Below are 53,629 nucleotides of genomic sequence, written 5' to 3'. Positions count from 1 at the left end.
AGTTTGTCAATCTGCTCCACCAGTCCGCAGGTGGACAGTGAGATGTGCCGCATTCCAATATTCAGCCCATCGGGGCTGTTTACCAGGGTCAAAAATCGCAAAACCGTGTCAAAATTGTCCAGCGGCTCTCCAATTCCCATTAAAACAATGTTGGAAACGGGCGCTCCGCTGTCCATTTGGGTGAAAAGCACCTGGTCGATCATTTCCGCCGCCGTCAGGTCCCGCACCTTGCCGGCGATGGTGGAGGCGCAGAAGGCACAGCCCATGCGGCAGCCCACCTGGCTGGAGATACACACCGTATTGCCGTGCTGGTAGCGCATGAGCACCGACTCCACACAGTTGCCGTCGGCCAGCTCCCACAGATATTTGATGGTGCCGTCCTGGGCTGACACCTGCTTTCGGGCAACCCGGGGCGGGACCAGAACACAGGTCTCCTCCAGCTTCTGCCGCAGCTGTTTGGACAGGTCGGTCATCTCCTCGAAGGAGGTCACCCCCCGGTACAGCCACTTGAAGATCTGTTTGCCCCGGAAGGCGGACTCCCCCTGGTCCTTCATCCAGGCGGTGAGCTCCTCCAGCGTCATAGATTTTATGTCAACCAAAGAGTTTCACTCCTCTTTGCGCAGTTTACTGATGAAAAATCCGTCCGTCCCCTGCCGGTGGGGCCAGAGAGTTGCCATCCCCCGGTGGACCGCACCAACGGGCCCAGGGAGTGTAAAGGCTTCTGCCTTGTAAGCCGGATGGTCCTTTAAAAACGCCTGGACCACCTCCTCATTTTCTCGCCGCAGCAGGGTACAGGTGGAGTAGACCAGCAAGCCTTTTGGCTTTACATACCTTGCAGCCACGTCTAAAATGGCCTGCTGGACCTGGGGCAGGCCGGCCAGGGGGGCGGGGTCCTTGTAGCGGATGTCCGGCTTCTTCCGGATGACCCCCAGACCGGAACAGGGGGCGTCCACCAGGACCCGGTCAAAGGCGTTTTCCCACTGGGGCCGGAAAACCTTGCCGTCGGCGGTCATAGGAAAAATATTGGTCAGACCCAGCCGGCCGGCTCCAGCCTGGATCAGCTTTTTCTTGTGGGGGTGGAGGTCGCAGGAGGTCACCTCTCCCCTGCCCTCCATCTGTATGGCACAGGAGAAGCTCTTGCCTCCAGGGGCGGCGCAGCAGTCCAGCACCTTCATGCCGGGCTGTGGCTCCAGCGCCAGCGCGGCCAACTTGCTGGCGGGGTCCTGGATGTAGAACTCCCCTTGTTGAAAGGCCTCCAGCCGCTCCAGATTGCCCGTCTTGGAGAGGGTCAGACAATCGTCCAGCCAAGGGTGGGGCTCCACTTGAACCCCCTCCCCCTCCAGGGCGGCGGTCAGAGCCCTGGCGGTGGTCCTGGTGGTGTTCACCATGGCGGTGATGGGGGCACGGCTATTGTTGGCGGCGAGCAGCTTAGCTGCCTCCTCGCTGCCCAGCACCGTAAGGAACTCCCCCACCAGCCACTCCGGGTGGGAGTAGAGGGTCGACAGGTATCGAACCGGGTCGCCTCGGGGAATGGAAGGCAGATTGTCAGCGCTGCGCTCCAGATTGCGCAGAATGCCGTTGACCATCCCAGGGGCCCGGGAGTTTTTGCAGTGCTTTCGGGTCAGCTCCACAGAGGCGTTCACCGCCGCGCTGTGGGGGATCTTGTCCAGGAACAGCATCTGGTAGGCCCCCAGCCGCAGAGCCTGGACCACCCGGCCCTCCATCCGCTTCAGAGGCAGATTGGAGAAGTGGGACAGGTAGAAGTCCAGCAGCAGCTGGTTTTGCAGCACGCCGAAGCACAGCTGAGTGGCCAGCGCCCCATCCCGGCTGTCCAGCTTGGCGGCGGCCAGCTGCTTCTTCAGAATGGCGTCCGACCATCCCCCCTGCCGCTGGCAGTCGTTCAGCGCCAGCAGCGCCGCTTCCCGTGCGTCCATGCTGCTCACCTACCTTTCTTCTTCTTTTTCTTGAAAGAAAAAGAAGCAAAAAGAACTTTTAGAAAAAACTTCGTTTTTTCTCCTAACATCCTAAAGAGAGCACTAAACTATCTTCATGGGTGATGACCACCACCCAGTCCATAGTTCCATCGAACACGTAAGCGTCTACGCTTTCCCAGGGCTCCAACTGCTGTACATAGTCCACAACCGCGGAAAATGTAGTTCTATACAGCAGATTTTCTGGCTCCTGATAAAAATACACCTGCTTATCATCTGGAATACCCAGCTCAGTAATTTTTTCAACAGGCAGGCAGCGCGGTTTATATTGGGCTAAAAAGGAGTTCCACATCAGAACAACCCGGGCCAGCCGCTCCCGGTCTACATAGCGGTCACGAAAGCGCTCCATAATCCATTGCGGCTCAAGCATCCGGCCATAACTGGAAAAATCCCACATACTACTTCACCCGAAGCGTCGCATCCCTTACTCCCATGTTTATCCAGCCTTTCCTCTGTGCCCTCGCGGGCGGGCCTTCTTTTTCTTGTAAGAAAAAGGACTTTTGGAAAAAACTCCGCCTGCGGCTGCGTTTTTTCTCCAAATACTGAGAGATTGCTCGTTATGAGAGAAACCGCCACTTCAAATGTCTGGCGGTAATCCAAGTCCCCTGGTGGGTTCGATCTGCCGTTCCCAACTCGCAGTCAGCAAAGAAAATCTCTTCATTCCCTGCCAAAAGGGTACAGTCGAAGATGTCTCCCAGATAATTTTCTCCCGGGGGACGAAGGTTCAGGGCGGTCACCCCCTCGAAAACCAGTTCCATCGCAGGACACCACTGACTGTGGAGCGTCACCGTAACCCGGCGCAGCTCCGGGAAGTGCATTGCCCCCTCTTCATCCACATAGTTTCCGCTCTCGTACAGAATGGAGTGGATGGTGGAGTCGTGGAGGCCGCAGGTCTTCTTCAGAAACCGGTCTGCATCCTCTTGTGTCTGAACCGTATTCCACATGGTTCTCTCCTTATCGCCGGTCAATTGGGTTCCCCGCCAGATAGGCGGCGGCGGTCATCTGCTTTTTGCCGGGGGGCTGGAGCTCCAGGATGCGCAGGACGTGAAAATCGCCGCAGGCCACGTCGATTCCCCGCTTACTGGCGGCAATAATGGTGCCGGGGAGGGCGTCGGTATGCTTCTCCACCACCTGGGCTCCCCACAGCTTCATCGGCACACCGTTGATGATATCGGTGGTTGCTGCCGGCCAGGGGATCAGGCCTCGGATATGGTCATAGATCATCTGAGCGCTCATGGTCCAGTCCACCGGGGACATGGACTTGGACAGCATGGGGGCCAGGGTTGCCTGTTCGGGGTCCTGAGGGGTCCGGGCGGCGGTCCCCTCCGCAATTTGGGCCACCGCCTCCACCAGCAGCTCCCCGCCCAGCACGGCCAGACGGTCATAGAGGGCGGCGGCGTCCTCCGTCTCTCCGATGGGGGTTGCACGCTGGAGGATAATATCCCCGGCGTCCAGCTCGTGGACCACATCCATAATGGTGACGCCGGTCTCGCCGTCTCCGTTGAGGATGGCCCAGTTGATGGGAGCGGCCCCCCGGTATTTGGGCAGCAGCGAGGAGTGGACGTTGATACAGCCCTTGGGGGGCAGAGCTAAAATATCGTCGGGGAGGATACGTCCGTAGGCCGCCACCACGATCAGCTCCGGGGCCAGCTCCTGGAGAAGGGCCAGGGCGGTTCCGTCCCGCAGCTTCTCCGGCTGTAACACCGGGATATCATAGTTCTGCGCACACACCTTGACCGGTGTGGGCTGGAGCTTATTCTGGTGCCGGCCCACGGGCTTGTCCGGCTGGCTGAAGACCCCCGCCACCTGATGGCCGGCCCTCACCAGCGCCTCCAGAGAGGGGACCGCAAAGTCCGGGGTTCCCATAAAGACGATTCTCATCTTCTCCTCCTGGCGCCTCTTCTTCCGGCGCGCCGCTTTTTGCTCTCTCCGGCCCCCTGCTCCTCCTCCGCCATCATGGCGTCCACTTCCTCGGCGGTATAGAGCCGGTCCACGTGCTCATCGTACATATGGCCCTCCAAATGCTCCAGCTCATGGCAGAAGCAGCGGGCGGCCAGCTCGGCCCCCTCTGTCTCAAACCAATTTCCATACCGGTCCTGGGCTCGGATCTTGACCCAGTTGGGCCGCTTCACATAGCCCCACATCCCGGGGATGGACAGGCAGCCCTCCAGACCGTCCTGCTCTCCCTGCTGAGCCACGATCTCCGGATTGACCAGCTCAATCATCTCGTCCTTCTCCGGGTCGGGCACCACAATGACTGCCCGGCGCAAAATCCCCACCTGAGGGGCTGCCAGGCCCACGCCGCCGGCGTCTTCCAGCGTCTCCTTCAAATCATCCAGCAGGTCGGCCAGCTTGCTGTCAAATCTGGTCACCGCGTGGCACACCTTGTGCAGTGTGGGGTCTCCTTGGGTCAAAATCGTCCTGATTGCCATACATCCTTCTCCTTTGGACTTTTTATCTCTCCTTTTCTGGCAGAAAAGAAGCAAAAGAATATTGTTCTTGGGACGAAGTCAGCTGCTGTAGGGGTCCGTGTCGGCATAGACCGAGACACCCTTGTTGTCCTTGTCCTTATGAGCAGCCCTCAGTAAATAAGCCAGCAAAGTTCGGAACTCTCTTCCAGGCTGGCCGGTAAGCGTCAGCCGGTAGCGGTAGCGGTTATTTACCTTGGCCACCGACGCCGGCGCGGGCCCCAGCAGCTGCCACTGGCCGGGCAGCTTGGGCAGTTCCTCCTCCAGCGCCCGGCGCAGGCGGGTACAGCACCGCAGAACGGCCCCCTCCTCCAGCCCGGAGGCGGTCACCACTATATGCTGGGCAAAGGGCGGGTCCCGGCGCGTTCGGCGCAGCTCGATTTCCTGGGCGTAGAAGCTATCATAGTCCTGGGCGGCGGCACAGCGGATCACGTCGTTGTTAGGGGTGAAGGTCTGGATCACCGCCCTCCCCTGCTTCTCTCCCCGGCCCGCCCGGCCCGCCACCTGGGTCAGGAGGGAAAAGGTCCGCTCCCCCGCCCGGAAGTCGTCCACATAGAGGGACAGGTCGGGGGCCACAACCCCCACCAGGGTTACATTCTCAAAATCCAGCCCTTTGGCCACCATCTGGGTCCCAATCAAAACGGGGATACGCTGCTTTTGAAACCGCTCCAGCAGCTTCTCGTGGGGGTTGGCGGCGGAGATAGTATCCGCATCCATCCGCAGCACTTCCTCCCGGGGGAACAGCTCCCGCAGCTCTGACTCCACCTGCTGGGTCCCGGTGCCCACAAAGTTCAGCAGTCCCCCGCAGACGGGGCAGGCCGGAGGCAATGGCCGGGAAAAGCCGCAGTGGTGGCACATCAGCCGGTGGTTGGCCGAGTGGTAGGTCAGCTTGACGGAGCACCGGGGGCACTCGGGCACCTCGCCGCACTCCCCGCAGGACACCATACGGTTTGCCCCCCGGCGGTTAAGAAACAAAATGGCCTGCTCCTGCCGCCGGAAATTTTCCTCCAGCTCCCGCCGCAGCACGGAGCTGATGGACCCGGCATTGCCCTGGCGCAGCTCCTCCTTCAGGTCCACAATCAGCACCTGGGGCAGAGACTTCTGGTTGTAGCGGTGTTTCAGCTGAAACAGACCGATCTGCCCCGTCTGGGCCTGGTACATGGTCTCCACCGACGGGGTTGCCGATCCCAATACCAGCAGGGCGTTGTGCTGGACACAGCGGTATTTCGCCACATCCCGGGCGTGGTAGCGGGGGACATTCTCTGATTTATAGCTGCTCTCCTGCTCCTCGTCCAAAATGATAAGGCCCGGGTCGGACAGAGGGGCAAAGACGGCGGACCGGGTCCCGATGACCACCCGAGCCTCCCCCCGGCGGACCCGCTTCCACTCGTCGTACCGCTCTCCCACCCGGAGGGAGCTGTGGAGCACCGCCACCTGCTGCCCGAAATGGGCGGCAAAAATCCTCAGCAGCTGGGGGGTCAGCACGATTTCAGGCACCAGCACCAGGGCGGATTTCCCCCGGCTCAGTGTCTGCTGAATGAGGCGGATGTAGACCTGGGTCTTGCCGCTACCCGTAACCCCGTAGAGCAGGGCGGCGGCGGGGCCCTCCTGCCGGGCCAGCGCGTCCAGCCCCTCAAAGGCCGCCTGCTGTTCCTCATTGAGCACCGGCGGCGGAGCCGGCGCCACCTCCGTCAGCGGGACAGAGCGCAGCACCTCCTGTTTCTCCAGGGTCAGGACCCCGTGCCGCTCCAGCGCCCGCACGGTGGCCATGGAGGCGCCGGTGTAGTAGCACAGCTCCTTGGCCGAGGCGGCCCCCAGGGTACACAGCAGCTCGGTCACTGCGTACTGGAGGGGGGCGGATCGCCGCTTGGCACTTACCATCGCCATCGCGTCCTCCGCAGAGACAGCCAGCACCGCCAGTTTCTGGGTCTTGTCTCCCACTGCCCGCTGGGCGGCGGTCTCCACTGAAACTGCCCCCGCCTCCTTTAGTCTCCTTAGGGCAGGGCCGGGGTCTCGGGTCCCGAAAGCCAGCCTGATCTGCTCCATGGTCCCCTCCCCGCCCCAGCTCCATAGCAGCTCCAGCAGGCGAAGGGCGGCGGGAGAGTCCCCGGCCAGGGCATGGGACTGTTCCCGGTCAATCCCTGGCTGGATTTTCACGCAGTCCCGCAGAGAGAAGTACAGCCCCGCCGGCAGCATGGCCTTGACACAGTCGTAGACGGTGCAGAAGCAGCGCTCCCGCATCCACAGGGCCAGCTGGATATGGTGTTCGTCCAGTACCGGCTCCTCATCCAGCACAGCGGTGACGGATTTCAGCGGCGGCCCGGCGGAGGGAGCCTCCTGCACCGACAGAACAATGCCGTCTGACCCCCGATTGCCGGCAGCGAAGGGGACCAGGACCCGCATTCCGGTCCGCAGGCGTGGAACCAGCTCCTCCGGTACCCGATAGTCGTAGGGCTTGTCTATGGCGTAGATCGCCTTGGCCACAGCCACCTTTGCGATTGTCCTGCCCAATGGCCGCTCCCCCCTGTCCCAAATCTGGACTCCTTTAAAAACAGGGGGCAGCGCCCCCTGTTACTCCTCAGGCTGCTCCATTTCCTCCGGCTTAACGTCCAACTCACCGTTGGCCACCGCCTGAATGGCAATGCTCACAGGTTTCTCTGCCAGCGGCTCACCGGCCATCTCGGCGTCCCGGGCAATGCGGCGGGCCTTGCAGGCCACCACATTCACCAGCTCGTAACGGCTGGGCACCTTTTCCAACAAGTCCTTCATCGCGGGATACAGCATCATAATTAAGACTCCTTACCATTCCAAGATTGGATTTCTTTCCAGCGGGCGGCACACCGCTCCGCGTTTCCTTCTATTGTTACGCAAATTGAGTGAGAATAGACTTGCGGTTCTCCACCCGGCACTCCGCCGCGGTGAGGATGGCCTCGATCTCCGCCACCGCCCCGGACACCTTGTCGTTGATGACCAGATAGTCGTAATGGGGGATCTCCTTAAATTCCACCTTCGCCTTCTCCAGGCGACCGGCAATCACGTCCTCGCTGTCGGTATTCCTGCGGTGGAGACGGCGGGACAGCTCCTCAAAGGAGGGAGGAATGATGAAAATGAACAGGGCGCCGGGACACCGTGCCCGCACCTTGGCCGCACCCTGGACCTCAATGTCCAGCAGCACATCAACCCCCGCGTCCAGCCGCTCCTGGATGGCTTTCAGGGAGGTGCCATAGTAGTTGTTCACATACTCGGCGTACTCCAGCAGCTCGTTGGCGGCAATCATCCGCTCGAACTCCGCCCGGTCCACAAAGTTGTAGTTCACTCCGTCCTGCTCCCCGGTCCGGGGCTGACGGGTCGTGTAGGACACGGAAAAATAGATGTTGTCCCGCTGGCTGAACAGCTCGGCAATGACCGTGCTCTTGCCGACCCCCGACGGCCCGGACAGCACAATCAGCTGTCCCTTTTCCTTTTTCATAGCTCCTCCTCCCCGCTGCTCCGCTCCTTCCCCTCCAGGCGGTCTGCAATGGCCTCGGTGGTCAGGGCGGACAGCACCAGATGGTCGTTGTCCAAAATCAGGACGGACCTGGTCCGTCTGCCATAGGTGGCGTCGATGAGGATACCCCGCTCCCGGGCCTCCTGGGTCAGGCGCTTAATGGGGGCTGACTCAGGGCTGACCACCGCAATCAGGCGCTGGGCAGACACCAGACTGCCAAATCCAACATTGATAAGCTTCAACGCACCGCCCCCTCTCTGCCTCACTCGATATTCTGGACCTGCTCCCGGATCTTCTCAATCTCCGCCTTGATATCCACCACATGGCCGGAGATCTCCAGATCGCTGCACTTGGAGCCGATGGTGTTGGCCTCCCGGTTGAACTCCTGAATCAGGAAGTCCAGCTTCCGGCCGGTGGCGCCCCCTTTGTCCAGCATTCCCCGGAGCTGGTCGATGTGGCTGTGCAGGCGGACGGTCTCTTCGTCCACCGCCACCTTGTCGGCGAAGATGGCCGCCTCGGTGAGGATCCGGGCGGGGTCCAGCTGAGTATTGGACAGCACCTCGTTCATCCTGGCCTCCAGCTTGGCCCGATACTCCGCCACCGTCTGGGGGGAGCGCTGTTCCACCAGGGCCACCTTGTCCTCAATGATGGCGGCCCGGGCCAGCACATCAGCCTTGAGCCGCTCCCCCTCTCGGGTACGCATCTGGTCGAAGTCGGCCAGGGCCCGGTCCAGCACAGAACAGATATCCTTGGCCATTTGCTCCACATCCTCCTCCGCCTTCTCGGCCAGCAGAACCTCGGGGAAGCGGGACAGCAGGGAGACGGAGATGTCATCCGTCAGACTGTAGTCCTCCGCCAGCTTCTTCAGCGCAGTGTAGTAGCCGTCGGCCATTGGCTTGTTGACAGACACCTGCATCTTTTCAGCACCGGTGCTGTCCAGGGTCACAAATACGTCCACCTTTCCCCGGGAAATGGTATCCTGAACCCGGGTCTTGATGGCGTCCTCGGCGAAGAGATACAGCCGTGGAATACGGACGTTGCAGTCAAGATAGCGGTTGTTCACAGAGCGCAGCTCCACTGTGATGGTACAACCGTTGAATGTCTCCTCAGCCCGGCCGTAGCCGGTCATACTCTTTACCATGTTGGTCACTTCCTTACCTGTAATAACTGGGCAATCCTACCTCAGCAGCACGGCCCGCCCCAGGGCGTCAGACAGCTGAAACACAGATAGGCCGTACAGGGATCGCACTGGGCCGCACTGCCGTAGCCCGCAGGCCGGTACCCCCCCATGGGCCCCCGCTGCATCATCGCCAGGGCCTGACGGTACTCTACGTTGCTGGGCTCCATCTGAACGGCCCGGGAGTAGTTCTGCATGGCCTCGTCCAGCCAGCCCCGGCGGTAGGCGATGCTTCCGGACAGGAAATACCACTCCCCGTCCTTCTGCCCAACCCCGTAGAGCAGCTGTTCCGCCCCCTCCAGGTCGCCGGCGTTGATTAGATTCCGGATTCGGCCATAGACAGGATTGCCCCCGGAGGCGTAGCCCTGCTGGTAGCCGCCGTAACTCCCCGAAGCACTCTGGGAGTAGGTCCCGGAGCGCTGCTTGGTGATGGTGTCGTAGGCCTCGTTGATCTCCTTCATCTTCTCCTCGGCCAAATCGGCCAGGGGATTGTTCTGATAGTTATCCGGGTGGTACTTTCGAGCCAGTTCCCGGTAGGCCTTCTTTACCTCTTCGTCGCTGGCATTCTGGCTCACCCCAAGGACAGTGTATGGGTCTCTCATCAGTCGTTTCTCCAAATCTTATGTTTTTTGATCTCTTTCCAGCTTCCATCAAACACGGCCCTCTGCACCAGGGGCAGGCCGAGATACACAATGTTTTCCAGCAGGGGCCGGCGGCAGCCAAATTCCCCCAGCTGGAGAGCGGCTCCCACCAACTCCAGGGAGTGGTCCATGGTCAGCCCCAGGGCTCCATCGTCTCCCCCGGGGCCATAGCGGGCGGCCACCGGATTGTACCGGCGGGCCAGCTTGTCCTCCTCCAGGTCGTCCCGGGCATCGGCCAGATAGATCCACCGGCCCAGGTGGTAGAGCAATTGAGACAGGACCCGCCCCTGTTCCCCTTCCTGCTCCGCGGCGCTCTGGAGAATCCGGGCAAAGGCGTCCGCCGTCCGGTCCAGGGAGGGACAGTTGTCCCGCTCCAGCGCCGACAGCTCCGCCAGACAGCGCCGGGCGGTACCGTCGAAGTCGGGACAGCGGCGGGCCGCCTTTTTGTAGGCGGGTCTCAGCAGCCAGGACAGACTCCGGGCAGGCAGACCGCCCCAAAAGCCGTCGTCCTGGGCGGAATCCCGCAGCTGCCACCAGGCCAGCACTACGCTCTCGTCCGCCGCCCGCTCCAGGGCGGGGCTGTCGGGGCACATGGGCCGTTTCAGCAGGGGGTTGGCGTGGCACCGCCCCTGGCAGGGGCTGAATTTCTCCTCCGGCTCCCACAGCAGCAGGGCCAGAAAGGTAAAGTCGAAGTTGAGCAGCATGGGGGCAATCAGCCCGTACCGCCGCCGCAGGCACCGGCAAAGCCCGCAGTAGGTAGCCCTGTAAAGGTCATAGTCCTTACACTTTAATTCCGGACGGAAGGGCCGCACATAGCCGAACATCCGCCTCTCCTCAGCGCAGCTGCTTCAGAATGGCGAACTCCGGGGCCTGACTTCTGGTGATGGCTCGGTCCATCAGGAACGCCGGGAGAAAACCCGCCGCCAGACCAACCGCCGCCGTCAGCAGTGAGGTCAGCTCGCCCAGCCGCAGCACGCTCAGTCCCAGGGAGTAGCCCAGGCCCAGCCCCACGCAGGGCAGGAGAAAGACCACCACCGAGGTGCTGATATTCCTCTTCCCCGAGGGCTCCACCTCTACAAAGTCCCCGGGCCGGGCCCCGATGGCGTTGGAGGCCAGCGCCAATATCTCCTGGGGAGGCTTGGCGGTACAGCCGGCGCAGGCGCCGTCGCAGTGCAGCCCGCACTCCATCTGCCGCAGCAGAGATACCTCCGCCACCCCGTCCCGGACAATCTTCTTCACAATCGCATTTTGAACCATAGTGCGCCTCTCTTATCTGCTGATGTTCACCGAAATGGTGTAGTTCCCCATGACGCCCACTGTACTCGCGCCGTCCAGATAGACCTGAACCGGAACCTTTCGGGTCCCCTCGCCGGTCACGCCGGCAAGGTTGGCCACCACGCGGATCTGGCTGGCGTCGATGTTGTCCAGATCCTCCTTCTTGCCCCGGACCATCACCAGCACGCTCTGGGTGACCGCCTCGGCATTATAGCCCTCCGGAGCATTGACAATCCTGATGTTGTTTGCCGCAAAGACCTCGGTGTCCAGTCCCTCCACCGTCACGGTGACCGTGGCCGTGGTCAGACCGCTCTCATTGGTCAGGCTGGGGTCCAGCGTGATGGGGAAGGTGAACACGTTGCTGCTGACCACATCGGCCAGACGGACAGAGCCCAGGGAGATCTCCTCCAGCCCCTCCAAATCGGCCTCGGCCCCCGAGACCACAATGGTCTCTGGCTCGATCCCACTCACTGCGTCGTCCTCGGTGGCGCCGCCGCCGGGCAGAAGGTTGACGGTCAGGCGGACCTCCTTGGTCTTCACCACCGGCACCACTACATAGGCCGTTGCGGAGCTGAGGGTCACCTCCAAATCGGTGAGCGGGTTCCCCTGCTGGTCCAGCAGCACCAGAGGCAGGTCGCCGGCAAAGCGCTCGTCCAACTCACTGTCCTTGAGAATGGCCACCACCTTGTCCACCTGATTCACCTGCTCCACCGGACCGCTGACCAGCACCTGTTCCGGCTCAATGGCCGTGGTCCCCATCTGGTAACCCCTAGCTACTCGCCCGTCCAGCTGGAACTCCACGTTATAGCTTTGGGCAAACAGCTTCTCCACCGTCACTGTGATAGTTGACGGCTCCTGGCTCTGGATGTGTACCTCCTCCTCGTTGAAATTCTCCGGCCAGGAGGGGCGGTAGCGCAGGACATTTTCCCCCTCTACACAGCGGGAGACGTCCACCACCACCGACAAATTGTTCCGCTGGCGGATCAGGTCGGTGCGGACACTGGTGGAACCCTCTACTCCCAGCTCCACCACCTGGGGGGAGATGTCGGCGATAGTCAGCCCCTGGCTGGTGAGAACATTGGTCCCTGTGGTCTCCACCCGCACGTTGTGGATGGTGGCGGTGCCGTTGGGGTCTACTGCGGCCCTGATATAGGCCCAGAAGACAATGGCCAGCAGGACCGAAAGCAGCACGCAGACCCACCGCTTTTCTAACAGCCGTCCCATCATAGCCCGTCATCCTCCTCTTTCCTGCCCGCCCCCAGCAGCAGACCCAGCAGGGGCAGAGAGTTCCCCCTCTTCTCCTCCTGCTTGTCGTTGAGCAGCTCGTTGCGCAGCAGCCGTTCCAGAGTCTCCGGGGCCAGGTGCCGCTTGAGCATCCCGCCCACGGCGGCGGAAATGGAGCCGGTCTCCTCCGAGACGATGACCACCACGGCGTCGGAGTGTTCGCTCATGCCGATGCCCGCCCGGTGGCGCATCCCCAGGTCCCGGCTCAGGTTTACATTGCCCGACAGGGGGAGCATACAGCCCGCTCCCACAATCCGGCCGTCCCGGACAATGACCGCCCCGTCGTGCAGGGGGGCCTTGTTCCAGAATATGTTCTTCAGCAGCTCGCTGGACACGCTGCAATCCAGCTCTGTGCCCGTTTTGATCACGTCGTCCAGCAGATTTTGACGCTCAAAGACCATCAGCGCCCCCACCTTGTCCCGGGACAGGTCGGTGTAGGCCTCGGTGGTCTGGATGATGGCGGTCTCCATGTCCTGGCCCGGCTCCTTATTGGCGGCAAAGACCATGCCCAGCCGTCCGCTCCCCATCCGCTCCAAAAAGCGGCGGATTTCCGGCTGAAAGAGGATCACCAGCACCACAATGCCCCACTGTACCAGCTTATCCAGCACAAAGCTGGTGGCGGTCAGGGAGAGGACGTTGTCAGAGGAGAGAAACATCACCGTCATTAAAATCAGTACGCCCCACATCAGCCGCCCGGAGCTGGTTTTGCGCAGCATCCACATGAGCTTGTAGATGACAAAGGACAAAATTGCGATATCCAGAATGTCTGTCAGCTGAATTTGAAGCAGGGGGAAGTTGGACTGCAAAAAAAGCTGAAGGCCGTGAATCAGCTCCGCCACTGCTCTCACCTCATCTCTGCGCATGGAGCGCAAAATAATTCATTATGGTATTATACGATATTTCCACCCGCTTGGCAACCAAAAAGGCGCATTCAACCATGAAATTTTTTTGCTGGCAAAAGAAGCTCAAAAGGGCGGGACACCAAAACAGCCCTGAACCCTGCATGGCTCAAGACTGTTTTCTGTTTGATATCATCACACGCTTACCCAAAAGGAAGCGACTCAGCGTCAACGGGAAGCGGGCCACATTCAGCGGAAGACGGCTCTTCCCCGGAGGGGAGCGTTCCGGCCTCCTTCTGCTGGGCAGCTTTCTGCTTCAAATAGTCCTCCAACTCTGGAAACAGCGCGGAAAACTCGTCGAAAAACTGGTCCCAGCAGACCTCAATCCGGCTCTGGATATCATACATTTCATCTTCTATCCCCTCTTCATCGCAGTACTGCCGGACCCCTTCAATCTCCCCCCGGAGCACACCAGTCTCAGGAAGAATTTGGCCCGTCAGCTGCAGCACCTTCTGGAGCCGGTCAGAAAAATCATTCAGGTACGCTTCCACCGCCCCGATCTCCTCGCCGCCGTCATAGCTGTCATCGCCGTCATCCACATCAACGCTGGGCTCCGAGCTGTCCATTGCCTCCATCGCGTCCCACACCAGGCTGTCATAAGCATCCTGCATATCCGCGCCTTCCGCGCCGAGAATGTCCTCCCAGTCGATCCCGCTCATTGAAATTCCTCCCTGTCCTTTTGTTATTATGATATCATAACTGCGCCCTTCTGGCAAGGGCTCCAGCTGTTTTTTCCGGCGGTTTACAGCCCCGCATTCCGTCAAAATAAAAGTCCCGGGGAGGAGGCACAGACCGCCTCCCGCCCGGAACATTTTGGGGTTCCTGGTCAGTGTTTCGCTGGAATGGAACGGAGGATCTGAAGAAATTGGTCCACCTCCCGCCCGGTATTAAAGGCGGAGACACTGGCCCGCAGGGTCCCTGTCTCCAGGGTCCCTGCGGTCTCGTGGGCCAGTGGTGCGCAGTGGAGCCCCGCCCGCAGTGCGACGCCCCGCCTGCCCAGGGCCTCGCCCAGATCCTCGCAGTCCCAGCCCCTCAGCCGGAAGGACAGCACCCCGGCCTGGGCGGCAGGGTCGGAGGACTGGAATATCTCCGCGCCAGAGATTCTCTTCATCCCCATCCCCAGGCGGCGGATGAGGGCCGACTCCTGGGCGGCAATCCGCTCCACGCGCCGCCGCTCTACAAAGCGCAGACCTGCCAGCAGGCCGGCGATCCCGGCAATGTTGTGGGTTCCGGCCTCCAGGCGGTCGGGGAGGAAATCGGGCATGGACTGCCGGACGGACTCGCTGCCCGTGCCCCCCTCCAACAGGGGGTCGGGGTCGGCGCCGCACAGCAGCAGGCCGGTCCCCTGGGGACCATACAGACCCTTGTGTCCCGGCATAGCCGCAAAGGCCGCCCCCAGCCGCTGAAAGTCCAGGGGCAGCGCGCCGGCGGACTGGGAGGCGTCCACGATCAGGGGAACTCCCCGCTCCCGGCACAGCTGGGCAATCTCTTCAATGGGCAGGATGAAGCCGAAGACGTTGGACACATGGTTACATACCACCAGGTCCGCCCCCTGATTCAGCTCCTGGCGGAAGGCCTCCACCGCCGCCGTTTGGTCAAAAAGCGGGCTGCGTGCAACCCGGACATCCGCCCGCATCCCGTGGAGAGGGCGGGTGACGGCGTTGTGCTCATAGCCGGAGATGACCACCCGGCTCCCCGGTCTGGCCAGAGTCTTGATGGCAATGTTCAGGCCGTGGGTCGCGTTAAAGGTAAAGACGACTCGCTCCGGGTCCTCCATATGAAACAGCCGGGCCGCCGCCTCTCGGCAGGCAAAGGCCGTATCTGCCGCCGCCATTGCAGGACGGTGACCGCCCCGGCCAGGGCTGGCCAGATGGTTGATGGCCCAGGCCGAAGAGGAGGCCACCGCTTGGGGCTTTTGCAGTGTTGTGGCGGCACTGTCCAGGTAAATCACAGCGCCACCTCCTGATAGCTGCCGTCCCCGGCGGTAATATAGACCCGCTTGGGCGTCAGCCCGACCCGCTGTAAAATCCGCAGGGCGTCAGTGAGGTTCCGCTGGGAAATTTTTACCGAATGGCTGCACCCCTCCCCCGCAATGCTCTTGGGGGAGCGCAGGATTCGGGCCGTGACCCCCGCCCGCTCCAGCGCCGCGGCGGTGCGCTGGGCATAGGTCAGTGAGCGGCACACTATGAGATAATAGAGCATGGCATGGTTCCTTTCCTGGGGCAGGACGTGCCCGCCCCGCAGAAATATCCGGAAGGGAAGGTCTGCGTTCCCCTCTCGCAACCAGCCTATGCAGAAAATTAACCGGCTGACACCGCCTCTAACAATTTTTTTACTTGCTCCTCCGCCTCGCTCAGGCCGGTCCAGACCGTGTAAAAGCCATCCGCATAGGAGTCCTGCACACTTTCCAAGCCCAATATCATCAGCTTCATTGCGCTCAGTCCCCAGGAAATGCGGTCAAACGCTTCCTCCAGCTCCAGTAATAAAATTTTCTGTTCCATAGTTTCCTCCTTGATTTTTTCCCGGAGCTGTGGCATAATGAATTTGCCATCCCTCCGGGTATGGATTTGCCATTCCTCCGGGTTGGTTTGTATAGGGTGTTGGTTGGGTTTCTGAGGCCGCCAACACTCTATTTTTCTTGGCTGAGTTCCTCAACATTGATCTGCCCAATGGTTTCACGCCGTTTGCGAAAGTACTCAGCCCTGCTCTTCGGGGACAATTCATCACCTCCCAGTATTAGCTACATTACAATATGTAGCTAGTATAATGTCAAGCGTAATCCGCTTAATTTTCGCCCAGAGTTGTGGTATGATGAGATTGCCATTCCTCTGGGTTGGGTTTCATAGGGTGTTGGTCGGGTTTTTCGGACCGCCAACACTCTATTTTTCAGCCAAATGCTCCAGGACAATCATGCGAATCAGCGCACTAACATTCGTCCCTTTCTGTTCGGCCTCCTCTTTCAGGGCTTCCAAATGCTGTACGGACAGAAAGGTGGTGACCCGTTCTGTGTTGGCCTTTACTCTTGGTGACAATTTGTTCACCTCCTATATGTACATTATGTGTACATCTTATTAATCTGTCAAGTGAAAATTAAGAGGATGTAAGAAAACTTATCTTCCCCTTGATTTTAACCCAGAACCATGGCATAATTAAATTTACCATCCCTCCGGGTTTGGTACAAAGAGTTTCGGTGCGTTTGTGAAAGAGGGCCCGAAACTCTTATTTTTTGTCCAACTCCGCTTTTACCAAATCAATACCTTTCTCGATAATCGCCGCCCTGCTGACGCCCAGCTTTTCAGCGCAGTACATTAGCTTTTCGGCGGTCTCCGCTCCCATTCGCATCTCGAAACGCAGTTGTTTGGAGTGTTCGGATTTTGGTCTTGGGGACATGTTTTCACCTCCATTCCGGTCCTCACATATATTATAATTATACGGGCCGGAATTGTCAAGCCCAATATAAAATAAACCCAGCGCATTTGCGCTGGGTGTTCTCTTTATTTATTCATCAGCAGACACACCGCATGGGCGGCCATACCCTCGCCGGAGCCGGTAAAACCCAGTCCCTCCTCGGTGGTGACCTTCACGTTGACCTGGTCAGGAGAAATCCCCATAACCCGGGCCAGGTTCTCCCGCATCGCCGGGATGTGAGGCGCCAGCTTGGGCCGCTGGGCTAAAATCGTGGCGTCCACATTGCCCACGGCGTACCCCCGCTCCTCCAGCAGCGCCGCCACGCGGGCCAGCAGCTTCAGGCTGTCCGCCCCCTTGTAGGCGGGGTCAGTATCGGGAAAGTGCTTCCCAATGTCCCCCAGCCCGGCAGCCCCCAGGAGGGCATCCATGACAGCGTGGGTAAGGACGTCGGCGTCGGAGTGGCCCAGCAGGCCCCGGTCCCAGGGGATATCCACGCCGCCTAAAATCAGCCTCCGCCCCTCCGCCAGCCGGTGGACGTCGTAACCGTGTCCCATCCTCATAACAGGCCCTCCACTCTGCCCTGCAAAATGGCCTCCCCCAGGACCAGGTCCAGAGGGGTTGTGATTTTCAAGTTCTCCCGGCTGCCCTCGGTGAGGGTGACCCGCATTCCTAACCGCTCTACCGCGCCGCAGTCGTCGGTAAGCAGTTCCCCGTCCTCCAGCGCCTTCTGGATGGCCCCCTTGATGAGCCCCGCCTCAAAGACCTGGGGGGTCTGCACCGCCCACAGCCGGGAGCGGTCCACCGTCTCCACCGTCAGGCCGTCCTCGCTGCGTTTCACCGTGTCGGTAAGGGGAACAGCGGGGGCGGCGGCTCCAGTGAGGGAGGCGCGGGCCACGGTATCCCGGATGATCTCCTGGGTCACCAGAGGCCGGGCGCCGTCGTGGATGGCGATCAGGTCCGCCTCTGGGTCCGTCTCCCTCAGCCCCGCCTGAACGGAGTAGATCCGCTCCTTTCCCCCCACAATCACCTTGCGTACCTTGTCCAGATTGAACTCCTTACACAGCCGGCCCACCTCCACCACCAGGTCCTCCCGGGCCACCACGATAATCTCACCGATGGAGGGGCAGTCCTGAAACGCGTAGAGGGTATGGACCAGCACTGGCAGCTCCCCCAGAGGGGCCAGCACCTTGTCAATGCCCCCCATCCTCCGAGCCAGCCCGGCGGAGACAATCACAACAGAACAACGGGGCGCTCCAGCGCTTTTCTTCCCCCTAAACAGAGAAAACAGGCCCATGCTCCTCACTCCTTATCCGTCAATTTTTTCTTCCGCACCGCGTCCACTATTTTCTCCTGGAACACCAGCTCTTCTGTCCAGCCGGTGTACTCAGTGGCGCTGGTGCATTCAAAGGCTGTCCAGCCCCGGATGTTCCAATTTACCATCCTGATGTCATCAAAGAGGTCGTAGTCCGGGTCCATAATCTCGTGCATCTCAACCCAGCAGTCACAGTCCTGCTCCGCCAGAGGATCAGAAAAGTCCAGAAAAACCATGGAGCTGGGGCAGGCCCAGAAGCACCCCCAGACGGCCAGCAGATTGGTCGCACTGTCATAGGCCGCGTTGGTCCAGATGAAGGTCTCCTGCCCCATCCGGTCATCCAGCAGCCAGGAGCGCTCCGGGATATAGTGCAGCGTCCGCCCGGTCTCCACCTCCAGCACACTGTAGCCGTACAGGTCCTCCCGGAAAATCAGATAGTGCATCCCGTTGGCGTGGACAATCAGCTTGCAGAACTCCCCGTCATAGTCCAGATTGTCCCAAGTATACACCACCTGTCCCCCGCTGTCCAGCAGCTGGTGCCGGGCGGCGCGGAGCTGGTATTTCCTCTGACCTGCGTAGTAGTCCGTGCGGACCGACCAGCCGTCAAAAAGCTCCTGACACTTTCCAGGCAGCGAGGCGCGGTGTTCCTCTGAAAACACAAAGGCGCACTCCTGGCGGTACGCCTGATACTGCGGCGTGTGGTAGACGTTCATAGCTTCCTCCTCAGGTCTGCTGGTGGTGCATGGAGACCACCTGGCAGTGGGGACAGATTTCTATGTACAGGTTTCCCTCCATAAAATCCAGGTTCTCCCACTTGATCTGGGCCAGGTACTTCATGGTCTGCCCGCAGTTGGGGCAGGGGTAATACTGGGCGTCCTGAATCCAGCTGGCAAAGCCGCCCACCGTGGAGTCCTCGTTGATCCCCAGGAAGCCCGCCCCGTAGAACACTGGAACCGCTCTCTCCCCCAGCACATAGGGGTTACCAGCCATCTGCTCCACATCCTCATCGCTGATTTCATACCCCATCCCCATCTCATAGGGCAGAACGGCGGTGCTCCCCCCGTCCAGAGTAAAGCGGGAGTAAGCCGGCTCGCACCATGGGACGCAGGCGGGGCAGCAAGTGGCAGTAACAATGCCGTCCAGCCCCAGGAAGCGCAGCCGCTGGTCCCGGCCGTCCAGGGTCAGGACATCCACCAGCTTACTCTTACAGTGGGGACAGCGGTCCTCCCGGGGCCGGAAGACCTGAGCGGCGGCATCCCTTTTCCGGTCCCCCTTGATGAGGGGGTAGCAGGTATCAAAATTCAGCTGCCGCCGGTTTCCCGCCCTGTCGAAGGTCCAGCCGCCGATTTGGGCATAAACCGAGGGGTCCACATACAGCTTCTCCCGCCAGGGACGGGGGTGCTCCTCCAGCTCCCGAAGAACCTCCAGGGACCGGTCGTCCCCCTGCATGGCCAGACAGCACATCAGCCGTGAGGCTGTCATAGATTGCTCTGTCTCCAGCAGGACCCGAATCAGCCCGTCCCGAACATCCTCCGGAGCGTGGTAATAGATCTCACAGGGGTAGTACAATTCCAGCTCCAGGGCGGCCCGCTGGAGTTCGGGCGTAATGGCGTTGTGGCAGGACAGCAGCGCCCAGAAATCATTGTCCCAGGCGTCCTCCTTCAGCTGGTCCAGATGGGCAAGCAGTTCCCTCTGCTTCTCCTGGACCTGCTCCGGCGTCCAACCCTCTCTGCCCTGGCGCCGCCGCTGGACCTCACACTGCGGGCACATTCCCCGCCAACTCAGCTCCCTGCCGCAGGATGGGCAGCGATGGGTCTGTTGTTCGCTCATGGTCTCCCCTCCTTATCCCAGCATATAAAATATGGCGGCCCTTTCATTCCTCTTTGGAACAAAAAAGCCGCCCCGCTGTTATCAATTCATCATGCCAGTGCGGTGTTCAGCTCCTCCTCCACCGACTCGTAGCTGACGCTCTTAGACAGTACAATTTCAGAGATGAGAATCTGCTTGGCGGAGTGGAGCATCTTCCGCTCACCGGTGGACAGGCCCCGGTGCTGGTCCCGGAGGGTGAGCCCCTTAATGACCCGGGCCACCTCCAGCAGGTCGCCGCTCTTCATCCGCTCCATGTTCTCCCGGTAGCGGTGGTTCCAGTTGGCAGTCATCTCCACCTGAATATCGGGGATGGCGGCCAGGACCCGGTCTGCCTGTTCCTGATTCACCACCGGGCGCATGCCGATTTCCTCACAGTTCTCCGTGGGAATCATCACAACCATGGAGCGGTTGGGCAGCTTCAGGATGTAATAATCCCGCACCACGTCATCCACTGTCTTCTGCACCACACTGTCTACAACTCCCGCCCCATACATGGGGTGGACCACCTTATCCCCGATTTGAAACACCTGTTACCTCACTTTCTCTCATCCGGTTCCCGGCCTTTTCCAATGCGATCCGCCAAAAATTAGTTCTATTATAACAAATTTTCCCCATTTTTGCAAGAGAAAAACCGAAGTTTTCAAAAATTTTCGGCTCAATATTTCCAGCTTTTCCAGCCGCTCGCATAAAAAGAGAGCCCAACCGCAGGACGGTCAGGCTCATTGGACTCAAAATTACTCCTCCTCGGCGGGGGCGTCGTCCTCCTCCTCGTAGGCGGGGGCCTCCAGCAGGGCGCGGATGGACAGGGAGATCTTCTTGTTCTCCATATCCACGTCGGTGATCTTCACGTCCACCTTGTCCCCCTCGGCCACCACGTCACCGGGCTTCTCCACCCGATGGTCAGCCAGCTGTGAGATGTGGATCAGGCCGTCCACACCGGGTACCACCTCGGCAAAGGCGCCGAAGGTCATCAGCTTGACAATGCGCACATTGGCGGTATCGCCCACCTGATAGGTGCTGGTGAACACGGTCCAGGGCTCCTGGCTGCGGTCCTTCATACCCAGAGAGATCTTCTTCTTCTCCTTGTCGGCGGAGATGACGTACACATCCACGGTGTCGCCCACCTTGACCACCTCGGAGGGGTGCTTGATGCGGCTCCAGGACAGCTCGGAGATGTGGACCATACCGTCCACGCCGCCGATGTCCACGAAAGCGCCATAGGAGGTGAGGGACTTGACGGTACCGGTGTAGCGCTTGCCGTCCTCAATCTCGGCCCAGACCTTCTCCGCAGCGGCGGCCCGTTCGGCACGGGTGACCCGGCTGATGGAGCCCACAACCCGGCGGCGGGCGCGGTTGACCTCGGTGATGACCAGACGGACCTTCTGCTTCAGCAGCTCGCTCATGGGAGTCTCCCGGGGCAGACCGGTCTGGGAGGCGGGCACAAACACTCGCACGCCCTTGACGGACACGACTACGCCGCCCTTATTGTCCTCGGTGACGAAGCCCTCCACCACGGTCTCGTTCTCCCGGGCGGCCTCGATCTCCTCCCAGCCCTTGTTGATGTCCAGGCGGCGCTTGGACAGCTTGACCAGGCAGTCCCGGTCGCTGACCTGCATGACAATGGACTCGATCTCGTCGCCCACCTTCACAATGTCCTCCACCTTCACAGTGGGGTCATCGCTGAACTCGGTGAGGGCAATGTAGCCGGGATACTTGATGCCCAGCTCCACCTGGACTTCGGTGGGCGTGATTGCCACAACGGTGCCGGTGACCTTATCTCCATTATTTAAAGTTTTGATCGATTCCTCCAGCAGCTCCGCAAAGGATTTTTCGATCTCCATGATTTCTTCGCTCATTTTGTCATAGACCTCCTTTATTATCCACGCAGGCGTTGACGCGCCCGCAGTGATGCCGACCATATCCGCTTGAGGCAGCTGCTGGTTTTGCTCCAAATCCTCCGCCCGCTCAATAAGCAGAACGTTGGGACAGAACTCTCCGCAGATCTCCGCCAGCCGTTTGGTATTGGAGCTCTGCCGGTCGCCCACCACCACCATCAGACCGCACTGGGCGGCCAGCTGGCGGGCTTCCTCCTGGCGTTTGGACGTCGCTCCGCATATTGTATCAAAAAATTCCGCGTTTGTACATAGTATTTTTGCTTTTTTCACGCAATTGTCCCAAATTTTCTTGGTGGAGGTAGTTTGGGATACAAAACTGAGGGGCAAATTTCGTCGGTCCTCCCCACAATTCAGCCATTTTTCTAAATCTTTTTCCCCGGAAACCACCACTGGAGCCCTGCACCACCCGGCGATGGCAAGTACTTCCGGGTGGTCCGGCGTACCCACGATCACAGGCTGGCGGCCCCGGCGTTCCGCATCCTCCACAATCTGATGGATGTGGGCCACGTTGGGACAGGTGGCGTCGAAGACCTCAATCCACCGCCAGGCAAAATGCTCGTGGACGGCCCGGCTCTCTCCGTGGGAGCGGATAATGACGGCACAGCCGTCGGGGACCTGCTCCGGACGGTCCACGGTCCGAATCCCCTGGGCGGCCAGACGGTCGATGACATTCTTGTTGTGGATGATGGGACCCAGCATGACACAGGGCACACCCTGAGCCGCCTTTTCCTCCGCCATCTCCACCGCCCGGCGGACGCCGTAGCAGAAACCGGCGGACTTGGCCAGCATGAGCTTTTTCATTCTACGCCCTCCCCCAGAGCCTGCACCCGGTCCATCAGGTCCTGGGCCATGGTCTGGAGCTCCTCTGTGGTGGGCTTGCGGCCCTCGTACTCCGGAGTATAGGGTTTCCCAATTACCACCGTATTACGCCGGAACCGCTTTTTTTTGCGCTGTATGTACACCGGCAGCAGCGGGACCCCCGTGCGGGTCGCAAAGAGGGCCGCCCCCACCTTGGCCTGGACGTCCTCCCCGTCGTGGACCCGGGTTCCCTCGGGGAACATGAGCAGCTTGTCGCCCTCCTTGAGGAACTTCATGGCAGTGCGTACCGCCTTGACATCGGTGGTGTCCCGGTCCACGCCGAAGACCCCGGCCTTACCCAAAATCCAGCCCACAAAGGGGACCCGCATGATCTGCACCTTGGCCATTGCCCGCATGGGCCACTTGTAACCAAAGGCAAAGACCACGTAGAAGGGGTCGCCAATGGTGGAGTGGTTGGGGCAGATGACCGCCGGACCCTGGGGAATGTTCTCCCGGCCAATGGCCCGAATGGGGTGGAGCAGTCGGAAATAGGGCCAGATGATGATGTAGAGGAGATGGAAAAACCCGTCCATCCGCTTTTTCCGGCCTTCCGGCGTCTCCTTGGCCGGGGATTTTTTTATCGTCTCGTCTTTCACAGACTGATCCTCTCCTTTACCAGGTACAGCAGCCGGTCCATGCTCTGTGCCAGATTCAGTTCGGTGGTATCCAGCAGCACAGCGTCCGCCGCCTGCTGTAAAGGTGCAACAGAGCGGTGCTCGTCCTGATAGTCCCGTTCCTTGATGTCCTGGAGGATGGCTGCAAAGCCGGCCTGCTCCCCTCGCTGCTCCAGCTCCAGAAGGCGGCGGCGCGCCCGGGCCTCCGGAGCGGCGGTGAGGAAAATCTTTACGTCCGCGTCGGGCAGGACCACCGTGCCAATGTCCCGGCCGTCCATGACGATGTTGTGGGACCGGGCCAGCCTGCGCTGAAAGTCCAGCAGAAAGGAGCGCACCTCCGGAATGGCCGAGACCCTGGAGGCAAAGCCGGATACCCGGTGCTCCCGAATGGCCTCCGAGACGTCCTCACCCGCCAGGTACATCCGCTGCACCCCGTCAGAGCCGTAGTCCATGCGGATCTCCAGCCCCTCCAGCAGCGGGATCACCTGAGCCGGGTCGCTTGGGTCCGCATTCTCCCTCAGTACCTTCAGCGCTACCGTCCGGTAAATCGCCCCCGTGTCTACGTACAGATATCCCAGCTCCTTCGCCAGCTTCCGCGCCAGCGTGCTCTTCCCCGCCCCCGCGGGCCCATCTATCGCTATGCTTCTCAATTACAATCCCCCTTATTGTTCTTTTTCTTGGTAAAGACATAGAGCCCCTTAGCGAATGCGAAGCGTGAGCTTAGGGGCTCTTAGTGCCGCGAAGCGGTAAAAGAACCCAAAAGAAACTTTTGCGCAAAACTCCGCTGCGCTCCGTTTTGCTTTCTACCTTTTATCGCGGCCCAGGAGATAATCGGCAGTTACACCAAAATAATCGGCGAAAAAGTTCAGGACTGTGATTGGGGTATTCACCTCTCCATATTCAAAACGCTGATAATGTCTCAGAGTAAGACCCATAATTTCAGCCATCTCTCTCTGTTTCAGCCCTTTTACCTCCCTCAGCGCCTTTATTCGCTTTCCAAATTCAACCAATAATTCTTTATCCATAAAAATTTCCCTTAACTCTTTTGCTGCGTTGTATTCTGCCGCTCCTCTCGCCCCAACAAATAATCGGTAGTCACACCAAAGAAATCAGCAAAAAAATTTAAGGTCGTGGCAGGGACATTTACCTTTCCATATTCAAAACGCTGATAATGCCGGTCTGTAATACCCATAATTCCGGCCATATCTATCTGCTTTAAACCCTTTGCTTGTCGTAGGGATTTTAGGCGTTTTCCAAATTCTACCAACATTTTTTTCTCCATAATACACCCCTAAATCACTTGACACCACCGATATTGTCGTGTATAATAGCACCACAGAACCTGTCGTATGAGGAGGAAAATCAATATGTCAGACCTTATGCACTGGATGTATGACCATTATATCAAACCCGAAATCGAAAACCAACCCAAAGATGACGCGGAAGGGCTGTGGCTTGACTCACTGAACAACGAATTGGACCCGCAAATGAGGCGAACGCTGCAAAAGGCCCTCTCCTACTATGCCGTTCAGGGCTTCCGTCTGGGCGTGCGCACCGGAATCACGCTGGAGAGGGACCTGCGCTAAACCGCAAAATATTTGGGGGCCACGTGCTCACACAGCCACACGCCGTTTTCGGAGCGGTAGAACACAACCCCGTCCCGGGCCATCGCCGCCGCCTCAACGGTCACCACCACCGGGATGCCGTGGCGCTTGCCCACCGCCAGAGCGGTTTCGAAGTCGCCGGAGAGGTGGACGTACTGACGGCTCATTTTCCGGATGCCCTCCCTGTGAATGGAGGGGAGGAACCGGGTAGCCGTGCCGTGATAGAGATATTGGGGCGGCTGTTTCTGCTTCAATTCCACGTCAACCCCAATGGAGTGACCCTGATTGGCGCGGATTTTGGTGTGAGACTCGTTGAATGCGTACCGCTGCTTGTTGTTCTCCTGAACGATTCGCTCCAGCGTCTCCATGTCCATGCGCCGTCCGGAGCGGTTGACCCCATCCAGCAACTCCTTCACATCTGCCCAGCCGTGTTCATCCAGGACAATCCCCGCCGCGCCGGGATCGTGGCGCAGCACCAGACTCAAAAAGCGGCCCAGCCTGATATCCGACTTGCTCTGTTCCATTATCCAATCTCCTTCTGCTTGCCCAATCCATCATTCCTCAACCCAGCCCAAAATATATCAATCAAACTTCTAAATACCAATTCCTGTAACCGGGCGGCTGGCCGAAGTTACCGCAAGACGCCAGAGCGAGGAAAAAGTTCTTTTTGCTTCTTTTTCTTTCAAGAAAAAGAAGGCCCGTCCGGCGAGGACACGTACTCCGCCGCACTCTCTCCCGCCGCCCGGCCTGTGGCCCAGGCGATTTGCAGGTTGAAGCCGCCGGTGTAGGCGTCCACGTCCAGCATTTCCCCTGCGAAAAACAGACCGGGGACCTTTTTCGACTGCATGGTCCGGGGGTCCACCTCCGACACCTTTAGCCCTCCGGAGGTAATAATCGCCTCATCAATGGGCCGGGGCCCGGACACCGCCACCGAAAAGCACTTGAACAGCTCCAGCAGGCGGCGGCGCTCCTGCTTTGTCACGTCGTGAGCCTTCTTGTCCCCCGGGATTCCGGCCCGCTCCAGCAGAACGGGGACCAGCAGCCGGGGCGCCAGCGCTCCCAGAAGATTGTCCATGTCCTTGTTGGCCCCACCGGAAAACTCCCGCACCAGACGGGCGTCCAGCGTCTGCTCATCCAGGGCCGGCTTCAAATCAATGGCGCAAACGTACTGCTCTTTCTCAAAATTCCGCATATGGGCGCTGGCGGACAAAATCAGCGGTCCCGACAGCCCAAAATGTGTAAACAGCAGCTCTCCCTGCTCCTGATAGACCACCTTTTTCCTGGAGCTTTTCACCGTCAGCACCACGTTTTTCAGGGCCAGCCCCTGCATCCGTGCGCAGCACTCATCCGGGGACTCCAGGGGCACCAGAGAGGGTTTTATGTCAATGATTGTGTGACCCAGCTCCTCTGCCATCCATAAACCATCCCCCGTGGACCCGGTAGCGGGATAGGACAGGCCGCCGGTGGCAAGGATTACCGCCTTACAGGCTTCTTCCCAGCCCCACTTGTCTGCCGCAGTGCCTACTTCCACCCCAGATACCGCCCCGTTTTGACAGGAAATGGAGGTTATTCTCCCCCACTGGATCTGGACCTTCAGCCGCTTCAGCTCCCGAAATAGGGCGTCGATGATATCAACGGACTTGTCCGAGGCAGGAAACACCCGGTTCCCTCGCTCCACTTTCAGCGGGACTCCCAAGGACTCAAAAAACTCCTCAACCCAGGCGGGCGGGGTGTGGTCCAGGGCACTGTAGAGAAATTTTCCGTTCCGGGGCACCGCCGCCCGGACCTCCTCCGGGAAACAGTGGTTGGTCACGTTGCACCTGCCCTTGCCGGTGATGTACAGCTTGCGGCCCACCTTTTGATTGCGCTCCACCAGGGTCACAGACGCCCCCTGCCGGGCGGCGGCAATGGCGGCCATCATGCCGGCGGCTCCGCCCCCCACCACGATCACGTCAGGCGAGTTCATTCCTGCACCTTCTCGTAGACGCCATACTCCTCCCAGATATCCTCCAGAGTGCGGAAGGTGCGGGACAAGTCATCGTTCTTCCTCTGGCTCACCGCCACCAGGAGAGCGTTGACCAGGGACAGCGGCGCCACCAGGGAGTCCACAAAGGAGGCCATATCACTGCGGGCCATCAAGGAATATCTGGAGATGGGGACCAGGGGGGAAGCCTCGTTATCGGTGATCGCCACTGTGGCCGCACCCCGGTCCCGGGCAAAGCTCATTGCCTGGACGGTCCGGCTGGAGTACCGGGGAAAGCTGACGCCAATCACCACGTCCTCCTCCCCAACCCGCAGCAGGCTCTCAAAAATCTCGCTGGCGGTGTTGGCGGACACCAGCACCACGTTTTCAAAAATCAAGTTAAAATAGAAGTACAGGAAGGAGGCGATGGTGGCCGAGGAGCGGACTCCGATGATATAGATCTTGCGCGCCGCCACAATGGCGTCCACCACCTGATTGAAGCTCTCCCGGTCCAGCTCCTCCAGAGTCACGCGAATCTTTTCCATGTCCGACTGGAGCACCATGGACAGCAGGTCCTGGCTGCCCAAGCGGTCGTTGGTCACCTCAATACGCTGGACCGTGGTCAGCCGGTTGCGGATCATCTTTTGAAGGGAGCGCTGCATATCCGGGTAGCCCTCATAGCCCAGCTCCGAGGCGAAGCGGACCACGGTGGACTCGCTCACCCCCACCTTCCTGCCTAGGCTGCTGGCCGTCATAAACGCCGCTTTGTCGTAGGATTCCAAAATAAAGTTGGCGATTTTTTTCTGTCCCTTGGAAAATGTGTCTGCGTTCTCCTGAATCACAGTTAGGATATCACGGTTCATCTCTTCCGGCCCCCGATCAACTCATTAGCAAACATTGTACTCGTTTTTGGGAAGAAATGCAAGAGGCTCTTGCAGGAATTTTGCCATTTCCCTGCAAAATCTCTATACGCTGGTCAGCAGCAGCAGCTCCTCATCCGTCAGGGGCCGCCACTGCCCCGCTTTCAGGGAGCGGTCCAGCAGAAGGCCCCCCTCCCGAATGCGCTTGAGCCGCAGCACCTCCAGCCCAGCCTGGGCGCACATCCGCCGCACCTGCCGGTTTTTCCCCTGGTGGATGGTAATGGAGAGCTGGTGGACTCCCCCGCTGTCCCGTCCCCGGCGCACCTGGGCGGGGGCCAGCTCCTCTCCGTCCAGCACCATAGGGGCGGACAGCATAGGCAGCGCCCGGTTCACGTTTCCCGTAGCCCAAACCAGATATTCCTTTTCTACCTGGTGGCTGGGGTGGAGGAGTTGGTGGGTGAGGGCGCCATCGTCGGTGAGGAGGAGCAGACCCTCAGAGTCCATGTCCAGCCGCCCCACCGGCCACACCCGCACGCCGCAGCCCTCGGTCAGATTGGCCACCGTCTTGCGGCCCTTCTCGTCGGAGAGGGTCGTGACGTAGCCCCGGGGCTTGTTCAGCATCAGGTAGGTCCTGCCGCCGCCGGGGCTGAGGGGCCTGCCGTCCACCAGGACCACATCCCGGTTCAGGTCCGCCCTGTCCCCCAGGTGGGCTGTCTCGCCGTTGAGGGTAACCCGCCCTGCGGCAATCCACCCCTCCGCCGCCCGCCGGGACGCCAGCCCGCAGGCGGATATCAGTTTTTGCAGTCGTTCCTCCACGGACCTGCCTCCTTTTTGCCCTCGCCGGGCGGGGGTTCTGTCTTTTGAGGTTTTATCTTTTTTGCTCGCTCAGCGGTCTGCCGCCCCTCACAGCTCCCGCAAACGCTCCAGGAACTCCCCCAGCCAGCCCAGAGGCTCCGCCGCGTCACAGGGGATCTCCCTGCCCGTCACCAGCGGCACTCTGGCCAGCTCCTCCGCATTGACATAACACACCATCTCCCCCACCTGGCTCCCGGCAGACACCGGCGCGGTAAGGGCGGTCTCGCTCAGCTCACAGATCACCTCCGCCCGCTCTCCGGCGGACAGGGCAGCGGTCAGATCCTCCGCCGCCTCAATGGGACAGGTGGGCATCAATCCGCCGGACACGGGCAGCTGTCCCATCCCCTCCCCCGCCCGGGTCAGAGGGCTGGCCTGGTACGCGGCAAAGCCCCAGTCGAAGAGGGCAGTATGGTCCGCCCAGTCGCTGGGGGCATTTAGGGTTACGCAAATCAGGGTCATCCCATCCCGTTGGGCGGCGCTGACCAGAGTACGGCCCGCCTTCTCGGTATAGCCCGTCTTCAGGCCGATGCACCCCTCGTACCGCCACAGCAGCTTATTGTGGTTGGTGAAGGTACGGGTCCCCAGGGTGATGGACTTGGTGGCGACCATTTGGGCCAGCGTCTCATTCTCCAGGCAGGCCCGGGCCAGCAGAGCCATATCGTAGGCGCTGGAGTAGTGCCCCTCCTCATTCAGGCCGTTGGGGTTGGCAAAGCTGGTATCTTTCATGCCCAGCTCCCCGGCTCTGCGGTTCATCTGAGCCACAAAATTCTCTACGCTTCCCCCGCAGTGGCCGGCCACCGCCAGCGCCGCGTCATTGCCAGAGCGCAGCAGCAGTCCGTAGAGCAGGGCCTCCAGGGTGATTTCCTCCCCCGGGCGCAGATAGATGGAGGAACCCTCCACCCCCGCCCACTCCGGGGCAATGGTGACGGCCTCTTCCAGGCCGTGCCCCGACTCCAGCGCGGTCAGAGCGGTCATCAGCTTTGTAATGCTGGCAATGAGCCGGCGGGTATGGCTGTCCTTCTCATAGAGGACCCGCCCGGTTCCGGCGTCCATCAAAACGGCGCTGGCGGCAGATATCCTGGGCGGAGCGCCCTCCGCTCTTACGGCGGGCAGACAGCCCCACAGCAGTGCTCCGGCCAGCACCATGGAAAAAAGTCGCTTCAATACTTGCCACCTTCTTTTTAAAATTCCAACTGGGTGACATTAGTATGGAGCGGCTTTTCTCCTTTATTTCCAGGGAATTTCTGCTTTACTCCGCAAAGTCCCCTTCGGTCTCCTTCTGTACCTTCTTTTCCTGCTGTTTTTCAATAAAATCAGTGACCTTGTCCACCACCTCGGGCACCGTCTCGATGACCCGATCCACTGTGGTGGCTGGAGGCGGAACCACGGGGAGCAGCTTCACACTGCCGTCCTCCCGAATAACCAGGAAAGCCACCGGCTCCAGCTTGGCGCTGGCTGCACTGCCGCCGCCGAAGTTATCCTTCGTCCCACCCGCCTTGGTGGAAAACTCCGCGCCGCCGCCCCCCACGCCAAAGGACATCCGGGAAACGGGGATGAGCGTAACCCCCTCCGCATGAATGGGCGTCCCAATGATGGTGTTGGCGTCCGCCATGGTTTTGACGTGTTCCATGGTAGTCTTCATCAGCTCACTGAGGGGGTTCTTTTTCTCCTGTTCCATAGGTCATGCCGCCTTTCTCTGCTGTCGTTTTATTTTCAGCCGCTTTCTTGCGGCAAGTGCTCCAAACAGTGCCCGGAAGCCCGCCCCCAGACCAATTCTGACCACGGTCCCAATTTGAATGGACAGGGCCGCCGTGCCATACACCGTCATTCCCGGAGCGTTAAAGTCAAGATTGACCCGGGCATTCCCGTCCCGGACCCGGAAGGCCCTGGTCAGAGGATACCACAGTGCCCCCAGGGCGGCGTTGGCCCGACCGTAGAGCATGGCTGCGTCCGCCGGGTCGGGGGAACCGGCTGTCAGCTCCAGCCGCAGCACATCCACCCAAACGCCCCGCAGTATCCCTCCTGCAGCATCCAGCGCCACCGGCAGCAGGGCCTGGGCGTACTCCAGCGCACCGCCGATTTTTTCGTTCAGGGGCGCGGGAGGCTTCTCCTTTTGGGGCTTTTTGGGTTCCTTGGACTTTTTAGTCTTCTTGGGTTTCTTTTCCTTGGGTTTGGCAGGAAGGATTTGAACCCGAAACCGGCCCAGCCGAACCCAGAGGAAAAAGCCCTGGGCATTGAACTCCGCCCAGCCGCCCACACGGACCTGTCCCAGGAGAAACAGGACCAGCGCCACGGCGGCCAGGATATACAGCGCCCTCATGCGCCCTCCGCCGGGGGCTCCGGCTGTCCGCCGGCCTCCGCCGCCGCCGGAGACTCCAGCTGTCTGCCAGCCCTCTCCGCCTCCCGAAGGCGGGCCAGGCTTGCTTCCAGCTCCAGTGCAATCTGATTGCCCTCCTGGGACTGGTTAGGCAGCTCAGGCAGCTCCTCCAGGCTGGACAGGCCAAAAGAGCGCAGGAAGTTTTTGGTGGTTATAAACTGCATCGGCCTGCCCGGCACCGCCAGACGGCCAGCCTCCTCAATCAGCTCCCGCTCCAGCAGCAGACCCATGGTGTAGGAGCTGTCAACCCCCCGCACCTGGTCCACGTAGGCCCGGGTTACCGGCTGGTAGTAGGCAATGATGGACAGCACCTCCAGCGCCGGCTGGGACAGGCGGGCGGGTTTTCGGCCCTCCAGGGTCTTGCGGATATACCCGGCATACTCCGGCGCGGAGCACAGCTGATAGCTGGTGTCCAGCCTCAGCAGACGAATGCCCCGGCGGTCGTAGCTGTACTGGTCCATCAGCCGCTGGGCCACCGCGTCCAAAGTGGGCCGGTCCACCTCCAGACCCAGACAGAGCCGCTCCACCGACACCGGCTCCCCCGCGGCAAACAGGACCCCCTCCAGGGCGGACTCCAACTCTTTCACTTCCACTGGGGGCGCCTCCTCTCTCCGTCCTGGGCTTCTAATCATTTTCTGAGGTAAATTCAATCTGCCCCTCCTCCTGAGTTGAGGTGACGGTACAGTCCGACTCCGTCCCCGCCAGCAGCAGACGGCGGGCCTTACATAGCTCCAACACCGCCAGGAAGGTGGCCACCACCTCCGACCGGCTGCGGCTCCCCTGAAACAGGGCTCTGAACCGGGTTACGCCGAACTGGACCAGCCTGTGAAGGATCTCCCCCGCCTTGTCGGACACAGGGTAGGGCTCCCGGCCCACAATGCCCTGAAAGGCGGCCATGGGCGGGGGCAGCTTATTGTCCGACCGGCTCAGCACGGCGGTGATGGCCCGCAGCAGGTCCTTCTTGTCGTGGACATAGCGGTAGGTCTTATCCGGCTGGACCACCTCGGGCACCTTGGTCAGATAGTCCTGGCCCACCCGGTAGCGGCTGTCCAAAGCGGGGACCACCGCCTTGATCTTCAGATAGTTTTCATTGCGCTGGTGGGCCTCCAAAGTGGCAATGAGCTGTTCCATCTCGCTCATAGCCTCTTCATCGTTGATGGACAACAGCATCCGGGTCTTAATAAACACCAGGTGGGAGGCCATGGTGACAAAGTCGCTGGCCACCTCCAGGTCCAACTCCCGCCGCTGGTTCATCCACTCCATGTACTGGTCTAAAATCAGAGATATCTGAATGTCCTTAATTTCCAGCTTGTTTTTGCTCAGCAGATGAAGGATCAGGTCCAGGGGCCCCACAAAGTCCTCCATATTCTCCTCTTTTGCCTTCACCACCCCTTCCAGGCGGTAAATGGGTGCCTCCAAGGGCCCACCTCCCCATTTTAGGATGAACGTTCCAATTATTATACCAGTTTATCTGAGAAAAGACAAGTTAAATTCCATCTGGGCATAAAAAAAGTAACCGCCGCCCTTGAGGGGTGACGGTTACAACTTCTCAACGAACCCGGGACAGCAATTATTGCTCAATTCCTGTGAGAATAGCTCCCAGCAGCTCCTCCCTGCCGGTCCCCTTTTCTGCGGAGAAGGGAATGAGGGTATCCTCCTCCCTCAGCGCCAGAGTGTCCCAAATGACCTGGAGGTTGGGCTCGATCTCGCTCTTTTTCAGCTTATCCAGCTTGTTGGCCACGACGACCAGAGGGCACCCCGTATCCCGGAACCACCGGGCCATGGTGCAGTCGTCGGCGGTGGGCTTGTGCCGGGCGTCCACAATCATTACCCCCAGGGTCAGCAGGTCGGGCCGGGAAAAATAGTCCTCCATCAGCTTGCCCCACCGGTCCCGCTCCGCCTTGGACACCTTGGCGTAGCCATAGCCGGGCAGGTCCACCAGGTAGAAGGTCCTGTCAATACTGAAATAGTTCACATGGATGGTCTTCCCCGGCGCGGCCCCAACCCGGGCGAAGTTCTTCCGGTTGAGCAGCCGGTTAATCACCGAGGACTTGCCCACATTGGACCGCCCGGCAAAGGCCACCTGGGGCAGGCCGTCCTGAATGAAGTTCTTCGGCGAGACGGCGGACAGTACAAACTCCGCCTTTTGCAGGTTGACAGTCATCCTTCCCACCTCACTGGATCATCTGGGAGCTGCCCTCCGCCGGGGACGCAGGGGGAACAGGGGGCAGCTCCTGGGCCTTTTGGGCACGCCCCCGCTTTCTGGGGAGCGCTGCCGGTTCCATAGGACGGTTCAGGGCGGCCTCCAGCACCTGGTCCGCCCGCTCCACCAGAACAAACTGGAGCGCCTTGCGGACGGTCTGGTCGATCTCCTCCAAATCCTTGGCGTTCTCAGCGGGAATGATAACCGTCTTGATGCCGCTGCGGAAGGCGGCCATAGTTTTCTCCTTGAGTCCCCCGATGGGCAGGACCCGTCCCCGCAGGGTCACCTCCCCCGTCATAGCCAGCCCCCGGCGCACAGTGGTCCCGGTGAGGGCGGACACCATGGCAGTGGTGATGGCGATGCCGGCGGAGGGCCCATCCTTGGGAACGGCCCCTTCAGGGAAATGGACGTGAATGTCCTTCTCCTTGTAGAAGTCGGCGGGGATGTTCAGCCGCTCGGCCTGACTGCGGATAAAGCTGAGGGCGGCGTGGGCCGACTCCTTCATCACGTCCCCCAGGTTGCCGGTGAGCTCCACCTTGCCGGAGCCGGGGACCACGTTGACCTCCACCTCCAGCAGCTCGCCCCCCACGGAGGTCCAGGCCAGGCCGTTGACCACGCCAACCCACTCCTCCAGGGCCCGGCGTTCCGGGTGGTAGCGGGGCACGCCCAAATACTCCTCCAACTCCTTCTCGGTGACCTTGAGGGCCTTTGCCTCCTCCGACACCACCTTCATGGCGGCCTTGCGGCAGACAGCGGCCAAGCGGCGCTCCAACACACGGACCCCCGACTCCCTGGTATAGGCGGCAATCATCTCCCGCAGGGCCCCGTCAGACACCTTCAGCTGTGCCTTGGTCAGGCCGTGGCGCTTCAGCTCCTTGGGCAGCAGATGTCTCTTGGCAATCTGCACCTTCTCCTCATCGGTGTAACTGGACAGCTCTATGACCTCCATCCGGTCCAGCAGGGGCCGGGGAATGGTCTCGGTGGTGTTGGCGGTGGTGATGAACATGACCTGGGACAGGTCGAAGGGAATCTCCAAAAAGTTGTCTCGGAAGGTGGAGTTCTGCTCCCCGTCCAGCACCTCCAACAGGGCAGAGGCCGGGTCCCCCCGGTGGTCGCGGCCCAGCTTGTCAATCTCGTCCAGGAGGATCAAAGGGTTGCAGCTCTGGGCCTGGTTGATGGCGCTGATGATCCGCCCCGGCATGGCCCCCACATAGGTCTTCCGGTGGCCCCGGATCTCCGCCTCATCGCTGACACCGCCCAGAGAGATGCGGGCCAGCTTCCGGTTCATGGCCCGGGCCATAGACATGGCGATGGAGGTCTTGCCAACCCCTGGCGGGCCCACCAGGCAGATGATCTGTCCCTTCAGCTCGGGGGCCAGCTGGCGCACTGCCACAAACTCCAGGACCCGCTTTTTCACCTTGTCCAGGCCGAAGTGGTCCTGGTCCAGCACCTTGGCCACGGCGAACACATTGGCCTTCTCCCTGGTGGTCCTGCCCCAGGGCAGCTCCAGGCAGATATCCAAATAGTTGCGCAGGACGGTACTCTCCGAGGAGCTGTAGGACTGCTTGGCCAGCCGGTTCAGCTCCTTATTCAGCTTCTCCCGCACCTGGTCGGAGAGATGGGCCCGGGCAATCTTCTCCCGGTATTCCTCAATCTCGTCAGCATCCTCCCCCAGCTCAGACTGGATGGCCTTCATCTGCTCCCGGAGGTAGTAGTCCCGCTGGTGGACACTCATCTGCTCCCGGGCCCGCTCCTGGATCTCCTGGTCCAGGGAGAGGATCTCCACCTCCCGCATCAGCAGACTGTAGAGCTTCTCCAGCCGTTTGGCGGGACGCAGCTCCTCCAGAATCATCTGCTTATCGCTGTTGCGCATAGGGATGTTCTGGGCCACATAGTCGGCGATGTGCCCCGGGTCCTGGCTGGCCAGCACGTGGATCATCAGGTCGGGGGACAGCTTGGGGGACAGCTCCGCGTAGTCCTGGAACAGCTCATAGGTGGATCGCATCAGTGCCTCTGTCCTGGCGCTCCCCCGGGCCGGAGGATCGGAGACCTGAATCTCCTGCACCTCCGCCTCCAGGTGGGGCTGGGTCCGCACCAGCTGGAGCAGACGGCCCCGGGCCTGGCCCTCCACCATAACCCGCACGTTGTCGCCGGGCATCCGCAGGATCTGGCGGATATTGGAGATGGTCCCCACCTGATACAGGTCCTGGGTCCCCGGCTCCTCCACCGCAACATCCTTCTGTCCCACCAGGAACACGGGGCTCCCGGCGGTCATAGCCGTCTCCAGCGCCTTGACGGAGGCCTCCCGGGCCACTTCAAAGTGGATCAGCACATTGGGGAACACGGTCAGTCCCCGCAGAGCGATGGCGGGCATAGTGGCGGTTTGGAGAATATCCCATTCTTTACTCATGGTCCTTCACTTCCTCTCGGGGAATTTTCTGTTTCCTCTCTGGGCGGGGTGAAACAGCAGCGCTTGTGGCAACGGGGCAGGACAGACGCCCCGCTCGGTTGGGGCGGGGCGTCCATTTGTTTTCATCAGCCGGCTCTGCCCCGGCCCCGACTGGCAGGCCGTTCTACCTGTAGAGTAGCCTTGCCCAGCTTGGGGCGCTGGGTGCGCTCCGGGTCCCGGGTCAGCTGGGGAGGCTCCCCGTCCTCGACACACGCCCCGGTAATGGTCACCTTGACAATGGTGGGATCGGAGGGGATGTCATACATGATCTGATTCATTACCTCCTCCAGAATGGCCCGCAGGCCCCGGGCGCCGATCTCCCGGGCCACCGCCCGACCGGCTACCGCCTCCAGGGCCTCCTGGGTAAACTCCAGCTCCACCTCGTCGTAGTCCAGCAGCACCTGGTACTGCTTCACCAGAGCGTTCTTGGGCTCGGTGAGGATACGCACCATCTGTTCCCGGTTCAGGGATTCCAGAGTTGTGACCACCGGCATACGGCCCACCAGCTCAGGGATGATGCCGTACTTCAGCAGATCCTGGGGCTGGATCTCCTGCATCAGCTCGCCCACGTTGCGTTCCTTCTTGCTCTTGATCTCCGCGCCAAAGCCCAGAGACCGCCTGTCCAGCCGGTGCTCGATGATCTTGTCGATACCGTCGAAGGCACCGCCGCAGATAAAGAGGATGTTGTGGGTATCGATCTGGATAAACTCCTGGTGAGGGTGCTTCCGCCCGCCCTGAGGGGGAACGTTGGCTACAGTGCCCTCCAGGATCTTCAGCAAGGCCTGCTGAACCCCTTCGCCGGACACGTCCCGGGTTATGGAGGTATTTTCGCTCTTCCGGGCGATTTTATCCATCTCATCAATATAGATGATGCCCCGCTCCGCCAGCTCCACATCGTAATCGGCAGCCTGGACCAGACGCAGAAGGATGTTCTCCACATCGTCGCCCACGTAGCCCGCTTCCGTGAGGGTTGTGGCGTCGGCAATGGCGAAGGGCACCTTCAGAACCCGGGCCAGGGTCTGGGCGAAGAGGGTCTTGCCGCAGCCGGTGGGGCCCATGAGGAGGATGTTGCTCTTTTGCAGCTCTACATCCTCCGCCCCGCCGAAGTAGATGCGCTTATAGTGGTTGTATACCGCCACCGACAGTGCCACCTTGGCCTTCTCCTGGCCGATGATATACTGGTCCAGGACGGCATGGATCTCCTTGGGCGTGGGGATGGCATCGGGGATCTCCCCTAAAAACTGGTCCTCCTCGTCCAACAGGGAGTCCGCCCCCATGGCCTCCATACAGAGGCTGACACACTCGTTGCAAATATAGACGCCCGGACCGGCGATCATCCGCCTCACCTGGTCCTGGTGCTTGCCGCAGAAGGAGCAGCGCACCCGTCTCTCGTCATTGATTGCCATTGGAAACACCTCATTTATGTCCGGACTGGCTGTCCGGCTGCTGGTAATTACCGCTTATCGATCACCTTGTCGATCAGGCCATACTCCATGGCCTCCTGGGCGGTCATAAAGTTGTCCCGCTCGCAGTCGGCGGTAACCACCTCAATGGATTTGCTGGTATTTTCGGACAGGATCTGGTTCATCCGCTTCTTGATAATCTCCAGACGGCGCAGATGGATGGCCATATCGGTGATCTGACCCTGGGTCCCGGCGGAGGGCTGGTGGATCATAATCTCGGCGTTGGGCAGGGCCAGCCGCTTGCCCTTGGCCCCCGAGGACAGCAGGAAGGCCCCCATGGAGGCGGCCATTCCGATACAGATGGTGGACACGTCGCACTTGATATACTGCATGGTGTCGTAAATGGCCATCCCCGCGGTAACGGAGCCGCCGGGGCTGTTAATATAAAACTGGATATCCTTGTCCGGGTCCTGGGCCTCCAGATACAGCAGCTGGGCCACAATCAGAGAGGCAGTGGTGTCGTTGACCTCCTCCGACAGCATTACAATGCGGTCATTGAGCAAGCGGGAGAAAATATCATAGGACCGCTCGCCCCGGTTGGTCTGCTCTACTACATAGGGAACTAAACTCATGGTAATACTCCTTTTTTCAGTTGGGATACCAGATTATACCCACTCGTCGGGAAAATCATTCCGTTTCACAGACACGTGCGCCCGGGGCGGCTGCCACCGCCCCGGGACGTATGGTAATTTACTCTTCAGCGGACTCCTCAGTCTTCTCAGCGGGCTCCTCGGCCTTCTTCCTGGTCCGGGTGCGCTTGGGCTTCTCCCCGTCCTCTCCGTCCTTCTTGGCGGGCTTCTTCTTGGTGGCCTTGGCGCTGGACAGCACCAGCTCGCTGGCCTTGCGCAGAGACAGGTCGCTGCGCAGGGCATCGGGGGAGATAATGGCTCTCACCTGATCGGCGGGCATATTGTACTGCTCGCCCAGCTTGACGATTTCCGCTTCAAACTCCTCATCAGAGACCTGAATGTTCTCTGCCTTGGCCACAGCGGTGAGGGCCAGCTCCATCTGGACCTGCTTCAGGGCGGCGGGCTTGGCGGAGGCGCGCATCATCTCCACGCTCATGCCCATCATGCCCAGGTAGTCCTCCATGCGCATTCCCTGGCTCTGGAGGCGCATGGCGTAGTCCTCCATCAGCCGGTCGGTCTGAACCTCCACCATGCCGTCGGGGATCTCGCACTCCATGTTCTCCACCAGCTGCTCAATCACGGCGTTCTCAAAGTCGCTCTGGGCCTGGGTCTTCTTGCGCTCCAGCAACTTGTCGCCCAGATCCTTGCGGAAGTCGGCCAGAGTCTCGAACTCCGACACGTCCTTGGCAAACTCATCGTCCACCTCGGGGGCCTGGGACTCCTTCACCTCGTTCACCTTCACATGGAAGATGACCGCCTTGCCTGCCAGCTCGGCGTGGTAGTCCTCGGGGAAGGTGATGTCAATATCCTTCTCCTCGCCGGCCTTCATACCAATAACCTGCTCCTCAAAGCCGGGAACGAACATACCCGCGCCCAGCTTCAGGTCGTAGTTCTCGCCCTTGCCGCCCTCGAAGGGGGTCCCGTTGTCAAAGCCCTCAAAGTCAATGACTGCGGTGTCGCCCTTCTTGGCCTTGCGCGTGACGCTGACCAGGCGGGTGGCCCGGTCGATGTAGGGCTTCAGCTCGCCGTCAATGTCCTGATCGGTGACCTTGGGCTCCTCCTTGTAGGCGGTAATGCCCTTGTACTCGCCCAGCTTGGCCTCGGGCCGGACGGAGACCAGCGCCTTGAAAGTAAAGCCGTCCTTGCCCACCTCCACAATCTCCATCTTGGGGTAGCCCACGTCGTCCAGCCCCTGCTCCTTCACGGCCTCGTCATAAGCGGCGGGGTAAGCCTCGTTGATGGCGTCCTCGTAAAACACGCTGGCGCCGTACATCCCCTCAATGATCTTCCGGGGGGCCTTGCCCTTGCGGAAACCGGGGACGTTGATCCGTCCGCGGTTTTTCAGATAGACCTTCTGGATGGCGGCCTCGAACGCCTCAGCCTCCACCTGAATGGTGAGCTCGACGGTGCTCTTTTCTTTCTTCTCAACACTGGTGACCTTCATTTGTTAATTTCCTCCTGTCGGCCCTGCAAGCCGCTCCCGCAGCGGGGCCGTTTTACTTTTGCCACGATATTTTATCAGATATGCGGCGGTTTGAACAGTCTTATTTTGAAATTTCCCTGAATTTTTCCTATTTTATTTTTGGCAGAGCCCAGAATACGGCATTTTGACGGGATTTCGCCCCTCTAAAGGAGACACACCGGTCGAAATCCCACATAGTCTGCAGCCACCAGCCGGTAATCCACCGCCCCCTGCCGCCCGGTAACGGCCAGCCGGTGGCTCCCGCCGTGGAGGTGGCCGTAGCAGCAGAGGGTCACGCCGTACCGCTCCAGCAGGTCAATAATCTCCTGGCAGCGGTAGCCCTGGTACAGGGGCGGGTAGTGGAGAAAGCACAGCTTCTCCCTGTCCCCCGCCGCCTTCAGGGACGCCTCCAGCCGGATCAGCTCCCGGTTAAAAATTTTGGCGGAGTGCTCCCCCCGGTCCTCCTCATAGAACCAGCCCCGGGTCCCGCACAGGGCGGTGTCCCCGTAGAAGTGGCAGTTGTTGTGGAGGATATCCAGAGTGGAAAAGCCGTTGTCCTGAAAAAAACTCTTCATCTTCGCAGCGGTCATCCACCAGTAGTCGTGGTTGCCCTTGAGCAGCAGCTTGCGCCCCCCGGGCAGGGCGTCCAAAAAGGCGAAGTCCTCCCGGGCCTCCTCCAGGCTCATGCCCCAGGACACATCGCCGCACACCACCACCGTGTCCTCCGGACCCACAATCTGAAAGCCCTCCCGCAGTTTGTCCACGTAGCCCGTCCAGCCTCCGCCGAACACATCCATGGGCTTGTCGCTGCCCAGGGACAGGTGGGTATCTCCAATGGCGTACAGGGACATAGGCTTACTCCAACAGAGACAGCACCGCATCCACCATACGGCCCTTCTCCACTACCTGAGTGAAGCGGACCTGCTTGTCTCGCAGTCCCGCCAACGGGGCGGGGGCGGGCTGACCGGTCTTGGCGGTGAGCTGGTCCAGGGCGTCCAGACCGGAGGCGATGCCGGTCTCTCCCAGGGCCTCCAACACGCTGGAGCAGAACTTGAAGGGGCTGGCGGTGGAGGCCACGATGGCGGGGGTGTCGTCCCCTGTCTCTCTCCGGTACTGCTCCAGAGCAGAGAAGGCCACAGCGGTGTGGGTATCAATCAGATAGCCGTGTCTGCCGTACGTCTCCCGGATCATCCGCTGGGTTTCCCTGTCGTCGCAGCAGTAGCCCTTAAAGCGCTTTTGCAGCTTGTCCTTAACCCGGTCGCTCACCTGATACCGGCCCACATCGCTGAGCCGGGCCATGTAGTGCTTCACCTCCGCCGGGTCCCCGGTGAGGGAGTACAGCAGCCGCTCCAGATTGGAGGAGATGAGAATATCCATAGAGGGGGACATGGTGTTGTAGAACGTCCGGTTCCGGTCGTAGACGCCGGAGCTCAGGAAGTCGGTGAGCACATTGTTGCGGTTGGAGGCGCAGATCAGCTGGTCGATGGGCAGGCCCATTTCGCGGGCGTAGAAAGCGGCCAAAATATTGCCGAAATTGCCGGTAGGCACACAGATATTTACACTCTGACCGGGGGCAATCTTTTCGTCCCGCAGCAGGTCGCAGTAGGCAGAGATATAGTAGACGATCTGAGGCAGGACCCGGCCCCAGTTGATGGAGTTGGCAGAGGAGAAGAAGTAGCCCCGGCGCGCCAGCTCCCGGCGGAGCCGCTCGTCGGAGAAGAGCCTCTTTACGCCGGTCTGGGCGTCGTCGAAGTTGCCCACCACGGCGGCTACCCCCACGTTGCCCCCCTCCTGGGTTACCATTTGCAGCTCCTGGACCTGGGAAACCCCGTCCTTAGGGTAGAACACCAAAATTTTAGTCCGGGGCACATCCTTAAAGCCCTCCAGGGCCCCTTTGCCCGTGTCGCCGGAGGTGGCCACCAGAATGCAGGCCGTCTTGTCCTCCTCTGTCTTCACCAGGGAGGCGGACAGCAGGTGGGGCAGCATTTGCAGGGCCATGTCCTTAAAGGCGCAGGTGGGGCCGTGCCACAGCTCCAGACAGTGGGTATTGCCGTCCAACGTGTGTACCGGAGCCACCGCCGGAGAGTCAAATTTGTCCGGTCCGTAGGCGGCGTTCGCGTAGTCGGTAAGCTCCTTGACGGTGAACTCCTCCAGAAACATCTTCATAATGTACACCGCCCGCTGCTGATAGGCCATGGATTTGATGTCCTCCAGCGCCTTGCCGGGCAGCTTGGGGATATAATAGGGCGTCAGCAGGCCGCCGTCCTTGGCCAGTCCCTGGGCGATGGCCTGGGAGGCGGAATATTGCATCGAAGTGTCCCGTGTACTGATATAGCGCATAGCTAATCCTTCCATTCTTTTGTTGTGGACGGCCTGAACCGCCCCGCTTTTCTGATACAGTATTATGCCAGCTTTTTCCCCGGAGGTCAAGGGATTTTGTGCTCAAAAGGCGTTTTTCCAGTGGCGCAATTCGGGGGATTTTGTCTGAATGCCCTGGGGCGCGTAAATCTCCACCACGTCAAAGCGGGGTTGGAGGCCGGTGGGGTGCTCCGCCAGATAGAGCTCCGCCGTGGTGCGCAGCTTCCTCTGCTTGCGCTGGTCCACACAGGCGGCGGCGGTGCCATAGGTGTCGCTCTTGCGCAGTTTCACCTCTACAAAGCAGAGATAAGTCCCATCCTCCGCAACCAGGTCCAGCTCCCCGAACCGGCAGCTCCAGTTGGCGGCCGTAATGGTGAAACCCTTGTCACGCAAAAATGCTGCCGCCTGGTCCTCCCCCCAGCGGCCCAGCAGACGGCTGGCCTGTCCGCTCACGGCTCCTCCACCTCCGCTTTCGGCAGCTCTGCCCCCTTCAAAAAGGTGCGCCGGTGGATGGGACTGGGGCCGTATTGGGCCAGCAGCTCATAGTGGAGCTTGGTCCCATAGCCCTTGTGCCGGTCAAAGCGGTACTTGGGGTACTGCGCCGCCATTTCCACCATAAACAGGTCCCGGCTCACCTTGGCCAGGATGGACGCCGCCGCAATGGAGGCCGACAGGCTGTCCCCCTTTACCAGACAGCGGTGGGGAGTGGTAATGGCGGCCCTCTTCCCCTGGTCCCGGTTGCCGTCGATGAGGGCGAAGTCCGGCCTCTGGGACAGGCCGTCTATGGCCAGCTGCATGGCCTTCATCCGGGCGCTGAGGATATCCGTCCGGTCAATCTCCGCCGCGTCCACAAAGGCCACCGACCAGGCCAGGGCCCTCTCCTGGATGACAGGGAAAAGTACTTCACGGCGCTTTTCGGTCAGCTTCTTGGAGTCGTCCAGCCCGGGCAGCTCCACCCCCAGAGGCAGGATCACCGCCGCCGCATACACCGGCCCCGCCAGCGGCCCCGCCCCCGCCTCGTCGCAGCCGCAGACCAGTCCCCAGCCCTGGGAGATGGCCTCCTGCTCATATTGCCAAAGATCCATAGTCACCCCTCCTTCCAGCGTTCCAGGTCCTCGAACCAGTGCCACAGAAAATCGTAGTCGGTCAGCCGCTCATGGATCAGCTTGATCTGGTACGTCTCCTCAAATTCCGGGATCAGAGAGCCGCAGAAGTACCACTCCAGCAGGGTCCTGAAGTCCGGGGCACAGGGAAAGCCGCCCTCCGCCCAGCAGGCCTCGTCCCACTCCTCGTCGTGGGGAAAGGACACCAGAGTCCAGGTCCTCACGTCCCCCTCCCTCACCTGCTCCAGAGGCTTGGACAGGTCCCAGAGCAGCCAGTCGCTGTCCCAATTTCCAACCGGCAGATATTTTCCATACTGCTCCGGCGCGGCCCGATAGGAGTCTGGAAAACAGCCCCTCGCGCGGCTGCGAAATTCTTCCATCTGCCCGTCCATGATCCCGCCAACCATTGTGTTCAGGCTGATGGGACACAGATTCAATTCATCGTTGGCCCCCCAGAGGCTGTCGTGGAAGCTGTAGTCCATCTGGTAGGACTGGAGAAAGGCCCGGTAGAGGGAGGGCAGCTTGAGCTGATACCGCTCCTCGAAGGCGGCAATCTGTCCGTCCGTGACCCCGGTGGGCACCAGGCCGGTCTTTTCAAACCAGCCTCGGGCCGCCAGCGTCTGAAAGGCCCGCTCCACAAATTCTTTCTCCTCTTGCACTGTCCCCCTCCTCATTTTTCCGGCACCTCCAGGGTAAACCGCCCCAGCTTCCCGCCCCGGTACTCGTCCAGCAGGACCCGCGCCATACGCTCGGTGTCCAGCTCGTTGCCGGAGACCCGCATCCCCCGCTTGGCGGCAGCGGCCTGGAGCAGACGGTAGCCCCAGGCCACGTCGTTCTCCCCTTCTTCCCGCCCGGGGACCTGGCTCAACTTGTAGGTGTCCAGCAGAGCCTGGGGATAGCGCTCCCCCAGCAGGGTCATAAAGTGACAGCCCAGAGTCTCCACATCCATGATCTCGTCCTTCACCGCCCCCGTAAAGGCCAGACTCATGCCAGTCTGCTCGTCCTCAAACTTGGGCCAGAGAATGCCCGGGGTATCCAGCAGGTCCAGCCCCTGGTCCACATGGACCCACTGCTTCCCACGGGTCACGCCAGGACGGTCGCTGGCCTTGGCCGACTTCTTTTTAGCCACCTTGTTGATGAAGGTGGACTTGCCCACGTTGGGCACCCCCACCACCATGGCCCGCACCGGACGGCCCACCTGGCCCTTCTCCCGCCAGCGGGCAATCTGCTCTCTGAGCACTCCCTGGATGACCTGGGAGAACTGATTGACGCCTCGGCCGGAGCGGGCGTCGGTCTCCAGAACCGAGTAGCCCTGACCGCAGAAATAGGCCGCCCAACGTTTGTTCTGGGCGGGGTCGGCCTGGTCCGCCCGGTTCAGGACGACGAGCCGGGGCTTTCCGGCGCAGATGGCGTCAATATCCGGATTGCGGCTGGACTCGGGAATGCGGGCGTCGATGATCTCCACCACCACGTCCACCAGCTTCAGGTCGGCCTCAATCTGCCGCCGGGTCTTGGTCATATGACCGGGGTACCATTGGATGTTCATAATGTCCCCTCCTTTTTGATTTCGGCCAGGGTGCCCTCAATCTCCTGAAATGCCTCCTGGAACCGCGGAGCTTCCCACCTCTGCCGCGCTTCGTCCAGCAGCTGCTCCGCCTGGCTGTACTCCTTGTTCTGGATGGCCGCCAGTATATCCAGAATTGCGATGTTGCCGCTGTACAGCCCACCCTATTCGCTGGGGCTCAAAAATGCTTTGACTGTCACGGTACAGCATCAGGGCCTTCTCCCCCTGCCCCGTTTGAAAATAACAGGTGCAGAGATTCAGTCGGCAGACCGTCTTCACCGCCGTGCCCACCAGCCCCCTGTCTGAGAGCCCCTCCAACAGCTCGATGGCTTTGTCAAACTCCTTCAGGTCAATATACCCGGCGGAGAGGTTCATCATCAAAATATTTCTCAAGTTCTGCCCCTTGGCGGTTTTCAGAAGCTGCTCCACTCCGGCAATGTACTCCCGGGGCTTTTGGGCCTCCAGCAGCGGAACCAGCCTTTGCATCTTCTTCTGGTAAAAAACATTGTAGACCACATTGACCAGCACCGCCCCCAGCACAACCGCTGCCGCTGTGACCCAATACCAGCGCAGGAACACATCCCGGTCAATGTGCAGCGCCTTTTGAAGCACGACTGACACCAGACCGATGCACACCCCAATCGCAATGATCTTCCAAAGCCGTTTCATCCGCTCCGTCCTTCTTTCAGAAATTTGTAAGAAATATGAAAACTTTTTTGTAAGAAACGTCTGCTATCCTCTCCCTGTAAATTTTTCCAAGGAGGGAATCACATTGAGCTTTTTCACATTAAAAACTGTTGCCCTGCTGTCCATGCTGTGGGACCACGTCACCTACGTCTGGCCCCTGGCCCTGACGCTGGAAGTCCTGTTCTTCCCCGACGTGTCAGAATCCATCCCGGCGCTGCTGGTCCTCCAGCGGGCCACCGACTACCTGGGCCGCATCGCCGCCCCCATCTTCCTGTTCTCCATCGCCAACGGCTACCGCCACACCCGCAATTTCAACAAATACGCCCTGCGGCTGCTGGTCTTCGCCTGTCTGGCGGAATACCCTTATTATCTCCTGTTCGGCTTCCACGGCAACATCATGTTCACTCTGCTCCTGGGCCTGCTCACCCTGCGGCTGATGGACTGGGGCAACGGGAAGCGGACAGGGCTGGGGTACGTCCTGGCGGTGGGCCTTGTAATCCTGGCCCACCATTTCAGGCTCACTGAGGGCGGCGGACGGTACATCCTGTTCATCCTGGCCTTCTACCTCACCGAACAGTGGCCGGTCCGGAAAAAGGTCCTGCTGTGGCTGGTGCTCATGCCCCTGTTCCGGTATGGGCTGATCTGGGAGTTTTTCGCCGAACAGCTGTTCACCTACCCCTGGTTCCATATGCTGTGCATCAACGCGGTGGGCCCCCTGCTGGGGGTTGCCTTCACCTTCTTCTACAACGGGAAGAAGGGCCCCGCCTTCCCAGGGGACAAATATCTGTGGTATGTCTTCTACCCCGCCCATCTCCTTCTGCTGGGGCTGGCGCAGAGGGCAATGCTGGGGGTATGACCTTACATCGGCCTTAAATTTTGGTTGAGCCTGTCCACCATCCAGCCGAGGCGGCTTTTGCGTCCGGCGTCGGTCTTGGCGTCATAGTAGGCCCGGGCATAGGTCTTTCGCACCGACGGGGGCATGGCCTGGAAATTTGAACAAGCGGGCTCATGCCCCTCCAGCAGTGCAGCTACGAAGGCGACCTGTTCCTCGGTAAGTCCCATCAGGTCCGGCGCGTCCCACTGGCCGTTTTCCTTGGCCTCCTCTATTTTCGCCCGGCCAAAGTCAGTCATAAGCCCCTGCTTTTCCAGGTCCTGGACCAGCGCCTTGTTTTTCTCTGACCACTTGCTTTTCTGCCTGCGCTGAGAAAAATATTTCTTATAGGCTTTATCGTCTATTTTTTCCATCCGCCCGTCAATCCAGCCGAAACAGAGGGCCTCCTCCAGCGCTTCCCCTGCCTTTAGGGTTTTCGGTCCACCGGCCTTGCCGAATAAGAGCCAAATGCCGGCGTTGGTTGTACAGTGCTCTGAAAGCCAGTTGCGAAAAGCTTCCCGGCTAGCAAATTCCATGATATCGCTCATCATACCTCCGCCTTTCCTTCTTCCTGCAATTTAAGAAAAAGCAGCGGCTTACGCCGCTGCTTTTTTGAATCACAGCAATTCCTTGACCTTGGCGGCCTTGCCCACGCGGTTGCGCAGATAGTACAGCTTGGCGCGGCGCACCTTGCCCCGGCGGACCACCTCCACCTTCTCCACAGTGGGAGAGTGCAGGGGGAACACCTTCTCCACGCCGATGCCGTAGGAGATACGGCGGACGGTGAAGCTCTCCTCGATGCCGCCGTGCTTCTTGGCGATGACGGTGCCCTCGAAGACCTGGATACGCTCACGGTTGCCCTCTTTTACCCGCAGGTGAACCCGGACGGTATCGCCAATGGACACCTTGGGGGGCTCGGCCTTTGTGTACTTCTCGGTAAATGCTTTCATCAGATCCATGGTTTACTTCCTCCTGTTATATAGGCGTTCATTCCGGCTCTTGTCTCACTGGCAGGGACGCCGCAGAGGACCGCCCGTTATTCAGACCAAAGCAGTATACCACAGGAAATACCAGATTGCAAGTGTTTTTTACACTGCGCTGTAAATTTCCCGGTGAACCCGGGACAGGACCACGGTCACCTCCGGAAAGGTCTCGGCCAGCCGCCGGACCAGGGGGGCGCACACCACGTTCTCCGTGGGGAAGTGGCCGGCGTCCATCAGGTTCAGCCCCAGGTCCCGGGCGTCCAAGAAGTTGTTATACTTCAAATCGGCGGTGACAAAGGTATCGCACCCGGCGGCCAGGGCGTCCTCCATCATGGACCCGCAGGCCCCGCCCCCTACGGCCACCTTCCCCACGGGCTTTCCGCCGTCCACAAAGCGCACCGAGGCGGAGCCCAGCTTCTCCTTGACGAAAGCGGCGTACTCCTCCGCGGACAGGCCGGGCCGGTGGACCGTCCCCACTCTGCCGATGCCGTAGGGGCGGCCCTGCTCGTCCACTCCCGCCTGGCACAGCTGGCCGATGTCGCTCAGCTCCAGAATCCGGGCCAGACAGCCGTTCACACCTCCGTGGGCGGCGTCCAGGTTGGTGTGGGCGCAGATGGCGGCGGTCTGGTTCTCTGCCAGCGCCAGCAGAACCCGTCCCACGGGGCTCTCGTCGGTGACCGACTTCACCGGATGGAAGATGACCGGGTGGTGGGACACGATCAGCTCCGCCCCCGCCTGGGCCGCCTCCCGGGCCACCTCCAGTGTGATATCCAGGGCCACCAAAATTTTTGTGACCGCCCGGTCCCTCCTCCCCACCAGAAATCCGGCGTTGTCGAAGTCCTCTTGGGTCGCAAAGGGGGCAATCTGGTCCATAAATTGATAAATATCCTTTACCGCTGCCACTGTTCCCACTCCTTTTTCATCTCAACGAGGCCGCTTCGGACCTCCTCCAGCGCCCAGCGGCGGGAGGCGGTTTCCTCTCCCCGCGCCCGGGCCATCCCCTCCAGCGCCCGCCCGGTCCGGGCGATCCACTGGTCCAGCCACTCCCCCCGCAGAGGGGCGCCGGTGTTTTTTCCCGCCCACAGCTCCGCCGGACGCAGGGGGGCCATCTCCCCCGCCCGCACCAGCAGGGCGGTGTAAAGGGTCTCCCCCTCCTTCGCCAGCCGCTCCTCCTCAATTCGGAAACCGCTCCTCTGGAGCCAGTCCCGCAGCTCCGGCATGGAGGACATGGGCTGAAGGACCAGCACCTTGTCCTCCATCGGGCCATCTCCCAGCCACCAGTCCGGGGCCCAGCAGGCGCTCTTCAGGATGTGAACGATGGTCTCTCCGCCCATGCCGGCGATGACGATTATGTCCGCTTCTCTGGGGTCCACCGCCGCCAGGCCGTCGCACAGGCGGAAGTCGATGTCCTCCCCACAGCCCGCCTCCCGGGCGGTCTGCCGGGCCCGGTCCAGGGGGCCCCTGCGCAGGTCGGTGGCGATGATGTAGGCGAACTGCTCCCTGTGCTCCTGGAGCAGCCAGGCCGGCAGGTAGGCGTGGTCGGTGCCCACGTCCACCAGCCAGCCGTTTTTTTTCTGCTGGGCCACCATATCCGCCACCATTTGCAGGCGGGGGGACAGATGTATGGTTTTCAAGGGGGCGCACCTCCTTTTTCAGAAATAAAAGGCCCTCCAGCCGCGCCGGAGGGCCGTACCTTACTGGGCAATCATCTCGTTGACCTTGGCCAGCAGCTCGTTCACGTCCACGTCATGGACCATACAGGCCTGCTCCACCGTCTCGCCCCGGGAGGCGGGACAGCCCAGGCAGTGCATCCCGATATCCATAAAAATCGGGGCGGTCTGGGGTGCGATGGTCAGGATATCGCCGATAATGGTGTCTTTGGTAATGGTCATAATAAAATTCCTCCGTTTTTTAACTCTCAATTGCCAGTTTTTCTCCAGAAAACAAGGGAAATTGAGGCCTTCTGATATGGGATGGGGATAGTATACCCTATCAGTCATGTTTTTGCAACGAATTTTTTTCTTTCCTTTGGGAAAAACCCGAGTTATAATCAGGTGATTTTTCTTGAAAAGGATCTGATACCATGGACAACCCAACACACCCCGCCGCGGAGCGGCTGCTTCCTGTCGCTCTCCTCACCCTCTCCGGCGGGCTCCAGGACACCTACACCTATCTCCGGCGGGGCCGGGTGTTCGCCAACGCCCAGACAGGCAACATCGTCCTTCTGGGGCAGAGCCTGTTTGACGGAGACTGGAGCCGGGCCGCCCGCTACCTCTTCCCTGTGCTGGCCTTCGCCCTGGGGGTCGGTGCGGCGGAGTGGCTCCGGGTCCGCCTGCCCCATTGGCAGAGGCGGGTGCTGGTCTGGGAGATTCTCCTGCTGTTTCTGGTGGGCTTTATCCCCCACTCGCTGGACCAGCTGGCCAATGCACTGGTCTCCTTCTCCTGCGCCATGCAGGTCCAGGCTTTTCGGAAGATGGAGGGCTTCGCCTTTGCCAGTACGATGTGTATTGGCAATCTACGCAGCGGCGTGGAGGCCCTGTGCGCCTTCCTGCGCACCGGAGACCGCCAGGAGGCCCGAAAAGCCCGGCTGTACTTTTTCGTAATTCTCCTGTTCGCCCTGGGGGCCGAGATTGGCAGTCTGGCTGTGGAGCTGCTGGACCTGCCCGCCATCTGGCTGTCCTGCGCGCTGCTGTTCCTCAGTGTACTGCTGCTGCGGTAAACTGGCAGGAAAACGTGCGCAATTGCCTGTTTTCCCTGGTGGACTCTGCCGCCCTGATGGTGTAAACTATGGGCAAAGGAGGAATCACGATGAATTTAGGAAATCATTTATCTCTTGCGCGCAGGAAAAAGGGACTTTCCCAGGAGGCCGTGGCCGAAAAATTAGGGGTCAGCCGGCAGACCATCTCCAAGTGGGAAACCGATGAGACACTGCCCGATATTCGCCAGTCGAAACGGCTTGCGGTCCTGTACGGCGTCACCCTGGATGAGCTGATTGAATTTGATGTGACTTTGCACGAAATTCAGGAGGTGATCGACCGGACCAGCGAGGAAAGCGCCAGCAAAATCAACTGGACCAAGGCCTGGAGCAAAAAATATCCCATCCTGGCCCAGTATCAGTCGGAGGTAGACGTGTCCCGCTACGCCGAAGCTCTGGACCGGCTGCTGACCGACCTGGAACAGACCTATCAATATGACAGGCTGAACGCCATGCTGGTCCTCAAGGACATCCTGGCCTCGATTTGGAACAGCCGCTCATAAGAGAAAAAGTCCGCCTGACGGCGGACTTTTTTTCCTGGCTTAAAATCAGCCCTGCTCGCGCATCTTGGCGAAGCAGTCGCTGCAATAGACGGGCCGGTCAGACTTGGGCTCGAAAGGAACCTTCGCCTCACCGCCGCAGGCGGCGCACACGGCAGTGAAGTACTCACGGGGGCCGCGGGCGGCGTTCTTGCGGGCGTCACGGCAGGGCTTGCAGCGCTGGGGCTCGTTCTGGAAGCCGCGCTCTGCGTAGAACTCCTGCTCACCGGCGGTAAAGGTGAACTCGTTGCCGCACTCTTTGCATACCAGGATCTTGTCTTCGTACATGGATATTCCCTCTCTTTGACTTTTGCCCGGCACTTGGCCTGGGCGTGTGATATTGCGATCAGCTTTCGCTGGATACGCCGCTAGAAATTTGCTGGGCCGTTTTGCGGCGGATACGCTGAATGGCGTTGTCCACCGACTTCTGTGACCGGCCCACCCGCTGTGCGATCTCTCCGCAGGAGAGGCCGTTCAGGTAGGGGGGTAAGATTTGCGCTTCAAACTTGGATAGCCGGCCCTTGAGCGCTTCCAGGCGCTCTTTCCGTTCCTCTCTGCCAATCACCACGTCCTCTGGGTTTTCGGCGCTGGAAGTCAAATATGCGTTGGTTCCGTCAAAAAGAGGGTAGGAAATACTGTGATTTAAAGGCGCGTGTTTACCGCCCTGGGCCGCACGGATGGCGGTATACAGGCGGCTGCGGATACAAATCTCCGCATAGGTTCGAAACGCGGCGTCCCGCCCGGGGTCAAAGCCCCGGATTGCCGTGAGCAGGCCCAGCATACCCTCTTGAATCAGGTCTTCACTGTCTCCCCCTGCCAAAAACAGGGGGCGCGCACACGCGCGAACCAGCCAGCCGTACCGGCAGACCAGCTCTGTTTCGGCCTGGGGAGAACCCTGGGCGGCGCTCAGGCATAACGCCTCGTCTGAGGAATGGTTGGATTTCTCTTCCATAATATCCTCTCGATTATCTTCCATAATAAACAAAATGTTCAGATTTGTCAAGTGTTTTCCCGAAAAAGTTTGTTTAAATTTTCCAGTCGTCCCGATTTCCGGCTAAAACAGTGCATTTCGCTCACATTTCCCGGATTAAATTGGCCAGGCGCTGGGCAGTTTCCTCAGCGGTCTGCTGAGTTTTTGCCTCCACCATGACCCGCATCAGGGCCTCGGTGCCCGAGGGGCGGACCAAGATACGGCCCTCGTCGGACAGAGCTTCCTCCTCCCGGGCGATGGCCTGGGCCAGGAGAGGGCTGGCCATTGCGGCTTTTTTGGCGTCGTTGTCGGCCACGGGGATGTTGATGAGCACCTGGGGATACCGTGGGCAGGCGCTGAACACCTCCGACGCTTTTTTGCCGCTCTCCTTCAGCAGGGCCAGGATCTTCAGCGCAGTGAGCTGGCCGTCGCCGGTGGTGGCGTGCTCCAGGAAGATCATGTGGCCCGACTGCTCGCCCCCCAGCCGGTAGCCCTTTTCCAGCATCCGCTCCAGTACATTGCGGTCGCCCACGTCGGTACACTCCAGCTTTATGCCGTGGTCCTTGGCGTAGAGGTGGAAGCCCAGGTTGGACATGACGGTGGCCACCACGGCGCCGCCGGGCAGCTCTCCCCGGCTCTGCATATCCAGTCCGCAGGCCGCCATGATCTGGTCGCCGTCGATCAAACTGCCCAGCTCATCCACTGCCAGACAACGGTCGGCGTCCCCGTCGAAAGCGATGCCTATGTCGTAGCGGCCCGCCTTCACCATGGCGGCCAGGGCGTCCATGTGGGTGGAGCCGCAGTGGTCGTTGATGTTGATGCCGTCAGGGTCGGCGTTGATGACATCGGTGCGCAGCTTGGAGAAGCGGCCAAAGAGGCGGGCGGCGGTGGTGGAGGCCGCCCCATTGGCGCAGTCCACCAGAATGCGCAGGCCGCCCAGGGTTGAGTCGATGGTGTCCTCCAGGTGGTCTATGTAGTCCTCCGACGCCTTGGGGGCCGCGTAGCTCACCTTGCCGATGTCCGCCCCCGTCTTCATGGGCACGTTGTTGGAACCGAAGAGAACGATGTCCTCGATTTTCTCCTCCAGCTCGTCGGACAGCTTGAAGCCCTGGCCGTTGAAGATTTTAATGCCGTTGTGCTCGAAGGGGTTGTGGCTGGCCGAGATGACAATGCCCGCGTCCGCCTCCGCGTCCACTGTGACCCAGGCCACGCCGGGGGTGGGCAGGGTCCCCAGGTCCAGCACGTCCGCACCGGCGGTACACAGCCCGGAAATCAGGGAGCCCTTCAGCAGGTCGCCCGAGATGCGGGTGTCCTTGCCTATGGTCACCAGCGGCTTGCCCCCCTTCTTTTTGGCCAGCACCGTGGCCGCCGCCAGCCCCACCTTGTAGGCCAGGTCCGCGTCCAGCCCGGCGTTCACAACCCCCCGGATGCCGTCCGTTCCAAATAACTTGCCCATGCTGATGTTACCTTCTTCCATTGTCGTTCTGTGCCCTCGCCGGGCGGGCCTTCTTTTTCTCTGAAGAGAAAAAGAAGCAAAAAGAGACTTTTGCGCAAAACTTCGTTTTGCTTCTGGGCTCTATTTGGGGGACGCTGAAAGGAAATAAGCCCCCGCACAGTAGATGTCTTCAAAGTCAACATGCAGACGGAAGTCTGTGCGCTCTAATACGTTCTGGTACGGTATGATCTGCTTTTCCAGTGTTCCGTTCACCTCGTCAATGTCAATAACGATAGGCGGCAGATCGCTCAGCCTTTCCCCCAGTTCCGCCGGAAGCTTGTCTTTGAGATGATCCAACACCGCCTGGGTTGCGTCGCCCTGGTAGCAGCCCAGCAGCAGGCACTCCCCCCGCCAGGCCGACAGATACAGCGCCAGCGGCTCCTCCTCCAGCGCGCCCTCCTGCCGGATGAAATCCAGCCATTCCTCCAAGCTCTGGACAAAGAGCATGGTCTGGAGCACGGAGGCGTACTGGTGGTAAATTGTCTCATACTCCCCCCTGGAAAGCATCTCCTGTATCCTTTTCACATCTTCACGGACCTGTGCGCTCATATCATCATCCTCCTTCCTGAACCCTTCGGGAGCTTACCTGTTGACCTCCCGCTTGTCGGTTCGGCCCAGAAGATAGTCGATGCTCACATTGAAATATTCCGCCAGGGCGTACAGACGGGGGACGTCCGGATAGCCTCTCCCCTGTTCATAGCAGCGATATCCGCCATCCGACAGCCCCAGATGGACGGCTACCTCATGTTGTTTTATTCCATTCTCTACGCGAATCGCTTTTAATCGGCGCGGAAATTTTTCCATGAAGCAACTCCTCCCCTCTTGACAGAGAGAGCTTTTTAAGGTATACTAATGTAAGTTTAATTATCACTAACGAAAATTTAATTATTATTTGGAGGTCATTCTTATGAACAAACTATCATCTCTACTGTACAGAAACGAAATACTCGACGCTGAGATTGAGGCCTTCTGTGTCAGCGACCCGGAATATATGCAGATGAAAAAGGAATTTTATCAGGCAGCGGAGAAAATTGCCCGGCAGGTGGGTTTTGATGTGTATGACCGCTTTGAGACGTGCCTCTACGCCTACCTGTACCGCACCGCTGACCTCTATTATCTCTTCGGATTGGACCTTCGTCAAGAGCTTTTGCAAACTTTCCTTTAATTCGTAAAGTATCTTTCGTAGGGTATGACGACTTCGGTCCCCTTTTGAAAGGGGGCAAGCGGCTTCGCCGCTTGTGTGGCCCTGCTCCGCAGGGCC

69 protein-coding genes (1 of these 69 cut by a window edge) are annotated in these 53,629 nt (G+C 60.2%); 5 read left to right on the top strand and 64 right to left on the bottom strand.

The annotated features are described in order from the left end of the window. The 33 genes from rlmN to D1646_RS08695 all read right to left on the bottom strand — a co-directional run. Positions 1–599, bottom strand: the 5' portion of a protein-coding gene (gene rlmN / locus D1646_RS08855; protein WP_160636115.1) for a 23S rRNA (adenine(2503)-C(2))-methyltransferase RlmN. It extends 463 nt beyond the left edge of the window; 599 of the gene's 1,062 nt are visible here — the first part of the coding sequence; the start codon lies at positions 597–599; its stop codon lies beyond the left edge, outside the window. Between the two features lie 6 nt (positions 600–605). Continuing rightward, positions 606–1,934 carry a 16S rRNA (cytosine(967)-C(5))-methyltransferase RsmB gene (rsmB, locus tag D1646_RS08850; protein WP_160636114.1) on the bottom strand — a complete coding sequence of 443 codons (1,329 nt, stop codon included), beginning with the start codon at positions 1,932–1,934 and terminating at the stop codon, positions 606–608. 82 nt (positions 1,935–2,016) lie between these two features. After that, the gene (locus tag D1646_RS08845) at positions 2,017–2,388 is read right to left on the bottom strand and encodes a hypothetical protein (protein WP_160636113.1); all 372 of its coding nucleotides are present in this window, start codon (positions 2,386–2,388) and stop codon (positions 2,017–2,019) included. A gap of 160 nt (positions 2,389–2,548) precedes the next feature. Then, positions 2,549–2,935, bottom strand: coding sequence for a hypothetical protein (locus tag D1646_RS08840; protein ID WP_160636112.1), 387 nt, complete (start codon positions 2,933–2,935; stop codon positions 2,549–2,551). A gap of 10 nt (positions 2,936–2,945) precedes the next feature. Continuing rightward, complete coding sequence (gene fmt, locus D1646_RS08835) at positions 2,946–3,872, bottom strand: methionyl-tRNA formyltransferase (RefSeq protein ID WP_160636111.1); 927 nt, start codon at positions 3,870–3,872, stop codon at positions 2,946–2,948. Beyond that, positions 3,869–4,423: a peptide deformylase gene (def, locus tag D1646_RS08830; RefSeq protein ID WP_160636110.1), complete on the bottom strand. Its 555-nt coding sequence runs from the start codon at positions 4,421–4,423 to the stop codon at positions 3,869–3,871. Before def ends, fmt begins: the two co-directional genes overlap by 4 nt. Positions 4,424–4,501: 78 nt before the next feature. Continuing rightward, positions 4,502–6,970, bottom strand: a complete 2,469-nt coding sequence (gene priA / locus D1646_RS08825; protein WP_160636109.1) for a primosomal protein N' — start codon at positions 6,968–6,970, stop codon at positions 4,502–4,504. Between the two features lie 60 nt (positions 6,971–7,030). Then, positions 7,031–7,246, bottom strand: coding sequence for a DNA-directed RNA polymerase subunit omega (rpoZ, locus tag D1646_RS08820; protein ID WP_160636108.1), 216 nt, complete (start codon positions 7,244–7,246; stop codon positions 7,031–7,033). Between the two features lie 76 nt (positions 7,247–7,322). Continuing rightward, entirely contained in the window at positions 7,323–7,928 is a 606-nt protein-coding gene (gene gmk / locus D1646_RS08815; protein ID WP_160636107.1) for a guanylate kinase, read from the bottom strand. Then, entirely contained in the window at positions 7,925–8,188 is a 264-nt protein-coding gene (locus D1646_RS08810; protein ID WP_160636106.1) for a DUF370 domain-containing protein, read from the bottom strand. The genes gmk and D1646_RS08810 overlap by 4 nt, the downstream gene beginning before the upstream one ends. Before the next feature lie 20 nt (positions 8,189–8,208). Beyond that, positions 8,209–9,087: a YicC/YloC family endoribonuclease gene (locus D1646_RS08805; RefSeq protein WP_160636105.1), complete on the bottom strand. Its 879-nt coding sequence runs from the start codon at positions 9,085–9,087 to the stop codon at positions 8,209–8,211. Between the two features lie 41 nt (positions 9,088–9,128). Continuing rightward, positions 9,129–9,725, bottom strand: a complete 597-nt coding sequence (locus D1646_RS08800) for a DnaJ domain-containing protein (RefSeq protein ID WP_160636104.1) — start codon at positions 9,723–9,725, stop codon at positions 9,129–9,131. Next, positions 9,725–10,588 carry a DUF5685 family protein gene (locus D1646_RS08795; protein ID WP_160636103.1) on the bottom strand — a complete coding sequence of 288 codons (864 nt, stop codon included), beginning with the start codon at positions 10,586–10,588 and terminating at the stop codon, positions 9,725–9,727. Before D1646_RS08795 ends, D1646_RS08800 begins: the two co-directional genes overlap by 1 nt. A gap of 10 nt (positions 10,589–10,598) precedes the next feature. After that, complete coding sequence (locus tag D1646_RS08790; RefSeq protein ID WP_160636102.1) at positions 10,599–11,021, bottom strand: SoxR reducing system RseC family protein; 423 nt, start codon at positions 11,019–11,021, stop codon at positions 10,599–10,601. Positions 11,022–11,033: 12 nt separating this feature from the next. Next, entirely contained in the window at positions 11,034–12,266 is a 1,233-nt protein-coding gene (locus D1646_RS08785; protein ID WP_160636101.1) for a CdaR family protein, read from the bottom strand. Next, positions 12,263–13,162, bottom strand: coding sequence for a diadenylate cyclase CdaA (gene cdaA / locus D1646_RS08780; protein ID WP_347565170.1), 900 nt, complete (start codon positions 13,160–13,162; stop codon positions 12,263–12,265). Before cdaA ends, D1646_RS08785 begins: the two co-directional genes overlap by 4 nt. A gap of 203 nt (positions 13,163–13,365) precedes the next feature. Beyond that, positions 13,366–13,881, bottom strand: a complete 516-nt coding sequence (locus D1646_RS08775; RefSeq protein WP_160636099.1) for a hypothetical protein — start codon at positions 13,879–13,881, stop codon at positions 13,366–13,368. 167 nt (positions 13,882–14,048) lie between these two features. After that, positions 14,049–15,173 (bottom strand): aminotransferase class V-fold PLP-dependent enzyme, encoded by a 1,125-nt coding sequence (locus D1646_RS08770; protein WP_160636098.1) that lies wholly within the window; start codon positions 15,171–15,173, stop codon positions 14,049–14,051. Further along, positions 15,170–15,424: a DUF3343 domain-containing protein gene (locus tag D1646_RS08765; RefSeq protein ID WP_160636097.1), complete on the bottom strand. Its 255-nt coding sequence runs from the start codon at positions 15,422–15,424 to the stop codon at positions 15,170–15,172. The genes D1646_RS08770 and D1646_RS08765 overlap by 4 nt, the downstream gene beginning before the upstream one ends. 98 nt (positions 15,425–15,522) lie before the next feature. Next, complete coding sequence (locus D1646_RS08760) at positions 15,523–15,723, bottom strand: hypothetical protein (RefSeq protein ID WP_160636096.1); 201 nt, start codon at positions 15,721–15,723, stop codon at positions 15,523–15,525. Positions 15,724–16,101: 378 nt separating this feature from the next. Then, positions 16,102–16,254, bottom strand: coding sequence for a hypothetical protein (locus tag D1646_RS08755; protein ID WP_160636095.1), 153 nt, complete (start codon positions 16,252–16,254; stop codon positions 16,102–16,104). 187 nt (positions 16,255–16,441) lie between these two features. Then, on the bottom strand, positions 16,442–16,612 hold the full coding sequence (locus tag D1646_RS08750) for a ribbon-helix-helix domain-containing protein (protein ID WP_160636094.1): 171 nt from the start codon (positions 16,610–16,612) through the stop codon (positions 16,442–16,444). A 104-nt stretch (positions 16,613–16,716) separates the two neighbouring features. Further along, positions 16,717–17,190: a 2-C-methyl-D-erythritol 2,4-cyclodiphosphate synthase gene (ispF, locus tag D1646_RS08745; RefSeq protein WP_160636093.1), complete on the bottom strand. Its 474-nt coding sequence runs from the start codon at positions 17,188–17,190 to the stop codon at positions 16,717–16,719. Then, positions 17,187–17,924 (bottom strand): 2-C-methyl-D-erythritol 4-phosphate cytidylyltransferase, encoded by a 738-nt coding sequence (ispD, locus tag D1646_RS08740; protein WP_160636092.1) that lies wholly within the window; start codon positions 17,922–17,924, stop codon positions 17,187–17,189. Before ispD ends, ispF begins: the two co-directional genes overlap by 4 nt. A 5-nt stretch (positions 17,925–17,929) precedes the next feature. Continuing rightward, complete coding sequence (locus D1646_RS08735) at positions 17,930–18,655, bottom strand: hypothetical protein (RefSeq protein WP_160636091.1); 726 nt, start codon at positions 18,653–18,655, stop codon at positions 17,930–17,932. A gap of 10 nt (positions 18,656–18,665) precedes the next feature. Beyond that, complete coding sequence (locus D1646_RS08730) at positions 18,666–19,772, bottom strand: hypothetical protein (protein WP_160636090.1); 1,107 nt, start codon at positions 19,770–19,772, stop codon at positions 18,666–18,668. 89 nt (positions 19,773–19,861) lie between these two features. Further along, complete coding sequence (locus tag D1646_RS08725) at positions 19,862–20,338, bottom strand: CarD family transcriptional regulator (protein ID WP_160636089.1); 477 nt, start codon at positions 20,336–20,338, stop codon at positions 19,862–19,864. Further along, on the bottom strand, positions 20,319–20,543 hold the full coding sequence (locus tag D1646_RS08720; RefSeq protein ID WP_160636088.1) for a hypothetical protein: 225 nt from the start codon (positions 20,541–20,543) through the stop codon (positions 20,319–20,321). The genes D1646_RS08725 and D1646_RS08720 overlap by 20 nt, the downstream gene beginning before the upstream one ends. A gap of 2 nt (positions 20,544–20,545) precedes the next feature. Then, positions 20,546–22,507 carry a bifunctional 4-hydroxy-3-methylbut-2-enyl diphosphate reductase/30S ribosomal protein S1 gene (locus D1646_RS08715; protein WP_160636087.1) on the bottom strand — a complete coding sequence of 654 codons (1,962 nt, stop codon included), beginning with the start codon at positions 22,505–22,507 and terminating at the stop codon, positions 20,546–20,548. Beyond that, complete coding sequence (locus D1646_RS08710; RefSeq protein ID WP_347565169.1) at positions 22,504–23,160, bottom strand: lysophospholipid acyltransferase family protein; 657 nt, start codon at positions 23,158–23,160, stop codon at positions 22,504–22,506. The genes D1646_RS08715 and D1646_RS08710 overlap by 4 nt, the downstream gene beginning before the upstream one ends. After that, positions 23,157–23,828: a (d)CMP kinase gene (cmk, locus tag D1646_RS08705; protein ID WP_160636086.1), complete on the bottom strand. Its 672-nt coding sequence runs from the start codon at positions 23,826–23,828 to the stop codon at positions 23,157–23,159. The genes D1646_RS08710 and cmk overlap by 4 nt, the downstream gene beginning before the upstream one ends. Positions 23,829–23,981: 153 nt before the next feature. After that, complete coding sequence (locus tag D1646_RS08700) at positions 23,982–24,203, bottom strand: helix-turn-helix transcriptional regulator (protein WP_160636085.1); 222 nt, start codon at positions 24,201–24,203, stop codon at positions 23,982–23,984. Positions 24,204–24,214: 11 nt separating this feature from the next. Beyond that, on the bottom strand, positions 24,215–24,460 hold the full coding sequence (locus tag D1646_RS08695) for a helix-turn-helix transcriptional regulator (RefSeq protein WP_160636084.1): 246 nt from the start codon (positions 24,458–24,460) through the stop codon (positions 24,215–24,217). A gap of 85 nt (positions 24,461–24,545) precedes the next feature. Between D1646_RS08695 and D1646_RS08690 the strand changes: the two genes are divergently transcribed. Next, the gene (locus D1646_RS08690; RefSeq protein ID WP_160636083.1) at positions 24,546–24,764 is read left to right on the top strand and encodes a hypothetical protein; all 219 of its coding nucleotides are present in this window, start codon (positions 24,546–24,548) and stop codon (positions 24,762–24,764) included. On the opposite strand, the gene D1646_RS08685 is transcribed toward D1646_RS08690, so the two are convergent. The 21 genes from D1646_RS08685 to D1646_RS08585 all read right to left on the bottom strand — a co-directional run bounded on the left by D1646_RS08685 (position 24,761) and on the right by D1646_RS08585 (position 44,737). Beyond that, entirely contained in the window at positions 24,761–25,306 is a 546-nt protein-coding gene (locus D1646_RS08685) for an RNA 2'-phosphotransferase (protein WP_160636082.1), read from the bottom strand. The genes D1646_RS08690 and D1646_RS08685 overlap by 4 nt on opposite strands. A 158-nt stretch (positions 25,307–25,464) precedes the next feature. Beyond that, on the bottom strand, positions 25,465–26,748 hold the full coding sequence (locus D1646_RS08680; RefSeq protein WP_160636081.1) for an NAD(P)/FAD-dependent oxidoreductase: 1,284 nt from the start codon (positions 26,746–26,748) through the stop codon (positions 25,465–25,467). Continuing rightward, positions 26,745–27,608: a MurR/RpiR family transcriptional regulator gene (locus D1646_RS08675; RefSeq protein WP_160636080.1), complete on the bottom strand. Its 864-nt coding sequence runs from the start codon at positions 27,606–27,608 to the stop codon at positions 26,745–26,747. Before D1646_RS08675 ends, D1646_RS08680 begins: the two co-directional genes overlap by 4 nt. A 102-nt stretch (positions 27,609–27,710) precedes the next feature. Continuing rightward, positions 27,711–28,421 (bottom strand): pseudouridine synthase, encoded by a 711-nt coding sequence (locus D1646_RS08670; protein WP_160636079.1) that lies wholly within the window; start codon positions 28,419–28,421, stop codon positions 27,711–27,713. Positions 28,422–28,508: 87 nt separating this feature from the next. After that, on the bottom strand, positions 28,509–29,624 hold the full coding sequence (locus D1646_RS08665; RefSeq protein WP_160636078.1) for a D-alanyl-D-alanine carboxypeptidase family protein: 1,116 nt from the start codon (positions 29,622–29,624) through the stop codon (positions 28,509–28,511). An 85-nt stretch (positions 29,625–29,709) separates the two neighbouring features. Next, on the bottom strand, positions 29,710–30,138 hold the full coding sequence (locus D1646_RS08660; RefSeq protein ID WP_160636077.1) for a spore germination protein GerW family protein: 429 nt from the start codon (positions 30,136–30,138) through the stop codon (positions 29,710–29,712). Positions 30,139–30,141: 3 nt separating this feature from the next. Next, positions 30,142–30,780, bottom strand: a complete 639-nt coding sequence (locus D1646_RS08655) for a DUF2953 domain-containing protein (RefSeq protein ID WP_160636076.1) — start codon at positions 30,778–30,780, stop codon at positions 30,142–30,144. After that, complete coding sequence (scpB, locus tag D1646_RS08650; protein ID WP_160636075.1) at positions 30,777–31,430, bottom strand: SMC-Scp complex subunit ScpB; 654 nt, start codon at positions 31,428–31,430, stop codon at positions 30,777–30,779. Before scpB ends, D1646_RS08655 begins: the two co-directional genes overlap by 4 nt. A 31-nt stretch (positions 31,431–31,461) precedes the next feature. Beyond that, the gene (locus D1646_RS08645; protein WP_243154089.1) at positions 31,462–32,256 is read right to left on the bottom strand and encodes a segregation/condensation protein A; all 795 of its coding nucleotides are present in this window, start codon (positions 32,254–32,256) and stop codon (positions 31,462–31,464) included. Positions 32,257–32,407: 151 nt separating this feature from the next. Then, on the bottom strand, positions 32,408–33,001 hold the full coding sequence (gene yihA, locus D1646_RS08640; RefSeq protein WP_160636074.1) for a ribosome biogenesis GTP-binding protein YihA/YsxC: 594 nt from the start codon (positions 32,999–33,001) through the stop codon (positions 32,408–32,410). A 10-nt stretch (positions 33,002–33,011) separates the two neighbouring features. Then, a complete protein-coding gene (gene lon, locus D1646_RS08635) occupies positions 33,012–35,450 on the bottom strand; it encodes an endopeptidase La (protein WP_160636073.1) in 2,439 nt (812 codons plus the stop codon). 125 nt (positions 35,451–35,575) lie between these two features. After that, a complete protein-coding gene (gene clpX, locus D1646_RS08630; RefSeq protein WP_160636072.1) occupies positions 35,576–36,895 on the bottom strand; it encodes an ATP-dependent Clp protease ATP-binding subunit ClpX in 1,320 nt (439 codons plus the stop codon). Positions 36,896–36,942: 47 nt separating this feature from the next. Continuing rightward, positions 36,943–37,524 carry an ATP-dependent Clp endopeptidase proteolytic subunit ClpP gene (clpP, locus tag D1646_RS08625; protein WP_160636071.1) on the bottom strand — a complete coding sequence of 194 codons (582 nt, stop codon included), beginning with the start codon at positions 37,522–37,524 and terminating at the stop codon, positions 36,943–36,945. Between the two features lie 118 nt (positions 37,525–37,642). Then, the gene (tig, locus tag D1646_RS08620; RefSeq protein ID WP_160636070.1) at positions 37,643–39,025 is read right to left on the bottom strand and encodes a trigger factor; all 1,383 of its coding nucleotides are present in this window, start codon (positions 39,023–39,025) and stop codon (positions 37,643–37,645) included. A 182-nt stretch (positions 39,026–39,207) separates the two neighbouring features. After that, positions 39,208–39,894, bottom strand: coding sequence for a metallophosphoesterase (locus D1646_RS08615; RefSeq protein ID WP_160636069.1), 687 nt, complete (start codon positions 39,892–39,894; stop codon positions 39,208–39,210). Positions 39,895–39,898: 4 nt separating this feature from the next. Next, complete coding sequence (thrC, locus tag D1646_RS08610; protein WP_160636068.1) at positions 39,899–41,383, bottom strand: threonine synthase; 1,485 nt, start codon at positions 41,381–41,383, stop codon at positions 39,899–39,901. A 102-nt stretch (positions 41,384–41,485) separates the two neighbouring features. Then, the gene (locus tag D1646_RS08605; RefSeq protein WP_160636067.1) at positions 41,486–41,854 is read right to left on the bottom strand and encodes a YraN family protein; all 369 of its coding nucleotides are present in this window, start codon (positions 41,852–41,854) and stop codon (positions 41,486–41,488) included. Next, entirely contained in the window at positions 41,851–42,486 is a 636-nt protein-coding gene (locus D1646_RS08600; protein WP_160636066.1) for a ribonuclease HII, read from the bottom strand. The genes D1646_RS08605 and D1646_RS08600 overlap by 4 nt, the downstream gene beginning before the upstream one ends. Positions 42,487–42,488: 2 nt before the next feature. Beyond that, positions 42,489–43,163: an SMI1/KNR4 family protein gene (locus D1646_RS08595; RefSeq protein WP_160636065.1), complete on the bottom strand. Its 675-nt coding sequence runs from the start codon at positions 43,161–43,163 to the stop codon at positions 42,489–42,491. Positions 43,164–43,174: 11 nt separating this feature from the next. Next, positions 43,175–44,050 carry a ribosome biogenesis GTPase YlqF gene (ylqF, locus tag D1646_RS08590; protein ID WP_160636064.1) on the bottom strand — a complete coding sequence of 292 codons (876 nt, stop codon included), beginning with the start codon at positions 44,048–44,050 and terminating at the stop codon, positions 43,175–43,177. A 36-nt stretch (positions 44,051–44,086) separates the two neighbouring features. Continuing rightward, complete coding sequence (locus D1646_RS08585) at positions 44,087–44,737, bottom strand: tetratricopeptide repeat protein (protein WP_160636063.1); 651 nt, start codon at positions 44,735–44,737, stop codon at positions 44,087–44,089. A gap of 103 nt (positions 44,738–44,840) precedes the next feature. On the opposite strand from D1646_RS08585, the gene D1646_RS08580 reads away from it, so the two are divergent. Then, positions 44,841–45,611 (top strand): TraX family protein, encoded by a 771-nt coding sequence (locus D1646_RS08580; protein WP_160636062.1) that lies wholly within the window; start codon positions 44,841–44,843, stop codon positions 45,609–45,611. Between the two features lie 2 nt (positions 45,612–45,613). Here the strand turns inward: D1646_RS08580 and D1646_RS08575 are convergent, their stop codons facing one another. The 5 genes from D1646_RS08575 to D1646_RS08555 all read right to left on the bottom strand — a co-directional run bounded on the left by D1646_RS08575 (position 45,614) and on the right by D1646_RS08555 (position 48,501). Further along, on the bottom strand, positions 45,614–46,174 hold the full coding sequence (locus D1646_RS08575; RefSeq protein ID WP_160636122.1) for a YdeI/OmpD-associated family protein: 561 nt from the start codon (positions 46,172–46,174) through the stop codon (positions 45,614–45,616). A gap of 69 nt (positions 46,175–46,243) precedes the next feature. Beyond that, positions 46,244–46,585, bottom strand: a complete 342-nt coding sequence (gene rplS / locus D1646_RS08570) for a 50S ribosomal protein L19 (protein ID WP_160636061.1) — start codon at positions 46,583–46,585, stop codon at positions 46,244–46,246. Between the two features lie 129 nt (positions 46,586–46,714). Beyond that, positions 46,715–47,512, bottom strand: coding sequence for a Nif3-like dinuclear metal center hexameric protein (locus tag D1646_RS08565; protein ID WP_160636060.1), 798 nt, complete (start codon positions 47,510–47,512; stop codon positions 46,715–46,717). Beyond that, the gene (locus tag D1646_RS08560) at positions 47,500–48,243 is read right to left on the bottom strand and encodes a class I SAM-dependent methyltransferase (RefSeq protein WP_160636059.1); all 744 of its coding nucleotides are present in this window, start codon (positions 48,241–48,243) and stop codon (positions 47,500–47,502) included. The genes D1646_RS08565 and D1646_RS08560 overlap by 13 nt, the downstream gene beginning before the upstream one ends. Before the next feature lie 60 nt (positions 48,244–48,303). Further along, positions 48,304–48,501 carry a DUF1858 domain-containing protein gene (locus tag D1646_RS08555; protein ID WP_201754603.1) on the bottom strand — a complete coding sequence of 66 codons (198 nt, stop codon included), beginning with the start codon at positions 48,499–48,501 and terminating at the stop codon, positions 48,304–48,306. A gap of 191 nt (positions 48,502–48,692) precedes the next feature. Between D1646_RS08555 and D1646_RS08550 the strand changes: the two genes are divergently transcribed. Then, on the top strand, positions 48,693–49,328 hold the full coding sequence (locus D1646_RS08550) for a YoaK family protein (RefSeq protein ID WP_160636058.1): 636 nt from the start codon (positions 48,693–48,695) through the stop codon (positions 49,326–49,328). Positions 49,329–49,396: 68 nt separating this feature from the next. Continuing rightward, positions 49,397–49,867 (top strand): helix-turn-helix transcriptional regulator, encoded by a 471-nt coding sequence (locus tag D1646_RS08545; protein WP_347565168.1) that lies wholly within the window; start codon positions 49,397–49,399, stop codon positions 49,865–49,867. Positions 49,868–49,912: 45 nt separating this feature from the next. On the opposite strand, the gene D1646_RS08540 is transcribed toward D1646_RS08545, so the two are convergent. The 5 genes from D1646_RS08540 to D1646_RS08520 all read right to left on the bottom strand — a co-directional run bounded on the left by D1646_RS08540 (position 49,913) and on the right by D1646_RS08520 (position 53,172). After that, complete coding sequence (locus D1646_RS08540; protein ID WP_120394207.1) at positions 49,913–50,191, bottom strand: zinc-ribbon domain containing protein; 279 nt, start codon at positions 50,189–50,191, stop codon at positions 49,913–49,915. A 58-nt stretch (positions 50,192–50,249) separates the two neighbouring features. Further along, a complete protein-coding gene (locus D1646_RS08535; RefSeq protein ID WP_160636056.1) occupies positions 50,250–50,855 on the bottom strand; it encodes a sigma-70 family RNA polymerase sigma factor in 606 nt (201 codons plus the stop codon). Between the two features lie 121 nt (positions 50,856–50,976). Then, positions 50,977–52,329, bottom strand: a complete 1,353-nt coding sequence (gene glmM, locus D1646_RS08530; protein WP_160636055.1) for a phosphoglucosamine mutase — start codon at positions 52,327–52,329, stop codon at positions 50,977–50,979. 120 nt (positions 52,330–52,449) lie between these two features. Further along, complete coding sequence (locus D1646_RS08525) at positions 52,450–52,917, bottom strand: hypothetical protein (RefSeq protein ID WP_160636054.1); 468 nt, start codon at positions 52,915–52,917, stop codon at positions 52,450–52,452. A gap of 33 nt (positions 52,918–52,950) precedes the next feature. Then, entirely contained in the window at positions 52,951–53,172 is a 222-nt protein-coding gene (locus D1646_RS08520; RefSeq protein ID WP_160636053.1) for a helix-turn-helix transcriptional regulator, read from the bottom strand. 103 nt (positions 53,173–53,275) lie between these two features. On the opposite strand from D1646_RS08520, the gene D1646_RS08515 reads away from it, so the two are divergent. Continuing rightward, complete coding sequence (locus D1646_RS08515) at positions 53,276–53,533, top strand: hypothetical protein (RefSeq protein WP_160636052.1); 258 nt, start codon at positions 53,276–53,278, stop codon at positions 53,531–53,533. Positions 53,534–53,629: the final 96 nt, after the last annotated feature.

The sequence above is a fragment of the Pseudoflavonifractor sp. 60 genome, from assembly GCF_009911645.1.
Lineage (GTDB): Bacteria > Bacillota > Clostridia > Oscillospirales > Oscillospiraceae > Lawsonibacter.
Note: the sequence above shows the minus strand (reverse complement) of the source record. Positions and strands in the feature narration are given on the sequence as shown.

What these genes read in the sequence shown, in the direction of transcription:
- D1646_RS08700 (WP_160636085.1), bottom strand. Translation starts at nt 24,203, where the DNA reads ATGGATAAAGAATTATTGGTTGAATTTGGAAAGCGAATAAAGGCGCTG.
- D1646_RS08660 (WP_160636077.1), bottom strand. Translation starts at nt 30,138, where the DNA reads ATGGAACAGGAGAAAAAGAACCCCCTCAGTGAGCTGATGAAGACTACC.
- D1646_RS08535 (WP_160636056.1), bottom strand. Translation starts at nt 50,855, where the DNA reads ATGGAAGAGAAATCCAACCATTCCTCAGACGAGGCGTTATGCCTGAGC.
- clpX (WP_160636072.1), bottom strand. Translation starts at nt 36,895, where the DNA reads ATGGCAATCAATGACGAGAGACGGGTGCGCTGCTCCTTCTGCGGCAAG.
- D1646_RS08575 (WP_160636122.1), bottom strand. Translation starts at nt 46,174, where the DNA reads ATGAGCGATATCATGGAATTTGCTAGCCGGGAAGCTTTTCGCAACTGG.
- D1646_RS08840 (WP_160636112.1), bottom strand. Translation starts at nt 2,935, where the DNA reads ATGTGGAATACGGTTCAGACACAAGAGGATGCAGACCGGTTTCTGAAG.
- thrC (WP_160636068.1), bottom strand. Translation starts at nt 41,383, where the DNA reads ATGCGCTATATCAGTACACGGGACACTTCGATGCAATATTCCGCCTCC.
- fmt (WP_160636111.1), bottom strand. Translation starts at nt 3,872, where the DNA reads ATGAGAATCGTCTTTATGGGAACCCCGGACTTTGCGGTCCCCTCTCTG.
- D1646_RS08600 (WP_160636066.1), bottom strand. Translation starts at nt 42,486, where the DNA reads ATGGATCTTTGGCAATATGAGCAGGAGGCCATCTCCCAGGGCTGGGGA.
- D1646_RS08545 (WP_347565168.1), top strand. Translation starts at nt 49,397, where the DNA reads ATGGGCAAAGGAGGAATCACGATGAATTTAGGAAATCATTTATCTCTT.
- ylqF (WP_160636064.1), bottom strand. Translation starts at nt 44,050, where the DNA reads ATGAACATCCAATGGTACCCCGGTCATATGACCAAGACCCGGCGGCAG.
- D1646_RS08765 (WP_160636097.1), bottom strand. Translation starts at nt 15,424, where the DNA reads ATGCTCTATTATCTCATAGTGTGCCGCTCACTGACCTATGCCCAGCGC.
- D1646_RS08680 (WP_160636081.1), bottom strand. Translation starts at nt 26,748, where the DNA reads ATGAACTCGCCTGACGTGATCGTGGTGGGGGGCGGAGCCGCCGGCATG.
- D1646_RS08760 (WP_160636096.1), bottom strand. Translation starts at nt 15,723, where the DNA reads ATGGAACAGAAAATTTTATTACTGGAGCTGGAGGAAGCGTTTGACCGC.
- D1646_RS08675 (WP_160636080.1), bottom strand. Translation starts at nt 27,608, where the DNA reads ATGAACCGTGATATCCTAACTGTGATTCAGGAGAACGCAGACACATTT.
- D1646_RS08730 (WP_160636090.1), bottom strand. Translation starts at nt 19,772, where the DNA reads ATGAGCGAACAACAGACCCATCGCTGCCCATCCTGCGGCAGGGAGCTG.
- D1646_RS08550 (WP_160636058.1), top strand. Translation starts at nt 48,693, where the DNA reads ATGGACAACCCAACACACCCCGCCGCGGAGCGGCTGCTTCCTGTCGCT.
- D1646_RS08800 (WP_160636104.1), bottom strand. Translation starts at nt 9,725, where the DNA reads ATGAGAGACCCATACACTGTCCTTGGGGTGAGCCAGAATGCCAGCGAC.
- D1646_RS08845 (WP_160636113.1), bottom strand. Translation starts at nt 2,388, where the DNA reads ATGTGGGATTTTTCCAGTTATGGCCGGATGCTTGAGCCGCAATGGATT.
- ispD (WP_160636092.1), bottom strand. Translation starts at nt 17,924, where the DNA reads ATGGGCCTGTTTTCTCTGTTTAGGGGGAAGAAAAGCGCTGGAGCGCCC.
- D1646_RS08775 (WP_160636099.1), bottom strand. Translation starts at nt 13,881, where the DNA reads ATGAGCGGGATCGACTGGGAGGACATTCTCGGCGCGGAAGGCGCGGAT.
- def (WP_160636110.1), bottom strand. Translation starts at nt 4,423, where the DNA reads ATGGCAATCAGGACGATTTTGACCCAAGGAGACCCCACACTGCACAAG.
- D1646_RS08685 (WP_160636082.1), bottom strand. Translation starts at nt 25,306, where the DNA reads ATGGAACAGAGCAAGTCGGATATCAGGCTGGGCCGCTTTTTGAGTCTG.
- D1646_RS08655 (WP_160636076.1), bottom strand. Translation starts at nt 30,780, where the DNA reads ATGAGGGCGCTGTATATCCTGGCCGCCGTGGCGCTGGTCCTGTTTCTC.
- ispF (WP_160636093.1), bottom strand. Translation starts at nt 17,190, where the DNA reads ATGAGGATGGGACACGGTTACGACGTCCACCGGCTGGCGGAGGGGCGG.
- D1646_RS08525 (WP_160636054.1), bottom strand. Translation starts at nt 52,917, where the DNA reads ATGAGCGCACAGGTCCGTGAAGATGTGAAAAGGATACAGGAGATGCTT.
- rplS (WP_160636061.1), bottom strand. Translation starts at nt 46,585, where the DNA reads ATGGATCTGATGAAAGCATTTACCGAGAAGTACACAAAGGCCGAGCCC.
- D1646_RS08785 (WP_160636101.1), bottom strand. Translation starts at nt 12,266, where the DNA reads ATGATGGGACGGCTGTTAGAAAAGCGGTGGGTCTGCGTGCTGCTTTCG.
- D1646_RS08790 (WP_160636102.1), bottom strand. Translation starts at nt 11,021, where the DNA reads ATGGTTCAAAATGCGATTGTGAAGAAGATTGTCCGGGACGGGGTGGCG.
- rpoZ (WP_160636108.1), bottom strand. Translation starts at nt 7,246, where the DNA reads ATGATGCTGTATCCCGCGATGAAGGACTTGTTGGAAAAGGTGCCCAGC.
- D1646_RS08585 (WP_160636063.1), bottom strand. Translation starts at nt 44,737, where the DNA reads ATGAAACGGCTTTGGAAGATCATTGCGATTGGGGTGTGCATCGGTCTG.
- D1646_RS08715 (WP_160636087.1), bottom strand. Translation starts at nt 22,507, where the DNA reads ATGAAAAAGCTCATGCTGGCCAAGTCCGCCGGTTTCTGCTACGGCGTC.
- D1646_RS08695 (WP_160636084.1), bottom strand. Translation starts at nt 24,460, where the DNA reads ATGGAGAAAAAAATGTTGGTAGAATTTGGAAAACGCCTAAAATCCCTA.
- D1646_RS08795 (WP_160636103.1), bottom strand. Translation starts at nt 10,588, where the DNA reads ATGTTCGGCTATGTGCGGCCCTTCCGTCCGGAATTAAAGTGTAAGGAC.
- gmk (WP_160636107.1), bottom strand. Translation starts at nt 7,928, where the DNA reads ATGAAAAAGGAAAAGGGACAGCTGATTGTGCTGTCCGGGCCGTCGGGG.
- D1646_RS08540 (WP_120394207.1), bottom strand. Translation starts at nt 50,191, where the DNA reads ATGTACGAAGACAAGATCCTGGTATGCAAAGAGTGCGGCAACGAGTTC.
- tig (WP_160636070.1), bottom strand. Translation starts at nt 39,025, where the DNA reads ATGAAGGTCACCAGTGTTGAGAAGAAAGAAAAGAGCACCGTCGAGCTC.
- yihA (WP_160636074.1), bottom strand. Translation starts at nt 33,001, where the DNA reads ATGACTGTCAACCTGCAAAAGGCGGAGTTTGTACTGTCCGCCGTCTCG.
- D1646_RS08690 (WP_160636083.1), top strand. Translation starts at nt 24,546, where the DNA reads ATGTCAGACCTTATGCACTGGATGTATGACCATTATATCAAACCCGAA.
- D1646_RS08515 (WP_160636052.1), top strand. Translation starts at nt 53,276, where the DNA reads ATGAACAAACTATCATCTCTACTGTACAGAAACGAAATACTCGACGCT.
- D1646_RS08520 (WP_160636053.1), bottom strand. Translation starts at nt 53,172, where the DNA reads ATGGAAAAATTTCCGCGCCGATTAAAAGCGATTCGCGTAGAGAATGGA.
- D1646_RS08805 (WP_160636105.1), bottom strand. Translation starts at nt 9,087, where the DNA reads ATGGTAAAGAGTATGACCGGCTACGGCCGGGCTGAGGAGACATTCAAC.
- rsmB (WP_160636114.1), bottom strand. Translation starts at nt 1,934, where the DNA reads ATGGACGCACGGGAAGCGGCGCTGCTGGCGCTGAACGACTGCCAGCGG.
- D1646_RS08750 (WP_160636094.1), bottom strand. Translation starts at nt 16,612, where the DNA reads ATGTCCCCAAGACCAAAATCCGAACACTCCAAACAACTGCGTTTCGAG.
- lon (WP_160636073.1), bottom strand. Translation starts at nt 35,450, where the DNA reads ATGAGTAAAGAATGGGATATTCTCCAAACCGCCACTATGCCCGCCATC.
- glmM (WP_160636055.1), bottom strand. Translation starts at nt 52,329, where the DNA reads ATGGGCAAGTTATTTGGAACGGACGGCATCCGGGGGGTTGTGAACGCC.
- D1646_RS08555 (WP_201754603.1), bottom strand. Translation starts at nt 48,501, where the DNA reads ATGACCATTACCAAAGACACCATTATCGGCGATATCCTGACCATCGCA.
- D1646_RS08735 (WP_160636091.1), bottom strand. Translation starts at nt 18,655, where the DNA reads ATGAACGTCTACCACACGCCGCAGTATCAGGCGTACCGCCAGGAGTGC.
- clpP (WP_160636071.1), bottom strand. Translation starts at nt 37,524, where the DNA reads ATGAGTTTAGTTCCCTATGTAGTAGAGCAGACCAACCGGGGCGAGCGG.
- D1646_RS08615 (WP_160636069.1), bottom strand. Translation starts at nt 39,894, where the DNA reads ATGTCCCTGTACGCCATTGGAGATACCCACCTGTCCCTGGGCAGCGAC.